This is a genomic window from Hydrogenovibrio sp. SC-1 (genome assembly GCF_002848135.1).
Classification (GTDB): Bacteria; Pseudomonadota; Gammaproteobacteria; order Thiomicrospirales; family Thiomicrospiraceae; genus Hydrogenovibrio.
This window is the reverse complement of the sequence record NZ_PKGB01000014.1, coordinates 1-57,551: the sequence shown is the minus strand read 5'-3', so window position 1 is coordinate 57,551 and position 57,551 is coordinate 1. Positions and strand designations below refer to the sequence as shown.

Annotated in this window: 59 protein-coding genes and 2 tRNA genes (1 of these 61 running past the window's edge); 25 read left to right on the top strand and 36 right to left on the bottom strand. The window is 39.9% G+C overall.

What is annotated here, in order from left to right:
- The 18 genes from secG to CYQ88_RS08450 form a co-directional block, all read left to right on the top strand.
- On the top strand, positions 1-316 hold the 3' portion of the coding sequence (gene secG, locus CYQ88_RS08535; RefSeq protein WP_101840936.1) for a preprotein translocase subunit SecG. The gene continues 5 nt to the left of window position 1, outside the view; the window shows 316 of its 321 coding nt (coding positions 6-321); its start codon lies off the left edge, out of view; its stop codon occupies positions 314-316.
- Between the two features lie 9 nt (positions 317-325).
- Positions 326-410, top strand: a tRNA-Leu gene (locus tag CYQ88_RS08530).
- Positions 411-486: 76 nt separating this feature from the next.
- Complete coding sequence (locus CYQ88_RS08525) at positions 487-843, top strand: NADH-quinone oxidoreductase subunit A (RefSeq protein ID WP_101840935.1); 357 nt, start codon at positions 487-489, stop codon at positions 841-843.
- Entirely contained in the window at positions 834-1,310 is a 477-nt protein-coding gene (locus CYQ88_RS08520; RefSeq protein ID WP_101840934.1) for an NADH-quinone oxidoreductase subunit B family protein, read from the top strand. Before CYQ88_RS08525 ends, CYQ88_RS08520 begins: the two co-directional genes overlap by 10 nt.
- 21 nt (positions 1,311-1,331) lie before the next feature.
- Positions 1,332-2,003 carry an NADH-quinone oxidoreductase subunit C gene (locus CYQ88_RS08515; RefSeq protein ID WP_101840933.1) on the top strand — a complete coding sequence of 224 codons (672 nt, stop codon included), beginning with the start codon at positions 1,332-1,334 and terminating at the stop codon, positions 2,001-2,003.
- A gap of 15 nt (positions 2,004-2,018) precedes the next feature.
- On the top strand, positions 2,019-3,272 hold the full coding sequence (locus tag CYQ88_RS08510; protein WP_101840932.1) for an NADH-quinone oxidoreductase subunit D: 1,254 nt from the start codon (positions 2,019-2,021) through the stop codon (positions 3,270-3,272).
- Positions 3,269-3,763, top strand: a complete 495-nt coding sequence (gene nuoE / locus CYQ88_RS08505) for an NADH-quinone oxidoreductase subunit NuoE (protein WP_101840931.1) — start codon at positions 3,269-3,271, stop codon at positions 3,761-3,763. The genes CYQ88_RS08510 and nuoE overlap by 4 nt, the downstream gene beginning before the upstream one ends.
- Positions 3,764-3,767: 4 nt before the next feature.
- On the top strand, positions 3,768-5,048 hold the full coding sequence (nuoF, locus tag CYQ88_RS08500) for an NADH-quinone oxidoreductase subunit NuoF (protein WP_101840930.1): 1,281 nt from the start codon (positions 3,768-3,770) through the stop codon (positions 5,046-5,048).
- Between the two features lie 54 nt (positions 5,049-5,102).
- Positions 5,103-7,208 (top strand): NADH-quinone oxidoreductase subunit NuoG, encoded by a 2,106-nt coding sequence (nuoG, locus tag CYQ88_RS08495; RefSeq protein ID WP_101840929.1) that lies wholly within the window; start codon positions 5,103-5,105, stop codon positions 7,206-7,208.
- A gap of 18 nt (positions 7,209-7,226) precedes the next feature.
- Positions 7,227-8,291 (top strand): NADH-quinone oxidoreductase subunit NuoH, encoded by a 1,065-nt coding sequence (gene nuoH / locus CYQ88_RS08490; protein WP_101840928.1) that lies wholly within the window; start codon positions 7,227-7,229, stop codon positions 8,289-8,291.
- A 10-nt stretch (positions 8,292-8,301) separates the two neighbouring features.
- A complete protein-coding gene (nuoI, locus tag CYQ88_RS08485) occupies positions 8,302-8,793 on the top strand; it encodes an NADH-quinone oxidoreductase subunit NuoI (protein ID WP_101840927.1) in 492 nt (163 codons plus the stop codon).
- Between the two features lie 29 nt (positions 8,794-8,822).
- Positions 8,823-9,458, top strand: a complete 636-nt coding sequence (locus CYQ88_RS08480; RefSeq protein ID WP_101840926.1) for an NADH-quinone oxidoreductase subunit J — start codon at positions 8,823-8,825, stop codon at positions 9,456-9,458.
- On the top strand, positions 9,458-9,763 hold the full coding sequence (gene nuoK, locus CYQ88_RS08475; protein ID WP_101840925.1) for an NADH-quinone oxidoreductase subunit NuoK: 306 nt from the start codon (positions 9,458-9,460) through the stop codon (positions 9,761-9,763). Before CYQ88_RS08480 ends, nuoK begins: the two co-directional genes overlap by 1 nt.
- A gap of 6 nt (positions 9,764-9,769) precedes the next feature.
- The gene (nuoL, locus tag CYQ88_RS08470) at positions 9,770-11,746 is read left to right on the top strand and encodes an NADH-quinone oxidoreductase subunit L (RefSeq protein ID WP_101840924.1); all 1,977 of its coding nucleotides are present in this window, start codon (positions 9,770-9,772) and stop codon (positions 11,744-11,746) included.
- Positions 11,747-11,779: 33 nt separating this feature from the next.
- Positions 11,780-13,294 (top strand): NADH-quinone oxidoreductase subunit M, encoded by a 1,515-nt coding sequence (locus CYQ88_RS08465; RefSeq protein ID WP_101840923.1) that lies wholly within the window; start codon positions 11,780-11,782, stop codon positions 13,292-13,294.
- A gap of 24 nt (positions 13,295-13,318) precedes the next feature.
- Entirely contained in the window at positions 13,319-14,758 is a 1,440-nt protein-coding gene (gene nuoN / locus CYQ88_RS08460) for an NADH-quinone oxidoreductase subunit NuoN (RefSeq protein ID WP_101840922.1), read from the top strand.
- A gap of 49 nt (positions 14,759-14,807) precedes the next feature.
- The gene (locus CYQ88_RS08455; RefSeq protein ID WP_101840921.1) at positions 14,808-15,134 is read left to right on the top strand and encodes a DUF2818 family protein; all 327 of its coding nucleotides are present in this window, start codon (positions 14,808-14,810) and stop codon (positions 15,132-15,134) included.
- An 80-nt stretch (positions 15,135-15,214) separates the two neighbouring features.
- Positions 15,215-15,291 (top strand) — tRNA-Met (locus CYQ88_RS08450).
- Positions 15,292-15,529: 238 nt separating this feature from the next.
- Here CYQ88_RS08450 and CYQ88_RS08445 read toward each other — a convergent pair.
- The 3 genes from CYQ88_RS08445 to CYQ88_RS08435 form a co-directional block, all read right to left on the bottom strand.
- Positions 15,530-16,495: a site-specific integrase gene (locus CYQ88_RS08445; RefSeq protein WP_101840920.1), complete on the bottom strand. Its 966-nt coding sequence runs from the start codon at positions 16,493-16,495 to the stop codon at positions 15,530-15,532.
- Between the two features lie 97 nt (positions 16,496-16,592).
- Entirely contained in the window at positions 16,593-18,593 is a 2,001-nt protein-coding gene (gene mobH, locus CYQ88_RS08440; protein ID WP_101840919.1) for a MobH family relaxase, read from the bottom strand.
- A gap of 12 nt (positions 18,594-18,605) precedes the next feature.
- The gene (locus CYQ88_RS08435) at positions 18,606-19,553 is read right to left on the bottom strand and encodes a hypothetical protein (RefSeq protein ID WP_101840918.1); all 948 of its coding nucleotides are present in this window, start codon (positions 19,551-19,553) and stop codon (positions 18,606-18,608) included.
- Between the two features lie 242 nt (positions 19,554-19,795).
- On the opposite strand from CYQ88_RS08435, the gene CYQ88_RS11520 reads away from it, so the two are divergent.
- Positions 19,796-19,951, top strand: a complete 156-nt coding sequence (locus CYQ88_RS11520) for a hypothetical protein (protein ID WP_158236034.1) — start codon at positions 19,796-19,798, stop codon at positions 19,949-19,951.
- A gap of 55 nt (positions 19,952-20,006) precedes the next feature.
- Here CYQ88_RS11520 and CYQ88_RS08430 read toward each other — a convergent pair whose 3' ends face one another.
- Positions 20,007-21,608: a bifunctional diguanylate cyclase/phosphodiesterase gene (locus CYQ88_RS08430; protein WP_199170178.1), complete on the bottom strand. Its 1,602-nt coding sequence runs from the start codon at positions 21,606-21,608 to the stop codon at positions 20,007-20,009.
- Positions 21,609-22,578: 970 nt separating this feature from the next.
- Here CYQ88_RS08430 and CYQ88_RS08425 point away from each other — a divergent pair.
- Positions 22,579-23,007: a hypothetical protein gene (locus CYQ88_RS08425; protein WP_101840916.1), complete on the top strand. Its 429-nt coding sequence runs from the start codon at positions 22,579-22,581 to the stop codon at positions 23,005-23,007.
- 96 nt (positions 23,008-23,103) lie between these two features.
- A complete protein-coding gene (locus CYQ88_RS08420; RefSeq protein WP_101840915.1) occupies positions 23,104-23,367 on the top strand; it encodes a hypothetical protein in 264 nt (87 codons plus the stop codon).
- On the opposite strand, the gene CYQ88_RS08415 is transcribed toward CYQ88_RS08420, so the two are convergent.
- Both CYQ88_RS08415 and CYQ88_RS08410 read right to left on the bottom strand, forming a co-directional pair.
- On the bottom strand, positions 23,350-23,628 hold the full coding sequence (locus CYQ88_RS08415; protein WP_101840914.1) for a hypothetical protein: 279 nt from the start codon (positions 23,626-23,628) through the stop codon (positions 23,350-23,352). The genes CYQ88_RS08420 and CYQ88_RS08415 overlap by 18 nt on opposite strands.
- Position 23,629: 1 nt before the next feature.
- Positions 23,630-24,202 (bottom strand): recombinase family protein, encoded by a 573-nt coding sequence (locus tag CYQ88_RS08410; RefSeq protein WP_101840913.1) that lies wholly within the window; start codon positions 24,200-24,202, stop codon positions 23,630-23,632.
- 583 nt (positions 24,203-24,785) lie between these two features.
- On the opposite strand from CYQ88_RS08410, the gene CYQ88_RS08400 reads away from it, so the two are divergent.
- Positions 24,786-25,841 carry a DUF3800 domain-containing protein gene (locus CYQ88_RS08400; protein WP_101840911.1) on the top strand — a complete coding sequence of 352 codons (1,056 nt, stop codon included), beginning with the start codon at positions 24,786-24,788 and terminating at the stop codon, positions 25,839-25,841.
- Positions 25,842-25,872: 31 nt separating this feature from the next.
- On the opposite strand, the gene CYQ88_RS08395 is transcribed toward CYQ88_RS08400, so the two are convergent.
- Positions 25,873-26,763, bottom strand: a complete 891-nt coding sequence (locus CYQ88_RS08395; protein WP_101840910.1) for a DNA adenine methylase — start codon at positions 26,761-26,763, stop codon at positions 25,873-25,875.
- Between the two features lie 41 nt (positions 26,764-26,804).
- Positions 26,805-28,172, bottom strand: coding sequence for a ParB N-terminal domain-containing protein (locus CYQ88_RS08390; RefSeq protein ID WP_101840909.1), 1,368 nt, complete (start codon positions 28,170-28,172; stop codon positions 26,805-26,807).
- Between the two features lie 437 nt (positions 28,173-28,609).
- Between CYQ88_RS08390 and CYQ88_RS08385 the strand changes: the two genes are divergently transcribed.
- A complete protein-coding gene (locus tag CYQ88_RS08385; RefSeq protein WP_101840908.1) occupies positions 28,610-28,867 on the top strand; it encodes a hypothetical protein in 258 nt (85 codons plus the stop codon).
- A 153-nt stretch (positions 28,868-29,020) separates the two neighbouring features.
- Positions 29,021-29,626: a hypothetical protein gene (locus CYQ88_RS08380; RefSeq protein ID WP_101840907.1), complete on the top strand. Its 606-nt coding sequence runs from the start codon at positions 29,021-29,023 to the stop codon at positions 29,624-29,626.
- 24 nt (positions 29,627-29,650) lie between these two features.
- Here CYQ88_RS08380 and CYQ88_RS08375 read toward each other — a convergent pair whose 3' ends face one another.
- The gene (locus tag CYQ88_RS08375) at positions 29,651-31,291 is read right to left on the bottom strand and encodes a conjugal transfer protein TraG N-terminal domain-containing protein (protein ID WP_101840906.1); all 1,641 of its coding nucleotides are present in this window, start codon (positions 31,289-31,291) and stop codon (positions 29,651-29,653) included.
- Positions 31,292-31,300: 9 nt separating this feature from the next.
- Positions 31,301-32,695, bottom strand: a complete 1,395-nt coding sequence (locus tag CYQ88_RS08370; RefSeq protein WP_101840905.1) for an integrating conjugative element protein — start codon at positions 32,693-32,695, stop codon at positions 31,301-31,303.
- Positions 32,696-32,950: 255 nt separating this feature from the next.
- Here CYQ88_RS08370 and CYQ88_RS08365 point away from each other — a divergent pair, with 255 nt between their 5' ends.
- On the top strand, positions 32,951-34,327 hold the full coding sequence (locus CYQ88_RS08365) for a HEPN domain-containing protein (RefSeq protein ID WP_101840904.1): 1,377 nt from the start codon (positions 32,951-32,953) through the stop codon (positions 34,325-34,327).
- A gap of 55 nt (positions 34,328-34,382) precedes the next feature.
- Here CYQ88_RS08365 and CYQ88_RS08360 read toward each other — a convergent pair whose 3' ends face one another.
- The 26 genes from CYQ88_RS08360 to CYQ88_RS11515 all read right to left on the bottom strand — a co-directional run.
- Positions 34,383-35,489 carry a TIGR03756 family integrating conjugative element protein gene (locus tag CYQ88_RS08360; protein ID WP_101840903.1) on the bottom strand — a complete coding sequence of 369 codons (1,107 nt, stop codon included), beginning with the start codon at positions 35,487-35,489 and terminating at the stop codon, positions 34,383-34,385.
- A 1-nt stretch (position 35,490) separates the two neighbouring features.
- Positions 35,491-35,904, bottom strand: a complete 414-nt coding sequence (locus CYQ88_RS08355) for a DUF1525 domain-containing protein (RefSeq protein WP_101840902.1) — start codon at positions 35,902-35,904, stop codon at positions 35,491-35,493.
- A 17-nt stretch (positions 35,905-35,921) separates the two neighbouring features.
- Positions 35,922-38,801: a conjugative transfer ATPase gene (locus CYQ88_RS08350; RefSeq protein WP_101840901.1), complete on the bottom strand. Its 2,880-nt coding sequence runs from the start codon at positions 38,799-38,801 to the stop codon at positions 35,922-35,924.
- A gap of 3 nt (positions 38,802-38,804) precedes the next feature.
- Positions 38,805-39,110, bottom strand: coding sequence for a TIGR03751 family conjugal transfer lipoprotein (locus CYQ88_RS08345; RefSeq protein WP_233188847.1), 306 nt, complete (start codon positions 39,108-39,110; stop codon positions 38,805-38,807).
- A 31-nt stretch (positions 39,111-39,141) separates the two neighbouring features.
- A complete protein-coding gene (locus CYQ88_RS08340) occupies positions 39,142-40,527 on the bottom strand; it encodes a TIGR03752 family integrating conjugative element protein (protein ID WP_101840899.1) in 1,386 nt (461 codons plus the stop codon).
- On the bottom strand, positions 40,524-41,351 hold the full coding sequence (locus CYQ88_RS08335; protein ID WP_101840898.1) for a TIGR03749 family integrating conjugative element protein: 828 nt from the start codon (positions 41,349-41,351) through the stop codon (positions 40,524-40,526). Before CYQ88_RS08335 ends, CYQ88_RS08340 begins: the two co-directional genes overlap by 4 nt.
- The gene (locus CYQ88_RS08330) at positions 41,348-42,034 is read right to left on the bottom strand and encodes a DUF2895 family protein (RefSeq protein ID WP_101840897.1); all 687 of its coding nucleotides are present in this window, start codon (positions 42,032-42,034) and stop codon (positions 41,348-41,350) included. Before CYQ88_RS08330 ends, CYQ88_RS08335 begins: the two co-directional genes overlap by 4 nt.
- Positions 42,027-42,395, bottom strand: a complete 369-nt coding sequence (locus CYQ88_RS08325) for a DUF3487 family protein (RefSeq protein WP_101840896.1) — start codon at positions 42,393-42,395, stop codon at positions 42,027-42,029. The genes CYQ88_RS08330 and CYQ88_RS08325 overlap by 8 nt, the downstream gene beginning before the upstream one ends.
- A gap of 6 nt (positions 42,396-42,401) precedes the next feature.
- Complete coding sequence (locus CYQ88_RS08320; protein WP_101840895.1) at positions 42,402-42,791, bottom strand: hypothetical protein; 390 nt, start codon at positions 42,789-42,791, stop codon at positions 42,402-42,404.
- A 15-nt stretch (positions 42,792-42,806) separates the two neighbouring features.
- Complete coding sequence (locus CYQ88_RS08315; protein ID WP_101840894.1) at positions 42,807-43,031, bottom strand: hypothetical protein; 225 nt, start codon at positions 43,029-43,031, stop codon at positions 42,807-42,809.
- Entirely contained in the window at positions 43,028-43,501 is a 474-nt protein-coding gene (locus CYQ88_RS08310) for an RAQPRD family integrative conjugative element protein (RefSeq protein ID WP_101840893.1), read from the bottom strand. The genes CYQ88_RS08315 and CYQ88_RS08310 overlap by 4 nt, the downstream gene beginning before the upstream one ends.
- A 90-nt stretch (positions 43,502-43,591) precedes the next feature.
- The gene (locus CYQ88_RS08305; protein ID WP_101840892.1) at positions 43,592-44,344 is read right to left on the bottom strand and encodes an EAL domain-containing protein; all 753 of its coding nucleotides are present in this window, start codon (positions 44,342-44,344) and stop codon (positions 43,592-43,594) included.
- Between the two features lie 8 nt (positions 44,345-44,352).
- The gene (locus tag CYQ88_RS08300) at positions 44,353-45,027 is read right to left on the bottom strand and encodes a DUF4400 domain-containing protein (protein ID WP_101840891.1); all 675 of its coding nucleotides are present in this window, start codon (positions 45,025-45,027) and stop codon (positions 44,353-44,355) included.
- Complete coding sequence (gene traD / locus CYQ88_RS08295) at positions 45,027-47,207, bottom strand: type IV conjugative transfer system coupling protein TraD (RefSeq protein ID WP_101840890.1); 2,181 nt, start codon at positions 47,205-47,207, stop codon at positions 45,027-45,029. The genes CYQ88_RS08300 and traD overlap by 1 nt, the downstream gene beginning before the upstream one ends.
- Positions 47,207-47,707 (bottom strand): PFL_4695 family integrating conjugative element protein, encoded by a 501-nt coding sequence (locus CYQ88_RS08290; RefSeq protein WP_101840889.1) that lies wholly within the window; start codon positions 47,705-47,707, stop codon positions 47,207-47,209. Before CYQ88_RS08290 ends, traD begins: the two co-directional genes overlap by 1 nt.
- Entirely contained in the window at positions 47,704-48,222 is a 519-nt protein-coding gene (locus CYQ88_RS08285; protein WP_158236033.1) for a transglycosylase SLT domain-containing protein, read from the bottom strand. The genes CYQ88_RS08290 and CYQ88_RS08285 overlap by 4 nt, the downstream gene beginning before the upstream one ends.
- Positions 48,206-48,961 (bottom strand): hypothetical protein, encoded by a 756-nt coding sequence (locus CYQ88_RS08280; RefSeq protein WP_101840887.1) that lies wholly within the window; start codon positions 48,959-48,961, stop codon positions 48,206-48,208. The genes CYQ88_RS08285 and CYQ88_RS08280 overlap by 17 nt, the downstream gene beginning before the upstream one ends.
- Positions 48,958-49,968: a hypothetical protein gene (locus tag CYQ88_RS08275; RefSeq protein ID WP_101840886.1), complete on the bottom strand. Its 1,011-nt coding sequence runs from the start codon at positions 49,966-49,968 to the stop codon at positions 48,958-48,960. Before CYQ88_RS08275 ends, CYQ88_RS08280 begins: the two co-directional genes overlap by 4 nt.
- 140 nt (positions 49,969-50,108) lie before the next feature.
- Positions 50,109-51,740 carry a shufflon system plasmid conjugative transfer pilus tip adhesin PilV gene (pilV, locus tag CYQ88_RS08270; protein WP_101840945.1) on the bottom strand — a complete coding sequence of 544 codons (1,632 nt, stop codon included), beginning with the start codon at positions 51,738-51,740 and terminating at the stop codon, positions 50,109-50,111.
- A 12-nt stretch (positions 51,741-51,752) separates the two neighbouring features.
- On the bottom strand, positions 51,753-52,196 hold the full coding sequence (gene pilM, locus CYQ88_RS08265) for a type IV pilus biogenesis protein PilM (protein ID WP_101840885.1): 444 nt from the start codon (positions 52,194-52,196) through the stop codon (positions 51,753-51,755).
- 2 nt (positions 52,197-52,198) lie between these two features.
- Positions 52,199-53,164: an ATPase, T2SS/T4P/T4SS family gene (locus CYQ88_RS08260; protein WP_101840884.1), complete on the bottom strand. Its 966-nt coding sequence runs from the start codon at positions 53,162-53,164 to the stop codon at positions 52,199-52,201.
- Between the two features lie 171 nt (positions 53,165-53,335).
- A complete protein-coding gene (locus CYQ88_RS08255; RefSeq protein ID WP_101840883.1) occupies positions 53,336-53,932 on the bottom strand; it encodes a hypothetical protein in 597 nt (198 codons plus the stop codon).
- A gap of 47 nt (positions 53,933-53,979) precedes the next feature.
- Positions 53,980-55,047 (bottom strand): type II secretion system F family protein, encoded by a 1,068-nt coding sequence (locus tag CYQ88_RS08250; RefSeq protein WP_158236032.1) that lies wholly within the window; start codon positions 55,045-55,047, stop codon positions 53,980-53,982.
- A 20-nt stretch (positions 55,048-55,067) separates the two neighbouring features.
- Positions 55,068-56,621 (bottom strand): GspE/PulE family protein, encoded by a 1,554-nt coding sequence (locus CYQ88_RS08245; protein WP_101840881.1) that lies wholly within the window; start codon positions 56,619-56,621, stop codon positions 55,068-55,070.
- A 12-nt stretch (positions 56,622-56,633) separates the two neighbouring features.
- Positions 56,634-57,233 carry a type IV pilus biogenesis protein PilP gene (gene pilP / locus CYQ88_RS08240; RefSeq protein ID WP_101840880.1) on the bottom strand — a complete coding sequence of 200 codons (600 nt, stop codon included), beginning with the start codon at positions 57,231-57,233 and terminating at the stop codon, positions 56,634-56,636.
- On the bottom strand, positions 57,220-57,551 hold a 332-nt coding region (locus CYQ88_RS11515; RefSeq protein ID WP_158236031.1), incomplete at its 5' end, for a hypothetical protein. The genes CYQ88_RS11515 and pilP, both read right to left, overlap by 14 nt.

Here is a 57,551-nt window from a genome sequence, read left to right as displayed (position 1 = left end):
TCAGATAATTTTGGCAATCCATTTGGTTATGGCCTTTATTTTGATTGTGTTGGTTTTGCTACAACAAGGAAAGGGTGCTGATGCAGGCGCCAACTTTGGTGGGGGTTCATCACAGTCTGTTTTTGGGAGTGGCGGATCAAATAACTTTTTGCTAAAAGTGACCGCGATTGTTGCTTTTGTGTTCTTTGTAACCAGCTTGTCCTTGGCTTATCTCGGAGCACAACAAGCAAAGGGATACCAAAGTGTCGTTGAAAAAGTGGCTCCCGAGAAAGTGGAAAAACCCTCCGATTCAAATGAACCTGTGGTTCCGAATTAATACATTATTGCCGATGTGGTGAAATTGGTAGACACGCTATCTTGAGGGGGTAGTGGCGAAAGCTGTGCCGGTTCGACTCCGGCCATCGGCACCAAATTTATATCAACCAGTTTGGTTGAGATTGTTAATACTGCAACGATAACTGCAGTGCTTTGAGAGGCTAGAGATTCATGCTAGAAAATTACTTACCGATATTGGTGTTTGTGGTGTTAGGCATACTTTTTGGCGTAGGGCCAATCCTTTTGGGCTATCTATTGGGGCCTGATCGGCCTGACACGGAGAAGAATTCACCTTACGAGTGTGGGTTTGAAGCCTTTGAAGATTCTAGAATGCGTTTTGACGTTCGTTTCTATTTAGTTGCCATTCTTTTTATTATTTTCGATCTAGAAATTGCATTTTTATTTCCTTGGGCAATTGCGTTAGAGCAAGTCGGCGGTTTTGGGATACTCGCAATGGGTGTCTTTCTAACGCTATTAGTTGTTGGGTTTATTTATGAATGGAAGAAAGGAGCGCTGGAATGGGAATAGAAGGCGTTTTAAAGGAAGGAGTTGTTACCACTTCTGCAGATAAGTTAATAAACTGGGCACGTACAGGTTCTCTTTGGCCGATGACTTTTGGTTTGGCTTGCTGTGCGGTTGAAATGATGCACGCCGGTGCAGCCCGATATGATTTAGACCGTTTTGGGATTATTTTTCGTCCAAGTCCAAGACAATCTGACGTGATGATCGTGGCTGGAACCTTAGTCAATAAGATGGCACCTGCGCTACGTAAAGTGTATGACCAGATGTCTGAGCCTAGATGGGTTATTTCGATGGGCTCTTGTGCGAATGGTGGTGGCTATTACCATTATTCCTATTCAGTTGTAAGAGGATGTGATCGGATTGTTCCTGTCGATATTTATGTTCCAGGTTGCCCCCCAACTGCCGAAGCCTTGTTGTATGGCATTATTCAATTACAAAATAAGATTAAGCGTACTAATACCATTGCACGATAGTGTGTTTACTGGATAAAAGATATGAATCAATCAATTATAGAGTTACAAGCTAGCGTAGAAAAATTTCTAGGCGATGCAGTGGTTGCATCGAAGCGTGCACTGGGTGAGCTGACTATTGAGTTAGCACCTGACCAGGCATTTGATGCATTTGAAAAGATTAAGAGCCAACTTGGTTTTGAACAGTTGATCGATGTTTGTGGGGTTGATTACCTGGCTTATGGCGATGTGACCTGGGAAACCAGGGCTGCTTCACGATCTGGATTCAGCCGTGGGGTGTTTGATTTTGACGCGGATGAAACCAGTTCAGATGAAGTGATGCCGCGTCGATTTGCCGTTGTTTACCACTTATTGTCTGTTCAGCATAATGTCAGACTTAGAGTAAAAGTCTTTCCAAGTGATGTGGAATTTCCAATTGTGCCATCGGTCGTTTCCATTTGGAGTTCAGCAAATTGGTTTGAAAGAGAAGCCTTCGATTTATTTGGTATTTTGTTTGAAGGGCATCCTGATTTACGCCGAATTCTAACGGATTATGGTTTTGTCGGTCACCCATTACGAAAAGACTTCCCTTTAATTGGTCATGTCGAAATGCGATATGATGCCGAAAAAGCCCGGGTTGTTTATGAGCCGGTTACGATTGAAAATCGTGTGAATGTGCCCCGAGTCATCCGGCATGATGCTGAGCCCAACGGATAAGTAGAGAGAATCATTATGTCAGAAATTCGCAACTATACCCTTAATTTTGGACCTCAGCATCCATCGGCGCATGGTGTACTTCGCCTTGTTCTTGAGCTGGATGGAGAAACGATTGTTCGTGCAGATCCTCATATCGGATTATTACATCGTGGAACTGAAAAGCTAGCTGAATATAAACCATACAACCAGTCCATTGGCTATATGGACCGATTAGATTATGTCTCAATGATGGCCAATGAGCATGCTTATGTTATGGCCATTGAAAAAATGTTAGGGGTAACGGTACCCGAGCGGGCTCAATATATTCGCGTCATGTTTGATGAGATTACACGCTTGCTAAATCACCTTATGTGGTTGGGTGCGCATGCTTTAGATATTGGCGCTATGACGGTCTTTCTTTATGCTTTTAGAGAGCGTGAAGATTTAATGGATTGCTATGAGGCGGTATCTGGAGCCAGGATGCATGCAGCTTATTACCGTCCTGGGGGTGTTTATCGTGATTTGCCTGATACTATGGCCAAGCATGAGGCTTCAAAATGGCATACGGGTAAAAAGTTAGACAAACTAAATGAAGATCGTGAAGGATCTTTGTTGGACTTTATCGAAGCGTTTACCAAGCGTTTCCCCGGCTATGTTGATGAGTATGAAACCTTATTAACCGATAATAGAATTTGGAAACAGAGAACGGTCGATATTGGCATAGTTTCTCCTGAGCGCGCATTACAACTCGGATTTACTGGACCGATGTTAAGAGGGTCTGGTGTTGAGTGGGATCTGCGTAAGAAACAGCCTTATGAAGTCTATGACCGTTTGGCATTTGATATTCCAGTCGGCACCGAAGGGGATACTTATAGTCGTTATCTTGTTCGTGTTGCTGAAATGCGAGAGTCGAACAAGATTATTCAACAGTGTGTGAGCTGGCTTAGAGAAAATCCAGGCCCTGTTATTGCAGATGATCATAAAGTGACACCACCATCCCGTGAAGATGCAAAATCCAATATGGAAGCTTTGATTCATCACTTTAAATTGTTTACCGAGGGTTACTCGGTTCCTGAAGGTGAATGTTACAGTGCTGTAGAGCATCCTAAGGGTGAGTTTGGTATCTATATGGTTTCTGATGGTGCGAATAAGCCTTATCGAATGAAGGTGAGGGCGCCTGGTTTTGCACATCTTGCAGGCTTAGATGAAATGACAAAGGGCCATATGATTGCCGATGTCGTATCAATTATTGGGACTCAGGATATCGTTTTTGGAGAAGTTGATAGATGAATTTAAAAACAGATTCAGTGATTACTGGAAGTGTAAAAGAACGCATTGACCGCTGGGTAGCACGTTATCCTGATGATCAAAAACAATCTGCTGTAATGGCTTCTTTAAGGATCGTCCAAGAAACACAGGGTGGACATCTCACACCGGATTTAATGGATCAGATTGCAGACTACTTAGAAATGCCACCTGCCGCAGTTTATGAAGTTGCCACTTTTTATAGTAACTATGAGCATCAGCCAGTTGGAAAACATAAAGTTTGTGTGTGCAACAGTATCTCTTGTATGTTAAGAGGCAGTGAAGAGATTATCGAACACTTAGAAAATAGATTTGATATCAAGCCAGGTGAAGTGTCTAAAGATGGCCGCTTTTCTATTAAGAAAGTTGAATGTTTGGGCGCATGTGGTGGGGCTCCAATGATGCAAGTTGGTAAGACCTATTATGAAAACTTAACCGAATCATCTGTGGATGAGATCTTAGACGGCTTGGAGTAGTGATATGGTGCATCAAAATGAAAATTGTTACCGTTTAAATCATTTAGACAAATCTTGGGACATTGATACCTATATTGCGAATGGTGGTTATGAAGTATGGAAGAAAGTCCTAGCAGGTGACTTAACCCCGCAAGAAATTATTGATGAGGTGAAAGTATCTAACATCCGTGGTCGAGGCGGTGCAGGATTCCCAACGGGTCTCAAATGGAGCTTTATGAATCGTAATGCCCCGGGAGACAAGTATATTGTTTGTAACTCGGATGAAGGTGAACCTGGAACCTTTAAGGATAGAGATATTCTTCGGTATAACCCCCATGCGTTAGTTGAAGGGATGATGATTGCGGGTTATGTGATTGGTGCATCATCTGGTTATAACTATATTCGTGGCGAGTTTTGGGAACCCTATCAGCGGTTTCATAATGCAATTCTTCAAGCGCGTGAAGCTGGATTACTTGGTAAAGACATTTTAGGGTCCGGGTATGATTTTGATTTAAACGCGCACTTAGGTGCCGGTGCCTATATCTGTGGTGAAGAAACCGCATTAATCGAATCCATTGAAGGTAAAAAAGGCCAGCCAAGATTCAAACCACCTTTCCCTGCTAGTTATGGGCTTTATGGTAAACCCACGACCATTAATAATACGGAGACATTGGCATCCATTCCAATGATTCTAGCTAAAGGTGGTGAATGGTTTAATGACCTTGGGGTTGCCAATGCTGGCGGAACTAAATGTTATTCCGTTTCAGGGCATGTCTTGAAGCCCGGTAACTTTGAAGTTCGTATGGGGACACCATTTAAGGACTTACTTGAGTTGGCAGGTGGTGTATGGAAAGGCCGCCAATTAAAAGCAGTGATTCCTGGCGGTGCATCCACAGCATTTTTACCGGCTGAAAAAGCCATGGAAATGAATATGGATTATGATTCTATCGCGAAAGCAGGTTCTTTCTTAGGAGCCGGCTCAATGATCGTGATGGATGATCATACAGATATCGTTAAAGTGGTCGAAAATTTAAGCCATTTTTATTGGGATGAATCTTGTGGCCAGTGTACACCTTGTCGTGAAGGAACGGGCTGGTTGTATCGGGTTGTAAAACGGATTCGTGCTGGTAAGGGTCGGCCTGAAGATATTGAAGCATTGAAAGATGTGTCTGGCAAAATTATGGGGCGCGTTATCTGTGGACTAGGGGATGCGGCGACCATTGCATTGACGAGTGCGATCGAGCACTATGAGCATGAGTTCCGCCACTACATCGATCATGGTTGTAGTATTTTCGATAGGCAATAAAGTTTTAATTTATTGCAATAAAACATACCCGAATAATAGTTTAGGTCAAAAATTATGGTAAAAATTGAAATTAATGATCAGGTGGTAGAAGCACGCGAAGGTGACATGTTAATTGATGTTGCCGATAACGCTCAGATTTCGATTCCCCGTTTTTGTTATCACAAAAAATTGTCAATCGCGGCGAGTTGTCGTATGTGCTTGGTCGAAGTAGAGGGTGCACCAAAAGCTTTACCCGCTTGTGCAACCCCAGTTACCGACGGGATGAAGGTGCATACCAAATCTAAAAAGGCTGTTGCTGCGCAAAAATCAGTGATGGAATTTTTGCTGATAAACCATCCTCTTGACTGCCCAATTTGTGACCAAGGGGGTGAATGCGAACTCCAAGATGTTGCTATGACTTATGGCGATGATGTTTCAAGGTATTCTGAAACAAAACGCGTTGTGGGTAATAAGAATCTGGGTTCTCTAATTCATACCGATATGACGCGTTGTATTCATTGTACGCGTTGCGTTCGTTTTGGTCAGGAAGTCGCTGGAATGATGGAGCTAGGGGCGACAGGACGAAGTGAATGGATGGAGATTGGGACTTACATTGAGAAGTCAGTTACTTCTGAGATGTCGGGTAATATGATTGATCTCTGTCCCGTTGGCGCTTTAACCTCTAAACCGTTTCGTTATTCTGCCCGCCCTTGGGAATTGACCGCACACAAATCCGTTTCACCACATGATAGTATTGGCTCTAACTTAACGTTACATGTTAAAAATAACCGCGTTAAACGTGTGGTCCCCGCCGAAAATGAAACGATTAATGAAGTTTGGATTTCAGATAGAGATCGTTATTCTTACGAATCCATTCATCATGAAGATCGTTTACACTTTCCGATGATTAAAAAGCATGGCCAATGGCAAACGGTGAGTTGGGAAGATGCATTAGCATTTGCAGCGGATAAGATTAGCCAGTATGCAAAAGCGGATTCAGAACATTTTGGCGTTTTTGCCTCACCTAATTCAACGTTAGAAGAATTGCATCTTTTACAGAAATTGGCTAGAGCAATCGGGGTTGAAAACATTGACCATCGCTTACGTCAGCAAGATTTCTCATTAGATGCAGCAGGTATTTTTTCACCCAAATTGAATCACAGTTTGCCAGAAGTTGAATCCTTATCTGAAGTTGTTTTGGTAGGGTCGTATTTAAGAAAAGAATTACCACTTCTAAACCATCGCCTTCGCAAAGCTCAGCTGAATGGCAATCATATTTCGGTGGTTAATCCGCAACAATTTGATTTCAATTACAACCTGTCACATCAACTAATTGATACCAATATGGTTCAGTCGTTGAAAGGGTTAGTGAAGGCCGCAGCTGATTTGGCCGGTAAAACTGACCAGGCCTGGTTAAAATCAGTTGAAGCAACGCCAGAACAGATTGCTCTTGCTAAGACTTTAATGGATGCTGAATCGGGTGCGATAATGTTAGGGCAAATTGCTCAAACGGATGCTCGCTATTCACAACTGATTATCTTATCTCAACAACTTGCCGACTTGACGAACTCGACGTTAAATGTATTGCCGCTTACGGCAAATGAAGTCGGTGCGCATATGACAAAATTTACCCCTAATAATGGAAAGCATGTTCAATCATTGCTTTCAGGGAAAACAAAAGCCTTTATTAATATGGGTATTGAGCCTGAAAAGGATTGTCTCGATGGAGACTTAGCTTTGAAGGCGATGCGTTCAGCGGAGTGCGTGATTAATTTAACGGCGTTTGATAGTGAGACTCAAAGAGAGTATGCCGATGTGTTGTTGCCGATCTCTACTTTTGCGGAAACAGCGGGTACATTCGTTAACGCCTGCGGTGTCAAGCAATCTTTTAAGATGGCAATAGAGCCTGCAGATGAAATTAAGCCTGCTTGGAAGGTCCTTCGAGTATTAGGCAATATGCTCGAGTTAGAAGGTTTTGACTATGTGCATAGTAATGAAGTATTTGCAGAGGTCAGTTCTGATTTGGTAGAAACAGTGGACTTCTCTGGGCTCAATGTTGATACAGAATCGTCTGATTCACTGCTTCCAGCACAATTCATTTCCATGTATCAAGTGGATGGGTTAGTAAGGCGGTCACCGTCCTTGCAAGCAACACCTGATGCAAATGTGAACGTTATTTAAGGTAGAGGATAATATAAGATGTTTGATGCGTTACAAACCTGGCTCTCTTCCTTTCTTTATGATTGGCTGGCCATTTTAATTACTTTATTAATTCAGGCGGTAGCCGTTATTTTGCCAGTGTTGCTGGCTGTTGCTTGGTTAACTTTTTTTGAACGTAAAGTAATTGGGTATATGCAAATCCGAATGGGACCTAACCGAGTTGGACCAAAAGGATGGCTACAACCTATTGCCGATGCTTTAAAATTAATGAATAAGGAAATTATTTTTCCATCTCAATCTAACCTTTATCTTTTTGTAATAGCCCCAGTTTTAGCCTTGGCACCAGCCATTGCTGGCTGGGCGGTGATTCCATTTGATGCTAATGGCGTAGTAGCCGCTGATATTAATGCGGGATTACTTTATGTGTTAGCGGTCTCTTCAGTGGTCGTTTACGGGGTTGTTATTTCCGGTTGGGCATCCAATTCTAAATATGCCTTCCTCGGTGCCATGCGTGCTTCTGCTCAGAAAATTTCTTATGAGATTGCTATGGGATTTGCGTTGGTAACGGTGTTGATGGTTGCCGGTAGCATGAATTTGACCGCCATTGTCGAAGGTCAACAGGGCGGGATTTTGCATTGGTATTGGATTCCATTACTGCCGATGTTCTTTGTGTATTTCTTATCCGGTGTTGCTGAAACCAACCGAGCGCCATTCGATGTCGCGGAAGGGGAATCCGAGATTGTTGCTGGCTTCCACGTTGAATATTCCGGTATGGCGTTTGCGATATTCTTCTTGGCTGAATACGCCATGATGATTTTAATCTCCTTTATGACAGCCATTATGTTTTTAGGGGGATGGTTATCGCCTTTTGAAGGGGTTCCTGTTTTGGGTGAGTTACTTGCTTGGGTTCCTGGATTTATCTGGTTATTTGCTAAAGTTGCACTTTTCCTCTTTATTTTCTTGTGGTTCCGTGCAACTTTTCCTCGGTACCGTTATGACCAAATCATGCGATTGGGTTGGAAGGTCTTTATCCCAGTAACAATCGTTTGGGTATTCGTGGTGGGTGCAATGGCCTACTACAGAGTTGGTCCTTGGTTCAATTAAGGGGTATGGAATGATTACATTTATTAGACATCAAGTAAAAACCTTTGGGCTTATTGAGTTATTTAAAGGACTTGCCGTAACGGGGAAATATTTCTTTAAGAAGAAGATTACAGTTCGCTATCCGGAAGAAAAAACGCCTTATTCCCCCCGTTTTAGAGGACATCATGCGTTGCGTCGTTATGAAAGTGGTGAAGAACGTTGCATCGCTTGTAAATTATGTGAAGCGGTTTGTCCTGCTAATGCGATTACCATTGAATCGGAAGAAAGAGCGGACGGTTCACGGAGAACCGTTCAATATGATATTGATATGTTTAAATGTATCTATTGCGGCTTTTGTGAGGAAGCCTGTCCCGTAGATGCGATTGTTGAAACTCGAGTATACGAGTATGAATTTCATGAGCGTGGCCCGAATATTGTCACTAAAGAAAGACTGTTGGCATTTGGTGATCAGCATGAAGCTCAAATTGCTGCTGACCGAGCAGCAGATGCAAAATATCGATAAAGCCTTAATCAATTAAAGAGACAGTGTAAATGACGTTTGAACAATTTATCTTTTATATACTCACGACCGTCGCCGCGTTATCTGGCTTGATGGTGATTAGTGTAAAGAACCCAGTTAAGGCTGCATTATGGTTGGTACTGACTTTTGTATCCACAGCTGGTGTATGGCTAATCGCCCAAGCTGAATTCTTAGGCCTTGTGCTGATCCTGGTCTATGTTGGTGCGGTGATGGTGTTATTCTTATTCGTGGTGATGATGCTGGATATCAATGTTGCTACGATTAAGGAAGGCTTTACTCGCTATTACCCGCTAGGGGCATTAACCGCATTGGCTATTTTTGCCTTGATTTATTTAGTGGTTGGGCCAAGCCGGTTTGGTTTAGAGCAAGTCAGTTCTCCAATGGTGGATGAAGATGTCAGTAATACACTTTCCATCGCCGTTCCTTTATATACAACCCACGTTTTTGCATTTATCTTAGCCGCAGTATTGCTATTGGTCGGGATTGTTGCTGCAATTACCTTGACATTGAGAAGACGTCCGCCGGAAACAGTTTTATATCAAAATATTGATAAGCAAGTTAAGGCTAAGTCAGCTGACTATTTCAGAATGGTCAAAATGGATGCTGTCAAAAAAGATGCCGATTTACCTGAGGAGGAGAAGGACTGATGATAGCTTTATCAGATTACTTAGTGTTTGGTGCCATTTTGTTTATGGTCAGTATGGCCGGTATATTTCTCAACCGAAAGAATGTTATTGTCTTATTAATGTCTATCGAATTGTTATTGTTGGCAGTCAATACGAACTTTATCGCTTTTTCTCATTACCTAAATGATGTAACGGGTCAAATATTTGTCTTCTTTATTTTGACAGTGGCTGCTGCTGAAGCGGCAATTGGACTTGCGATTATTGTATTGGTCTTCCGTAATCGTAAGAGTATTAACGTCGATGAATTAGGTTCGCTGAAAGGATAATAGACTATGATATTGAAATTTTTGTTAACGATTATCCTTTTGTCACCATTGTTTGGCGCAGTGGCCGCAGGTTTATTCGGGCGTCAAATTGGACGTAAGGGTGCGCACACCATCACCATTTTTGGGGTGGCTGTCTCTACCGTGTTGTCTGCTTATGTCTTTTGGATGTTTGTAGTGAATGGCCATTCAGAGTTTAATACCTCTCTTTATACTTGGTTAGTATCAGATGGAATGAAATTTGAGATTGGTTATATGATTGATAACCTATCGGCTACCATGATGTTGGTTGTTACTTTCGTTTCTTTAATGGTTCATGTCTATACCATTGGGTATATGGATCATGATGAAGACTATGATCATCACAATCCTTACTATCAACGATTCTTTAGTTATATTTCATTATTTACTTTCGCAATGTTGTCCTTGGTGATGGCTAATAACTTCTTACAGCTCTTCTTCGGTTGGGAAGCGGTTGGTTTAGTTTCATACTTGTTAATCGGTTTCTATATGAAGCGTGAATCGGCTATTCAAGCAAATTTAAAAGCTTTCTTAGTGAATCGTGTAGGGGATTTCGGTTTCTTGATCGGTATTGCAATTGTGGTGATGTATTTCAATACACTGGATTACCGTGAATTTTTTGCTGGATTAGAGGCGCATACAGAAACGACCATTAGCTTTTTCCCTGGTGTTGAATGGTCAGTGATTACGGCTATGTGTTTGTTCTTATTTGTGGGTGCGATGGGTAAGTCAGCACAAATGCCTTTACATGTTTGGCTTCCAGAGTCTATGGAAGGTCCAACACCCATTTCAGCATTAATCCATGCGGCAACCATGGTAACCGCAGGTATCTTTATGGTTGCGAGATTGTCTCCTGCATTTGAGTTATCTGAAGTTGCTTTAAGTGCGGTCATGATTATTGGTGCAACGACAGCCTTTATGATGGGGGCACTCGGGATTGTACAGAATGATATAAAACGTGTCGTTGCTTACTCAACCTTGTCACAACTTGGTTATATGGTTGCTGCTTTAGGGGCATCAGCTTATGCGGCAGGTATGTTCCATGTATTAACGCATGCATTCTTTAAGGCGTTATTATTCTTAGCGGCTGGTTCAGTTATTATTGCAATGCATCATATTCAGGATATTCGTCAGATGGGGGGCATGAAGAAACATATGCCTATTACCTATTGGACAATGTTAATTGGCTCTTTGTCTTTGATCGGCTTCCCTGGTTTCGCAGGCTTCTTTTCAAAGGATAGTATTTTAATGGCACTTGAAGCCTCTAATGCTTATGGTGCTGATTATGCCTATATTCTGCTAGTACTAGGGGTCTTTATTACAGCCTTCTATAGCTTCAGAATGTTCTTCTTGGTTTTCCATGGAGAAGAGTCTGAGTATGTGAAGTCACATACTATTTCAGAATCACCAAAGGTTGTGACGATTCCTTTGATCTTATTAGCCATCCCTGCGGTCATTATGGGAGCGCCGATGATAGCGTCAGTATGGTCAGGAGACTACTTTGGCACTGCAATCCAAGTCTTGCCAGAACATGATGTTTTAGGAGCACTTTATCATCACCATTACCACGGTATTGTGGATATGGTCATCCATTCATTAACGACGCTTCCTGTTATGTTAGCAACGGCTGGTGTTGTATTGGCTTGGTTCTTTTATCTGAAGCGGCCAGATATTCCAGCTCGTATTAAGAGTAGCTGCCCAAGAGGGTTTGCAATGCTTAATAATGCCTATGGTTTTGATCGCTTTAATGAAGTCGTTTTCCAAAATGGCGCACGGAAGCTGGGTGGATATTTCTGGCGATCTATTGACGTAAAAATCATTGATAAAGGGATTGTCACGAATAGTTTTGAATCAGTAATGAATATGGCATCAGCTTTAAGACTCAGTCAGACAGGCTTACTATATCATTATGCCTTTGTGATGATATTTGGTCTGCTAGCAATGCTTATTTGGGTGCTGTGGTAATGATAATAATAAATAGAGAAGGGAATTAATTTCATGGTGTTCGGTTTTCCTATTTTAAGTACCCTGGTTTGGTTACCAATCGTTGGTGGTGCATTAATTTTATTTTTGGGTCGAGATAGAGACAGTTTTGCAAAGTGGACAGCACTAGGAGTTTCAATACTCACTTTTCTAGCGTCACTGACTTTGTGGACTGCGTTTGACTCAAATACGTCTGCAATGCAATTTGTTGAAAAAACAGAATGGATTTCACAATTTAATATTTATTATTATTTGGGTGTTGATGGGCTATCAATGCCATTAATCCTATTAACAACCTTTACTCAAATTTTGGTGATTGCTTCGGCTTGGGAAGTGATTAAAGAGCGTGTTGAGCAGTACATGGGTGCCTTTATGATTATGCAAGGTCTCATGATTGGTGTTTTTGCAGCACTTGACTCTATCTTGTTTTACGTGTTCTGGGAAGCCCTATTGATTCCAATGTTTATCGTAATTGGTAAATGGGGTGGTCAAGATCGTGTTTATGCAACCTTGAAGTTCTTCTTGTATACCTTCTTTGGTTCAGTCTTTATGTTGGTTGCATTTATTTATATGTATTTCCAATCAGGCAGCTTTTCGATTTTGGATTTTCACGCGATGCCGATAGCGATGACTGCTCAAATCTTTATTTTCTTGGCGTTTTTAATTGCCTTTGCGGTTAAGGTTCCAATGTTCCCGGTACATACTTGGTTACCCGATGCACACGTTCAAGCTCCGACTGCGGGCTCGGTTGTGCTAGCGGCTATTATGTTGAAAATGGGGGGTTATGGGTTCGTTCGGTTTAGTTTACCCATTACGCCGGATGCCTCTATGACCTTAGATTGGTTAGTGATTGCCTTATCATTAATTGCAATTTTCTATATTGGTTTAGTTGCAATGGTGCAATCTGATATGAAAAAGTTGGTTGCCTATTCGTCAATTTCACATATGGGCTTTGTAACGATCGGGATGTTCTTGGTCTACGATATCATCCAAACCACAGGTTCCTCACAAGGAGCGATGATCGGTATGGAAGGGGCTATGATTCAAATGATTTCTCATGGCTTTATCTCAGGGGCCATGTTCTTGATGATCGGTGTCCTTTATGATCGAATGCATACTCGTGAAATTTCCGCCTATGGTGGGGTTGTCAACGTAATGCCTTGGTTCGGGTTCTTCGCGGTATTGTTCTCTATGTCTAATTCAGGGTTGCCTGGCACATCCGGTTTCGTAGGGGAGTTTATGGTTATCCTTGCAGCCTTTAAAGCGAACGTTTGGTATGGTTTAGTTGCGGCAACAACCTTGATTATTGGGGCTGCCTATACATTGTGGATGGTAAAACGTGTTTACTTCGGACCTGTTGCAAATGAACAGGTTGGAAAGTTGAAGGATTTAAGCAAACGCGAATTTGCCATTATGGCAACGCTGGCTTTTGCCGTCGTTCTGCTTGGGGTTTACCCTGCACCACTCATTGAAGTGATGCACTCATCGGTGGCCAATTTACTAGTCCAAGCGACCACTTCAAAATTATAAGAATCTAATAGGTGAGTTAATCGTATGAATTTTGTTATTCCCAGTTTTCTTCCTGCCATTCCTGAAATTGCGTTGTTAGCACTAACATCGCTCATTCTTGTGGCAGACACCATCTGGTCTAAACGTCATCAATTTGCGACCTATTATGCAACGCAATTTACCTTGTTCATTGTTGGGATGTTGTTGCTGTCTAGTTTTGCTACTGAACAGACACTAACCTTTAGTGGTAGTTTCGTTCGTGACCAGTTTGGTGATATTTTAAAACTTTTCATTATCTTGATCTCAATGGGGATTTTCATGTTCTCGCGTGAATACCTATTGCAGGCGAAGTTCTATCGTGGAGAATTTTTTACGCTTGGTTTGTTTGGCATCTTGGGGATGCTGGTGATGGTGTCCGCTTATAATTTCATTACGCTTTATTTAGGGCTTGAAATTATGTCTTTAGCCATTTATACCTTAGTTGCCATGAGAAAGTCTGACTCAAAAGCGTTGGAATCTTCTTTAAAATATTTTGTGCTAGGTGCCTTGGCAACAGGAATGCTACTTTACGGCTTCTCGATGATCTATGGTGCAACGGCTACCATACAGTTCGATGAAATGGCTAGAGTAATTGCCAGCGGTTCTGCGGATGATGTCGTACTCTCATTTGGTGTTGTGTTTGTTGTGATTGGTTTGGCATTCAAATTGGGTGCAGTTCCATTTCACATGTGGGTGCCTGATGTTTATGAAGGGGCGCCAACAGCAGTTACCTTGTATATGGGAACCGCTTCAAAAATTGCAGCCTTTGCCATCCTGTACAGAGTCTTAGTTGAGGCAATCCCGGATTTAGTTGCTGATTGGCAAGCATTGATCATTATTATCACCATTCTTTCTTTAATTGTTGGTGCGGTGGTTACCTTAGTGCAGGAAAACCTTAAGCGACTATTAGCTTATTCTGGGATTGGTCATATTGGCTTCTTGCTATTAGGTATCATTGCCGCGAATCCAGGTGGCTATTCTGCAGCAATGTTCTATGTCATTGTCTATTCGATTACGGCTTTAGCTGCATTTGGGATGATCGTCGCCTTGGCTCGAACCAATACAGAATTTGATTTAATTGCTGACTTTAAAGGGATGAATCAACGTAACCCTTGGTTAGCTTTAATGATGTTGTTTGTGATGTTCTCAATGGCTGGGATTCCACCGTTCATTGGCTTCTATGCCAAGATTCTAGTAATTGAAGAGGTCGTACAAGCAGGCTTTACTTGGTTAGCTATTCTGTCTGTTGTTACAGCGGTTATCAGTGCCTTCTACTACTTAAGAGTTGTTAAGGTAATGTATTTTGATGATCCAGATGATGCCACACCGATTGAACCAGTCAGCCGACAGTTAAAATGGGCTGTGAGCTTTGTATCAGCATTGTTATTAATCCTCGGCTTAATGCCTTCATCTCTTATTACGCTTTGCTATAACAGCTTAAGCTAACTTTATGAGCCACTTTCTAGTGGCTCTATCATTTTATCAAGGAGTTAAAATGACGCTAGATTTAGCAGTCTGGGTTTTACTTGTAACCGCAATCGTCTTAGCAAATATTCCCTGGATTTTTAGTAATCGTGTATTTGTGGTGATGACATTAGAAACCAAGTCTATTTGGATCAATATCGCAGAATGGTTGTTATACTTCATGCTCACCGGACTCTTCGCTTATCTATTAGAAAGTAAAGCGATGGGAGTTGTCCACGAGCAAGAGTGGGAGTTTTATGCGGTCACCTTCTTTATGTTTGCGATTTTTTCATTTCCAGGGTTTATTTATCGCTATAACCTAAAGAGTTTTTTAGATAGAGCAAGAAGACTAAATTAATAAAGATAGTCCTTGCAATTTCTGTGTGAGCCTCTATAATACGCACACATCGAAACACACTGTGTAACGATTTACATTGATGCGGGGTGGAGCAGCTTGGTAGCTCGTCGGGCTCATAACCCGAAGGTCGTTGGTTCAAATCCAGCCCCCGCTACCAAATTCTTATAGTTTTTTAAGTGTTGCATTTACTTAAAAAGCCATTAAAATAGAACTTAAATAACGGAGTTGCTTGTTCCAGAGCCGAAGAGCCTTACCGGGGCTTACTCCTACTCCAACCCGGGTTAGCTAATGTTGTCCGCCAAAGACTTTTATAGCTACTCGGGTTTTTCTTTTTTTGGGTATCGGAAATTTTTCACAAATTCCACTTCTTAAATACCCTTAACGCTAAATCTTAATTAAAACACTTTTAAATGTCTAGCATTAAGATCATAAGATTTACTAATGGTCTGTGATTCCGGCTGGTTATCAACATACCTATGCAGGTATCTATGATCAAAGTGTGCATAGCGTTTTACCATTTTAAAATCTGTCCAACCTCCTAATTCTTGAAGTATTTCCAATGGCGTACCTTTCTGTACATGCCAGGTTGCCCAGGTGTGCCTTAGATCATGCCAACGAAAGTTTTCAATTTTAGCCTTATCTAGGGCTCTTCTAAACGCTTTACCATTTGCTCTTCGTATAGGCCTCCCTTTGTATGTGAAAACCCGGTCTTTGTGCTGTCCCTTTGCTTGATATAGTATTTTTATTGCTTTATCAGATAGCGGGACGATATAAGGCTTTTCACCTTTCAAGATATCATGCTCCTGGATATAAATAATTCGTTGTGCTAGATCTACCTGGTCCCAGCGCAGCAGAGTTATATTGGACTCTCTAAGGCCTGTTTCAAGCGCAAATATAGTCATGGCCTTAAGGTGAGTTGGGAGTACTGCTAGGAGGCGGTGCATTTCATCTGTGGTAAGCCAGCGAATTCTAAGTCGTGGTTCCTTCAACATCTTGATATAAGGCGGGTCGCACTTAACTTCCCATTCTTTATGAGCCTTGTTTAGTACGGCTCTGATTTTTTGTAGCATTCTATTAACGGTCGTATTGCTCACACCTTCATCAAGCCTGGCTTCTATGATGTCGTTGATAACGTGCCGGTCTATTTCATCAAGTGATAGCTTTTCCAGATATTTATTGGAGAGTTTAAAGATACTTGCTTCATTGACAGCATCCTTGTTTTTACTTTCCTTAACAAATCTTTCGACTGCATCAACCCATTTCATTTTACGCTTACCATCTTTGTTAACAATTTTAATTAGTTGGCTTCGAACGACAGAATCAATGGGCAGGTTTTTCTTTTTATGATGTTTTAATGACATATCTCAAGTTCCTAAATTAAGTCTATTTGCCTATTTTCTGGAACCCGTAATTAGCATTATACTTGCCAAATTGATTTTATTGTATCCCTATATATACTTACGTAATTTGCTTCATCCACTCATTTCTGCTATTAATTACTAATCCCAATTTTTTGTCAGGGTTAGGGATTAGATACCCTTTAATTACTTTGGGCCTTGTTCTACCTGATTTTGATTCGATTTCATATTTGAAGATATTTTCACCTTTTTGTGTCTTTAGATTAATTTTCAGCTTCGAAACCTCACGTTGAGCTTTGTCCCAACTAATACCCGTTTCAGAATCGAACTGTCTAAAGATAGCCGGAGATGCAAGAAACAATCCCTCGCTAACCATGTGAACACGGTTTGAAGGCTGGTTAATTTCGATTGAACCGGACTTTATACCGTCCACTAGCCAATGGATAAATTTCGCACCGGCTGAATCTGGATTGTTGAAGTCGATAGGAACTTCCGATGTCTGGAATACTTTATCGTTATGTTGTTTAACAGCACCGCCAATGGCTCCTTTGGTTTTTTCCATGATTTCATCCATGATTTGATCACGATCAGATATTTGTTCTGGAAGTGGTGACACTTCATTTTTGGATTCAATTTGCGAGGGTTCAGGTGCGTCGTCAAAAATACCAAAATCATCTACAAATGCGTCGTCATCACCTTCAGATTGTAGATTGTCCGGAGACGCATTAATGGCTTCATCTAGTTCATTAAGCTCATCGATCGCTTCTAGGGTATTTGCTTCTTTTGATGTTGGCAATTTCTGTTCAGTCGGAAGTTTCTTTTCGGGTTCTGATGGTTCTGCTACTGGTTTCTTTATCGCTTCTGATTTTGAAGTAGGGTTGGTGTTAACGGCAGATTTTTTAGGGTTGCTTCTTTCCTCTGGCTGCTGCGCTCTTTGTGAATCATCGTTTTTTTCTTTTGTTTCACTTCCAGCTTCAACTACTCGAATACTTGAGTTTGGTTCTGGCCGGTTATCAATGCTTGGCCAAACTTTTGACAACTTCATCTTTAACATTGAAAAATCACTGTTCCAGTCATCAACAAAAACTTTCGCTTTCCAAATAGCCTTATCTGCGTTGGCTTCAATCACTTCAAACTGTTGCAATTCATCCATTAACCGGTCATTACGATCAGGAACGGATTGTCCATCTTGTCGCATTCTTTCTTTTACATCATCTAGTAATCTTTTCACCACGAAATAGGCAAAATCTCCGTCAATATAGCAAGCTGCCCCGCGTCGATTGACAGGAACTCGATCTTCAGCCACTAGCGTCTGAATGGTTCTTAATATGCGCTCTGATAGTGGGCGTTGAGCTTGTTTTGCAGTGACCTTAGAAATATCGCCACCTAGATTGCCAACTACTGATGCCTGGTCAGACTTTTGAATTAGATCAGATACAACACCGGCTTCAGCATGATCACCAATCATAAAATTGATCAAAGCATAGAATGCCTCATCATCCTTCATAATCCATTCGATAGCACTGGGCGCTACAAATTTAAATAGTACGAATGCCGGAAGTTTTTCATGAAACTTGTGCTTCCTTTTAGGATTAAATCTGATTTCATACCTTTCTGGAGGGGAGGACTTTGATAAAAGGTTCCATTTTTTACCTTTTGGATCTACCTGGTTAACATCAGATATAACCTTGCCTACATCGTGGAAGAGGGCGCATAAAAATACAACGTATGTCCATAGATCTTTTCTTTGCTCTACCTCTTCAGGTATAACACCTGGAGGCAATATTTGGCCACGACGCAACCGGAGTGCATTTAGAATAATTTCTATAGTGTGCTGAAGCATTCCGCCAGGTTGACTATGGTGGTGTGCTTCCGATGCTGGCAGAAGCTGAATGACTTCTGCATATTGTTGTATAGGAACCATGTATAGATGATCAAAGAATTTTCTTGAAAGCCCAGTTAATTCATAAATCTCGTTGAGCTCATCGTTATATGGCTCTAATAGGATGTCATAGGGCTGCCTACTAATTTGTTTTCCATTTCTCAATCTAGGTGTTTCGGCTTTATTTTTGGAAAATATTTTTTTGACCGCATTCAACATGAATCTTACCCTCTAAATAAAAAAGCCATCTACCCATTCTTTAACTTCAAACAAGTCAGGGGAGGATCTAATATCGTAGTAAGCGTGAACATTATCTAGCCGTTTTCTAAACTCGATAAAGCTCTCTCTTAGAGGGTTCCATCGTTCTTTTGTATCTCTTGAATAAATCCTGATTTCGAATAATCCTTTCTCAATCAAAATTTCAGCAATCTTAGAAGTCAGGCCAAAAGGTGATTTTGGTTCCGACAGCTCTAAGTCCAACGACTTAAAATCAGATGCGATCGGGAAATTATTTACTTCTATTAAGTCATCAACCTCTAGAAAATTCCGTTCAAGCATGGCCAGCAATATGTTCAATGCAGATTGATTTCTGTCTTGCTTTATACCAATGATTTCTTTTGGTTTACCGAAGGTTTCTGTGTTTCTATAGGTATCTTTCATAGAGTTCCAGTTTTCTTCAGATGCTGAGCAGATTCTGAAAAAATCTTCAGGGGATGAAGAAATTTTATAGCTTGGATTAATCTCTTCAAGTCTTTCAAACCCCAGATGAATGTCTCCTATTGTCAAACCCGATAGGTTTTCCCCAAAATCAATCTCTTCTTCAATTACAACTTTGAACCAGTCTGGGTTCCTAACGGTTTCAACCTTATCTTTATAGTTTTCTTGAATTTCATTCCAGCTGCTATCTGATGCAGTACAAATTTTTGAGAAGTCTTCCGGTAGGGGAGATATTCTTTTTCGAGGATCTATTGCCTCGATGCGAGATATCCCTAGATTGATTTCACCAATCGTGAGATCTGAAATACTTGCTTCAAACTCAGAAAAAGCATCTTCTATCGTTTTGAACCAATCGTAATATCGACTTGGCCCGAACTCATAGAGTTGATCCAGAGTTTTAATTACACGACGTACATTTAGTCTTTTTGGTTGCTTCAAATCTTTTGCGGTAGCTGATGACATTGTTGTTTCAGTCTCTTTATTTATTACTTGGTAGTATTGTTGCAGAAACGGGAATTGGAGGATGAAATTACAAATATCAAGGATGTGTATTTGTAATTCAGAATGGTATTTGTGATTCTATCAAGCCCGTTTCTATAAAACGGGCTAGGCTTGAAAATTACTTATCTGGCCTTATTTGTGTCTAGGGTTTTAGTGGCGATTGGGACGAGTATCAAAGAATTACAGAGCCCTAAGTGCGTATTATGGAGCAACCTAGTGTCACCCATGATGGTAGTAGAATGGCTGAAAACCAATCAGTGGTACTGGTTGCCGACAGTCGTAGTTTGGCCAACTTCGGTCATTTGTTCGAGTCCTGTTTGGCTTCCCGTTCCGGACAAATCCTGGCACCATTGGAATGAGGTTATCTATATCGGTTAATGAACGGCTGCTTTCGATCAGTAGCCATTCATAAAATCAATCGAATGGCCCTAATGACGCCTCAAACTGCTCAATCGGCACCGGCTTGCCAAACAGATATCCCTGGTAGTGGGTACACCCCTTGCTCAGGAGAAGTTGTTGTTGCTCTTCCGTCTCTACCCCTTCAGCAATGACGTCCAGTTCCAGGTTTTGTGCCATAGCAACGATGGTGCGAACAATGGCTTTATCGCTGCTGTCGGCGGCAAGGTCGCGCACGAACGACTGGTCTATCTTGAGCTGATCGAGCGGCAGCTTCTTGAGGTATTGCAGGGATGAATAGCCAGTGCCGAAGTCGTCCAACGAGAGCTGGATGCCGATACCTTTCAATGTGTTCATGGCTGTAATGGTGTCTTCGATGCTCTTTACCAGTATGCTTTCGGTCAACTCTAATTTGAGTCGCATCGGGTTGATGGCATGGCGCTGCACGGTGGATTGTACTTGAGCCATGAAATCAGCCTGGCGAAATTGTCTGGCACTGACGTTGACCGCCAGAACGAGGTCACAGGTGAGCGCATCTTGCTCCCATGCCTTGAGTTGGGCACAAGCCGTATCCAGCACCCATTGCCCGATGGGCACTATCAGTCCGGTGTCTTCCGCCAGCGGAATGAATTGGTCAGGTGGTAGCAGACCGTGTTCGGGATGTATCCAGCGGATCAATGCTTCTGCTCCCAATGGACGGTGCGAACTGTCCACCTGAATCTGGTAATACATATGAAATTGCCCCTTCTCAAGTGCTTTGTGTAATTCGCATACGAGGGATGTGCGGGCGTTAATGGCATCCTGCATTTTCGGATTAAAGAATCTCAGCGTGTTGCGACCTGCTTTCTTGGCCTGATACATGGCGATGTCGACTCGTTTCAGCAGCTCTGCCACAGTCGTGCCGTGATTGCTGAAAAGAACTACACCAATACTGGCGGTGCAGTGATATTCGTCCATGGCAAGCTGGTAAGGCTGGTTGAGCGTAGCGAGTATTTTTTCGCTGACGTCTTTCGCCTGTATTGCTGCGGTTTCAATGTGTTGCTTGCTCAGGCCTTCCAACATCACTACGAATTCGTCGTCGCCCAGACGAGCCACTGTATCGCTTTTGCGCACACAGGACTCCAGGCGTTGCGCGATCTGTTGTAGCAGCAAGTCACCGACGTCATGGCCGAGGGTGTCGTTGATGTCCTTGAAATTGTCCAGGTCAAGCAACAACAGCGCAACCTCCCGGCCGCTACGCGAGCTGGTAACGAATGCATGATCAAGCCGATCCATAAGAAGCCGCCGGTTGGGCAGGCCGGTGAGCTGATCAAAGAAAGCCAGATGCTCAATTTTACTATCGGCCTTGAGACTGCGCGATTTAGCGAGTTGCCGTTCAAGCTTGGCTTGCTGATTCAGCGGACGGAAAACCAGGAGATAAAGAGCGGGAGAAACAATCGCGGTGAGCGCGACGGGATCAAAAACATAAATGAACAGATTTTTCAGAAATGGATCTTTCAGGAGGGTGGTATTTATGTTTTCGAAAAGCACCATGATCAACAACTCGCCCACCAGCACGATCAAAGCCAACGCAATCGCCACTCGCGCGGGGGTATTTAGAACTATCGGAAGCTTTTTCATAATGTGCTCTCCCATTTCGGCCATTCAGCGACGGTGGAAAGTGCGTGTAAAAACGATGTGAGGAGAATTACCGCAAGTTGATCGCGCGGAGGGGGGTAATCTATCAGCATGATCTGGTCTCGCTCTGCTTTTCCTGTTCAAATACGGGGGCTATGAACCGCACTATTCATCCTTTATTCAGGTATTTATATGGGCAGCTGTCGGTCTTGAATGACCGTTCATGGCCGAACCTCATCAGTCACCGTATTGCAGCAGCCTGCCGGTTTCATTGCAATCTGCACCAACTTCCGTTCTGCCCAAACTAGACCCGCGCGAAACTTGCCCAATATCAGCTAGAATAGCTGATAAATCATTTTCTTAACCAGGTGCAAAGTAAATGATCGCGGATTGACGTAAAATCGGTTTTTTTATATAGACCGATCCGAGGGAAGTAAGAATTGGATGATGTTTCTTTTTTCATCGTTAAATAATACGCTAAATTCTTAAATAACAACTTGCATTAGGTTTTGCTTATGCGTACTGGGTTTAATGCTGACAAAGCTACCAAATGTAAGTAGGTAGAACAAGATATGGCTCGATACCTTTATTTTTATTAAACAACATAGACGAAAGTTAACTCTATTGATATTACTTGCTTTTATCTTGTAATTTTAAAAAGTCTCTCGTTAATACGATTGGAGCTGTAGGGCCGGTCGTCGCCCGTAGCCCTTATGCTGCCCCCCTGTTTTGGGGCAGGCCCTTACGGATAGGGCCTTTCCCCGTAAGGCCTCCCTTCCTTTAAAACCTTTCCCTTTGAACCATTCCTTATATTCCATTCCATTCCCTTGGTGGTCGCCCACGACCACCGGCCATTAAGCCCTTAGCCATTACAAATACTGGAGGTTGTTATTTGTAACTGGTACTCGACATTCTTGATTGTTATTTAATATTCCATGCAGTGTTACAAATTAGGTTTTTAAGGAGATATTGAATGATTAAAGTAATGAATATTTTTGATGCAAAAAACGATAAGTTCATTGATGTGTCGCATCGAGGTCATGATTTTGGAAGTTTCGTAATGTTAGCGGATAAAGTTTTAGAAGTTATCAATTCTGAGATAGAAATTGACTGTCGCAAAAAATGGGGTGTTTCTAGTTTCTTTACTGATCCATTTATACCAGTTCGATATGTTTTAGATGATGAGGTTGTCGCAAATCAGGCTGAGTGCCAGTTGGAAGTTTGCATCACTTCAAATCAAGGTGATGATGTTCTGGAGTTTAGATTCGATGTTGCTGCAAATAACCAGACGGATATCGATGAGGCTCGTGAATATGAGAAAGGCTTTTCATGGGCTTGCCAGGTGAATTTCTCAAAGACCGTTCATATTTCGGAAGGCAAAATTCCGAAATTTATTGCTTAACTTATCCACAGATTCTGTGGGTAACGTGGCCGATATTTTATGTTGGCCACAACAACAACTTGAAAATAACGAATGTTTTACAGGAGTGATTAAATTATGAGCAAACAACAAAAATCAAACAGTGTTATGACCATTGTTTTGGAATACCCATCGAACCAACCTAAAAAAACAAGTATTGGAGATATTGAGAAGCTTACGGGTGCAACATGGGTTGCCGGTTCAGCTTTTAATGCAGTTCATGCCTTAGAGATCGCCCAAGAAGCTCTTGAGCGATTAAGAGCGGTGGGTGCTGACAATGTGGCTACTGATGCACTTGATAAGATTGAGTCTATGGAAATGAGGCTAAGTGAAGGCAATTAACTGACTCAAAATATAAACAAACAGAGACAACAAAACGGGCTTTGTTAGAGCAATAAGCCCATTATCTAAAAGCGTCTGACCTTTACTCGAGCTAAACATGATTCCAGATGCGAACCCCATCATTACACCCATAATTACAACACCTTTATCCTTCATCGAAGGGATTCCTGTCGTCACCGCTACAACCGCAACGATAAGAAAAATATAGCCCCAAAACCGTAACTCATTTTTATCGCTTGGTGATTTGTTTTTATCTGTCACTTTACTTCTCCTTTTGTAGTTTTTCTAGGGCTCTAAATGCAGTTGATCTGGATACATGGTAATCATTGACAGCAATATCTTCAATCGTCCTGTTATTATCAGGGGAGTCTAAAATTGCTTTAAAAGACTTTGCTTGTGCCATAGTCAATTTGGGTTTACGACCACCTTTTCGACCACGAGCACGAGCGGCCTTAAGGCCAGCAGATGTTCTTTCACGTATGATATTGCGTTCAAATTCTGCCAAGGCACTGAAAATATGAAATATGAGTCTTCCGGAAGGGGTAGAGGTTTCGATATTATCCGTAATTGATACGAATTGAATACTGCGCTCATTCAGATCATTGACAATATTAATCAGATCCTTGATTGACCGGCTTAACCGGTCAAGCTTCCAAACAACCAAAGTATCACCGTCTCGAAGTGCTTTCAAAACATTCAATAATTCAGGGCGGTCATTTTTTGCACCAGAGCCAGTTTCTTCATAAATGGTTTGGCATCCATATTCTTTCAGAGCATCAAGCTGAAGAGACAGGTCTTGTTTATTAGTTGATACTCGGGCGTAACCGATTTTCATAATTAATCTTTATTCTTTAACTTAACTCTTTCCTGAAGTGTCTCCATATCTTTCTCCAAGTTTATTAATCTATTTTGGATCATTTCGAATTCCTGATTTATTGCAATCATTATGATGGTTCTTATCCACTTAAATATCAAACTGAGAAGTCCCGAGTACGCCAGAAAACAAATTATGAAAAATAAGGTAAACAGTCCCAAAAAATTTTCGAGCGGAAGGGAATCTTTTGTTGAAACCACTGTAATAATTAAGATAGTTGTAATAACAGAAAGGATTGCAGAAATAGTAAGTAGCAATTTATTATTCAAAATATGGATTCCTTCTAATGTTTTATAAAATAAAGTGTCACAAATCAAAAAAATATATTAATTTGACATTATGAATATGATAATGGCTTTTGACACTAAAGGAAACCGAATTTAGGTCACATCAATTTTTTATTTCGGAAGTCTCAAAATCATACGTTTTTGAGACTGTTTTAGGCAGGTGATTTACGCTTCCATAGACAACTATAGCCCTAAGGTATAATCTTCTCTTATTTAAATTAAATTTAAGGGGTGGTTCTGGGGCTATCAATATTTATATGGATGAGTCTGGTAACTCTGGAGCTCAACTACTCGATATAGATCAACCAGTTTTCTCGTTAGCGTCAAATTGCTTTGATGAGCACCAAACAACAGAACTGATAGATTTATTGAAATCCAGCCAAACAAATGGAGAAATCAAGTTTTCTTCATTAAAGAGTTCTAAAGCGGGTAAGCAACGCTTAATTGATTTTTTCTCATCAGGGTTGATTAATGAGAACTTTGTAAAAGTTTCAATATTTCATAAAGAGTATATGGTAGTGACTAAGGTTGTAGATATGCTAGTTGAGACCTGGGCTCATGAAAATGGTACTGATTTGTATCAAGACGGTGCCAATATCGCTTTGTCCAATATGCTTTTTTATTGTTTGCCTGTGTTTTGCTCTCAAGAATCCTTTAATCAATTTATTGCTAGTTTTATTAAAATGGTTCGAATGAGAGACGAACAAAGTATTAGTGAGTATTATTCTTCGGCAGAGAAATTATATGATGCTTGTTCAGATGAAGAGTTTAAGAAGTACTTAGCTCTATTTAAAAGTTATCCACGAAAACTATTAAATGTAGCGCTGAGTAGCGAGGGGAGTTTTTCACTTGACCCCGCAATTCCTGCATTATTTAATCATTGTTGTGCATGGGGAGAGGTTACTGACGATTTTTTAGTAATTCATGATGAATCAAAGCCAATACAAAGTAGTTTAGAAATATTTCATAGGTTGATGGACCAAGGGCAAATGTCTGTAGAAGTGGGCTATGATAGACGTAAGTTTTCTTTACCTCTTAAATCACGAGGAATAACGCTAGCTGATTCCAAAAGTACTTTCCAGGTTCAAGTTTCAGATGTAATCGCTGGTTCAGTTAATTATTGTGCAAAGTCTTTGTTAAATGGACAGGAAAATGATTTGACAGACATTATTCAAGAAACTTTATTTAAAGATGGATTAATGCTTTCACCAATATGGCCAACTCCACATGTAACACCACAAGAATTACAAACGATTGGTGGAGGTGGTTTTAATCCAGTTGATGCAATCACTACTTTGTTGCAAGAGGGCTAAAGAGAGTGGTTTTTTGAGTTCTTTGCAATAACTATGCTGGTTTAGCTTTAGTGCGAATCTGTTTGATTTGTTTGAATGACATCCCTGGCCTAAATGGAGATTGTTTTAGATGTGGCCCGTAAATAAGCACTTCTGATCCTTTGCATTTTTTTTGAGCTGAGTAGTTTAATTCAAAGGATTTAGGTTGGTAGTGTTGATATAGTGCATTTATTTCAGGGGTATTGTCATAAGTCACAATCCAGGGTTGAGAGATTGATTCGATACTATCAAGCAGTTTCACATGGTCATCATGCTCAAAGAAATTCTGATATAAACCTTTACCTTTCACATAATATGGCGGATCAATATTAACCAGGCTTTTTTCTGAAACGTTTGTAAGTTTATTCTTTATAAAGTCATTGGCATCAAGGTTTGATAACTGGATTTCGTCTTTGAATAAAGCGATATCTTGTATTTTTTTTATGATAGATTCTTTTGGGAATCGGCAGTCAAGTTTGTAATTTCCAGATTGCTCTTTTCCACCAATAACACCAGCTTTAATTATTCCAGAACGATTCGTCCTATTTAAGAAAAGGGTTGAAAAGGCAAGGTCAAGCTTGGATCGGTTTTTCATAGCTTGAATGTACTTCTGGTGATGCCACTCATCAATTGTTATCGGGGTTTTCTCAATCAATCCACATAAATCATCTGTCTTATGTAACACAGAATACCAAAACGCATATATTGAAGGATTTAGGTCATTGATAAATACCTCTTGCACGTACCCTTTTAGTAGAAGATGCCACGCGATTCCTGCCCCACCTGCAAAGGGTTCGATATAAACGCCGTCCAAGAGTTTATTTTCACGCAATAACTCTATCACGAAGGGGGTTAGTTGAGACTTTCCTCCAGGATAGCGTAATGGGGAGTAGGTTATCGGCATTAATGATCCTTATTCATTATTTCTGAGCATCTTAAACAATTTCAAGACTTTTGGCCACTATTCATTTTGTTGATTTCATCAAATAATATTCCTATAGAATCTTGTATAGGATCCCATGCAAGAATGAGGTCAGTCGGTGATGGTTCGACTGTTCCATGCACATAATTGTTCATGAGGTTTGCGCTTAAAGGAGATGAAGGGGTAGGTGTGTTTGCAGCTGCCTTTAAAGGGTTAAGTCGTTTCTCAGGGATTCCTTTCGATATTAAATTTTCAACAACTTTATTGATATGTTTATGGAGATCTCGTTGTTGTTGATGTTGTCCCATTACCTTTTCAAGGTAGTGATGGATGCTTAACTCAATAAACCCTCTAAATAGAAGTGCCGCAGCGTTTGGGTAAGTTTTTAAGTCTAACTTCTTTAATTCATCATAAATTCGTTTAATTTTAGGCTTATTAATTTGAAGCTTGAAGTCATTGGGTATGACACGATTTCTTTTATTAGGGCTATTATTGTCTCTTTTGCTTTTTGGTTTTATTTTTTCATTCGAATCTGGTTCAGATTCATTATTTGTTGACTTTGGTAGATCTCCATAATGCTTTTGCCTGTGCTCATGGAGATTAAAATCTGATAAAAGCTTGTGTCCATAGTTTTCTCTTCCTGTGGCATCGATTCTAGATGATAGGCCGCCATTCTTAGAATCTATTAGGCCGTCTAATAAAAATCGCTGAACAACTTCATTAAATATATCCCTGGGAAGGTTTGACTGAATCCAGTTTTTTCTAAAATCGACTCCAATACTTTTGCGAAAAGATGGGTTGCTAATATATCTAGTGATAGTCGTTATTTTTATGTTGTCATGATTTTCTTTTGAAATAAGCTCATTATCTAGTGCGTATTTTAGTAGTTTGTATGCTCGATCATTAGGGCTTTTGGTATTTGTGTTCTCTGCGTATCGTGCATTTTGCGTGGGATCCCAGCGCTTGGTTGTCGCACCGCCTTGATTATTCCCATGTTTTATTAATATCCAGTGGTGGGCTTCCTCTCTTGAATTAAAGAGTGTGCAGGTTATGTTGTAGTCACCTTTATATTTTTTTGAAAGCTTAGAAAAGTAAGTTTCGTCAGATTTTATTGCACAAAGGGTGGGCTTCTGTAATGCCTTTAATGCTGCAAGGCGTCGATTCCCTTCAAGCACAATATATTTTTTATCGTCATTAGGAGAAGGCATGATTATTAATGATTCGGTAGGGTTGATTCCATGATTGACAATATCTGCTGCAAGTTGACGAATATCTTCATCTTTTATCAGTTTTTGAAGAGCTTCTTTCTGTCCTTCAGATGGGTCGTGTCTAGGGTTAATATCATCAAATAAAATGTGCTTTACGGAAATAGTTTTTCTGTCATTTGCCATTTTTCCTTCCTAAGTAACGATCAAGGGCTCAAAACGTTAAATAATTTAACGTCTGGTCAGCGTTAAGAGCCGTAGGCTGACTTTTGAAAATGTTTTTTTTCAAATTTTTATTAGATGCTTTCTAATAAGAAAAGATATTATATTAATTCGTATAAATCTGCAAAATAAACGATGATTTAAAATCAGGTGAGAGTAGGTATTCACCTTCGGTTCATTTATGCGCTGATAAACTCAGCGCCGAGACCATATAAACCCTGTCCCAAATCAATCATATAGTGATTTTGCCTCATATTAGAAAGCCCAGTTGAAACAGCTCTATAGTATTGAAGCAATATAAGTCTTTGTTTTTAAAAGAAAAAACATAAAAATAATTCTTGACACTTGTTGTTAAACCCGTAAAATAGGGGCTAAGACAGAACGGAATTGAGGACACAGATATGAAAACTGAAATGAAAAATCCTTGGAACAGCGTAGCAGATGAAAACGCCTCTAAACCTCAGTGGATGAATCATCCAGTCGTTCGTATACTCTCTAAAGTGTTTATGCTTGCAGTGTTTGGTATCTTTATTTTAATGTGGCAAGTTCTTGAAAATGTGTTTAAAAGTGAAGAAGAACCGATTGAGGAAAAGCCGCTTTATAATGAAGGGGCTTATCTTGATCCCGATTATGATGATGACGGTGTGAAAAGATGGTAATCCTTACTAGGAATTAAATAAATCACTTGGGGCTTTAAGCCCTTTTTTACATTTTAAGACCTGCTGCTTATCACCAATTACTCCCCTTGGTTTACTTGTCATTATCCGTTTACTACTTTATGCTTGCTCTTAAAAAAGCATGAGGAATAAAATGTGGATTTTTCAAATATTGTGAAAGGTCAGGTTGCACAGTCGTTGGTTAAAACTATTTTTGAAACTGGTGGATACCGAGTTTCACGGCTTGGGGTTGAAGAAGTTTTTAAAGAAGTAACTCATCTTGAATATAGACAATACCAAGCACTCAAGCTTCCTCTTGCGCTAAGAACGTTGCCAGATTTTTTAGTTGCGACACCTGATATTGATAAAGCGTGGTTACTCGAAGTTAAGTTTCGAAGTAATTTCGATAACGATACAATAACTGAGCTGCATGAAACGTTATCGAAACAATTCAACTACTGGGATGATGCGGTGGCGGTTATTTTAATTGGTACTCACCCATGCGAAGAAAAATCAGGTAAGTTCATACAAGACTATATGCGTGTTATAACAAAGGATAGCCTTAATGAACTTATAAAGCCCAGAGACATTCATCGAGCCCCTAGCTATCTTCTATCAAAAGGGTATATTCTTTATGAAAATTACTGGGTTTGGGATAGTTTAAAACAACCTCATCACTTTTTTTCTGGACTTCACGCAGAAAAAGTTTTAAAAAAAGCAGACACAATGATTAAGACATTAAAATCTCTTGTAAATAATTAAACATTGATACGATGGTGCCATCTATCATCTACCTAATGATTTTTTAGCTGCTCCTGCCCCTTTATCTCCTGTCGATCTAAGCCCTTTAAATTCATCACCTACCATTTCAAATGCTTCATGACCAGCCAAAGCCATCATTTTTCCAAAATACATTGGTATTCCAAGATAAAAGAAAAACGTGGCTATAAGATATAAAAAGGTATTCATCGACACATCCATATCTTCAGTACCGCCTAAATCAGGGTACATGATGCCAATCAAACCTTCGTTTATCCAGTCAGCAATATGCCACCATAATGACAGCAATAAAGCGCCTATCAAATAAAACATAAGTTTTACAACAGTTTCGACCTTGAATCCACCGATGGGCAATATGATTGCAATCATCATGACTATGGTAAAAATAATACCTGCCTGAACCATCAATAATCCTGGCTTTAATAGCTCTAAAACGATGCCTAGTGAAAAGCTTGCAACACCTGCACCAATACTTGCAAAAACTCCCTGAACCCAATCCCAAATGCCTTGCATGAGGCTTCCATCATTTGCATATTTTCGGTCTTTTTGGCCGAGCATATCTGGTGGGTCAGTTTTTAACAACCTCTTAATCAGAACATCTCTTGCATCTTCTGATCCAAATGTTAGTTGAGCCCAATCCCATAAATTTGATACTGATGATGTAAGCCCTGAGTTTCCAGTTACTAGACTATGCCCATCACTGCCAAATATTTCTTGAACTGCTAATTGAGACGCTGCATGGTCTGACAACCTCACCCTTAATCCTTCTCTTTCATATCCAGAATAAGAAGTATCATCATTGCCTGTCCACCATGTATAGCAAGAAGGAGACTTTGCATACTGGACAATATCACCGTTTGCATTTGGGGTGTCTAGTAAATAAAGGGTTTGAACGCCATATCGATCTGCCGTGGCATAGGGCATGATCTCGTGTTCCCCATAGCATGTATTGTTATTGTAATCTGACCTTCCGCATGATATGTAATAGCCTGGAGTTAGTTGAAACAAATTGTTACCGATGTAATTTATATCATCATTTTCTGAAGGGACTGGAACAGGTTGTTTTTTTTCATTTTGATAGCGGCCAAGGGAGGGCAAGTAACAAGATGAAAAAAATGAATTCGTTTCATTTCGAAGTTCTTCATCTTTGATCTTCATGGAGTTAAATGTTCGAAGTAAATTCGTTAATGTAGGAGAGTATTGGGAGTCAACCCAAATAGTAATTTGATTTATGGCCGCCTTTGTTCCATACATCAAAATCCACCATCCAGGGGGAATTGGGATTTCACCATACCCTTCAACGCCTTGAGAGCTTCCAAGCTGGTAAGCAATGCTATTATCATTACTTATTTCACTTTGGATTTGCTGGATATGCTCAGATGCCTTGAATGTAGTGTTGTTATTAGGTATCCAGAATAGAATCACGACAATCATCATTGGATAGATATCGGTATAATTTCTTCGCCATTCAACGATTGATGCTATTCCCTCATTTTGACTGCGCCGGGTATCCCACCAATTTTTAACCATTACAGCAATGAAAGGGACGTAGTGTAGGTTCAAAGTGTAAATGAACATTGCAAACTTTGAATATAAATCCCAGCCTGATGCCGTCAAGACAATTTCTAAGTAGCTATCAGAGTACATAAATTAACCTTAATTAAACTTAGGTAATGCGCTGGCTTTTTTTCTAACTGGTACTGGAGAGTCTGTTTGGCCAGAATCCAATTCATACACCGTATTTGCCAAGTTTGTGACGAGTTTCTTTCTGATGTCATACTCAAAGACTGCTTGATTAAGTTCACTTTCAAGAAGTTTAATCTTTTCCTGTATTGCTACTTTAGCCACCTGTGAAGCAGAAATATTTTTCTCAGATAGACTTGTGATTAAGACTCTTCTTAATAGCAGTCCTTTATCAATTGTTAGTCCTAATGAAAGCTCATCTGCCAACGCATCGATCATGTTTATATTCATGCCTGAAGCTCTGATTTTCTGGATCAGGTCTGACGTAACAATAGAGTTACCGGGGATTTCAGATAATAGAGTAATACGTTCTTCATCTTCTTTAGCGTTATAGGCCTCTGTGAGCTTAGTTTTAACTATTGGTAGAATTTGAATGGCCATGCCAGATAAGCCTATGCCTGATTTGGACTCTGGTTCTTTTGATGGGGTTTTAGTGGTGTAAATTTCTTGTTCACCAAGAAACTCAACAGCCCATTTTCTTAGCTCTTCCGGATTCTTGAAGTTTGATACGAGTTTAGTTCTTCTTTCGTGATCTTTTGTTGGTTCATTCAGAATGGTAGTATCTCTTTTTAGAATTACATTATATCCAGAGACAGTCGCAGTACTGACTATTCTGATTGGATCCTGATTTTTCCCCCCAGCTTTTATGACACCTTTTCCAGGGACTGGCATATATACACCATTATCTCCGCCTTCTTCTTTAACTTCCTGCATTGCCGTATTCACATCAGGATTGGATTCGGATTTCTCATTTAGTGCGGTACCCTGTGCCAGCTCTGTCCATTGTTTATAAGGGTTTTCCCCCGCAGCTAACTGGCGCTCAATTGCCTGGCAACTCATAGCATTAAATTTGAGTTTTTCTTCAGCTCTAAAAACATTTGTCTGAAGCAATTCATAAAGGTCTGGAGAGTTACGCGAGAGTATTAGGGCTGGTAGTCCTGCAATAGCCGAACTACCAGCCTGGCTTACCGTGTTCATCGCATCATCGACCCCATTCTTGAGGTTGTTCATGAAATTCTGCAACCCAGAGGAAGGATCAAATTTTCCACACGAGTAACCGGCACCGAATTTTAATTTACCACCAACTTTTAAATCTGCATTATGAGAAGGTGGCGGAGATAAGGGTCTTGAACCTCCTAATTTGTAATAAAGCTTGGAATTTCTATCAATTCTTCCCAGGTCTGTTGACACGATTTTGTCGTTAGCGACTTTGGTTAGTTCGGTGTCGATATCAATGGCAATAGCATTGCTGCTAAATGCTAAGAATAAAGCAATCATTAAACTGGATTTATGGAAAGGTGTATTCATGAACGTAACCTCTATCTATTTAAAAGTAGTGATTACGAATCATGCCAAAGAATAGAGGAGGGAGAGGCGATTACAAATATCAAGTTTTGGTATTTGTAAATATTATTTCCGTTTAGATTCGTCTGAAATATGAATATTCTCAAATTATTAGGGTTACTGAAACTATTTTCTAGTTATCAGATATTTCTTTTAGTTTTTGGTCTTGAAATAGTTTATGTTGGTGAATGCTGAGATAAAACCTAATTTGGAGTCAAAATGAAACAATCCGAGATTTTAAGTGAATTAATTGAAGAAATTATACTTACCCATTCTAAAGATTATGATTGGAGTAAGGATCATGGTATACCAGGTTTTTGCGCGATTACTGGCAAGGATGGTGCTGGTTATTCATTTTCTAGTAATGCCTCTAAATTACTCGCTCAGTTAGCTCAGCGTTTTTTTGAAAACCGAAAGAATACCTGTGTAAAACTTGAACTTCATGCATATTCAAAGCTATTACGTCAATCATTTGTTGATGTATTAAGCAATGTTCAAGATGATGAGTCAATCAAAGACATAACAGATATCATACCAATGTTAAAAAGCAATATTGAAACCAGGGTTAAAAATACCGCCGTCAAATTTACTCACCTTACCCCGACAAAACTTAGTTTTCCTGAAGGGTATAATAAATTAGATTTTGGCTCCGTGGTTATTTATCAGTTTAGCGATTGGGTAACAAATACTAATTTAAAAATGGGTGGGAGTTCTGATTGGAAGAACATTATTTTTAAAGGTAGTCATGTTGAACCTGACATCGAACAAATTCATGCTGACCTGACATCAAACCACCAAGATATTGACGAAACTCCATATAACATATCAACATTATTACAGGATTTTCAGAAACCATACGACAAAGTAATTGAATTAGAAATTGAAGGTTATGAGATCGAGCTTTCACGTAAACTTGGTAGATTGGTTTCAAAAACTGCTGTTGACTCTATAAATCTAGCATTTGCATCTGATGAAAATGTTTTTAACAGAAATATGATTCGTTATGAAAGACAACCTGTAATTTTTGAAAGCACTATATCGATACACAAAGATCGCTTACATAACTCTATAAAAAACCACTACCGAGAAGATCCCCTAGAACCAGGGATCGATTTTACAAAATATTGCGATTCTATTGGACAAATCGTTTCATCGTTAGTTAAAGGTGGTGATGATTCAAAGCTGTCCCAAAGGTGGGCTACATCATTAGACTGGTTTGCAGAAGGTTGTCGAGAAAGAGATGATGCTTTAGCAATAACCAAGATGGCCACGGCTTTAGACATTCTAGCACATGCAAGTAAATATCAACCTATAGTTGATATGCTTTCAAACTTACTAAACATACAGAAAAACACACTTGTATTTACAAACAATTCAAAAGAACAAGAACTTGATTTATCTAAAGCCGTTAAAAAAATTTATAACGATTCAAGGTCAAAGTTTGTTCACGGAAGTCTAGTTGACAGGCTTGAATCGTATAATAATGAACGAATAATAGCCTTCTCATTAGCTAGACGAGCACTAATAGAAGCTGCGATTAGGTTGAAAACCTATTCTGGTTCACCAGATGACAGTAAAGCTTTTCGGACAATGTAAAAAGCACTAGAGATTGATTGTTCTGACTCACCCAAAACTACCTTTTGTAACTTTTTTAATTGAGACAAACCGGCTCCGTCTTAACAGTTTCAATGTAAAAACCAACACCAGGTACACAGCATTCATATTGTCGCCAATAGTTCCAAGCATACTGGTGAGAACCATCTATTCGACCTTTGCTCCAGCCAATTTTACTAGACCCAAATGGCTTACATTTTTTATCATTTTTGGGGGAAAACATCTGCCACTTATCCTTTTTTTCGTTACTGCCGGCACCAATTTTTTCTTCAGCTTCGGAATCATTTCCTTGTTTTGAAAATAAAGGGCCTTTGTTTTCTTCATTCCCATGTGAAATCTTTTCAAGCCCTGTCTTTTCCTTTAAGCTAAATGAGTCTTCTAAAGATCCTTTAATAGGGTTGTAGATATGCGCTTGCCCATCTCTAGTGACAATATCAACAGCTCTTTGGGCGACGACGGCAGCAGCTTTAGCGTCATCTTTTTGCATTAAAAACCCCTGACGTGGATAAATCGAACCCCAGGTACCACCAAGGGGATCCGTTAGCGATCTGGACCCAACTTCTCTTTGGCCTGGCGTAATGGATGCTAACGTGAATCGATCTGGAATACCCCAGCGCCACCCAATATAATCAAAGGTGCTGGAATAGTAGGGCATGAATGGCTTTATATCTGACTCACAAACAAATCCAGAAATGCTTTGCTGTGTTGCTAAAGATAGTGGATGGCCAACAATGCTGACATCTTTATATTTGATAGATGAATTAGCTCGTAATTGAGGCGGAGTGAAGTCACCGCCCGATAGTTGCTCCCCGGCTATTTCGCTAATTAAGCCTTTTTTAACAGCCTCTTCAGCATTACCCATCACACTTCGATAGTCTACCCAAGGATTTTCCATTGGTTCGTCCATGACCGTTACAAAAAGATCGGGTAAGTAGTGTTTTATTCTAGGGGTCGTATTGATGTGGCAACCGCCAAAGAGGCTGCAAGATAGGTAAAAACATACGCCAACAATGCAATAATCGACGCATTCTGTATTCAGTGTTTGTGTGGTAATTTCAGCGGTTGTAAACTCTTTTGCTTTGACGGACTGAGCAAGAAGAAAAGTACCAAGAAGAATGCTTGCAACACTTTTTTGATACTTCATCTTAGTTACCTATATGCTCTTGTGCAGCAGTTAGTATTTCGGCGATATCGGTGGATCCATAAAAGATACCTTGCCTATCATTAATGACCGCAGCGGGGATCCTTTGAAGCCCTAACTTAGCGGCTTTAAGTGCGGGTAAATAGGCTTTTGCAACTTTTTGGCCAATATCGGTTTCAGCAATCCTTCTTTTTAAGATAGCAGCAGCTTTATCTCGATCTGAAGGAAGGTCTGAACTGATTTCTTTCTCCACTCGATCGACAGAATCGACATAATGAATCTTTAAACTGATATCACGGCCATAGCCTTGATTTTTAACAATCATGCCATGTTCAATAAATAGATCGATGCTTTTTACGTCCACAGCATTTGCCGCTGAACTCAAAAGCATAGTGATGGTTAAAGCCCAGGTTCTCATAAAAAATCCTTTAAAAATTATGCAACGTTTTTTGGTTTCTTACGACGTTCACGCATTTGGTCTGCGATCATATATGCCGCATCGAGCTCAGAAATTCCATGTTTATCCATCAATTTTTTACGAGCCAATTTCTCATGGCCTTCAGTTTGTGCTAATGCCATTGCAATTGAAGGCGGTACATTCCTAAAGAGTGATAAGAGGTCATCTGACATAACGACGCCTTCCGTGTATTTACCCGGTTCTTTACGGGCAGCGAGTAGTAGTAACTCTTGATCTTTAGTTAAGGCTTTAAAGCGAGAGATTTGCTCAACTTCATCTTGTGTGGTTGACATCGTTATCCACCACTCCATATTCGAGAGCATTTTGCTTGCAGAATCTTTAAAGTCAGAGAGGTTTTGTGTGGCCAACCAAAACCATAAGTTCAGTTTTCTGGACATCTTTGTCATATTCGTAACAATGGGTGCAATTAAAGGGTTTGTGGTGGTAATGTGACCTTCATCGGCAAGGGTTATAATAGGGCGGCCAGTGTATTGATTTGCTTCCGCAATACTGATAACTTTATTAAGCATGGAAATCATGCTGACCCCCAGCATATCCGCATATTCATCACTGACCATCATGCCGATATCAAAAATAGTGACATCAGCATCCGGCCAGGTCTCTCCTGGACGATTAAAAAACTTACCTCGAACACCGGAACAAAACATTTTCATATTGTCGGAAAATTCAACAAGCCTTTCACAGCGTTTATCGCTTAATTCTGGATCTTTAGACATTTCAAAAAGGGCTTTAGAAATATCCTCAGGGAGGGTATAGCCTTTATCAATCGTGTTTTTCCCAGCCAAAACGATTGCCTGCATGATATCAAATCGCTCATGCCTTCGAATTAGATCAAGCTCCTTCTCCTCACCACCGGTAATCATAGTGATGGCCGCAATAATCATTTCTCCGAGCTCATCCCTTTGGTCATCTTCGGTGCTGTCTTCTAAGTCAATATCTTCTTTCATCGAACCAATTAAATCATGTTTGGTTTCAAAGCCTGATTCATCAATATTTTCCTCTTCAGTTATTTCTTTTAACTTGCAAGCATCATTAAAAGGATTCAGTGAGATGGGCTTGTCGGGTGTGACTGTGACCTGGTGAACTACTACACCAAATTTCTGCAAAAATTTACCTAGAAGATAAAAGGATTTCCCTTTTTCGATAATAAAAAACCGAGCTTTATAAAAAGCGACATACTGAGCAATAATAAAGTTAAGTAAAGCTGATTTCCCTGAACCAGTTGGCCCTAAAATTAGTGCAAAAGCATTTTTAGCTCGATCTTTTAATGGATCAAAGCTAAATGGTTCTCCACCTCGATTAAAAAACAAAAAACCAGGGTTGCCGGTTCCTCGCGAGCGGCCATAAAACGGAATGATTTTAGCTAGGTGTTTTACAAAGTATTTTCGAGCTCTTCTCAAGGTCGGGTGACGATCATAATCACGATCAAAATTAAAAGGGATTCCTCGTAAAAAGCAATCTTGCGAGACAAGATCCAGCTTTGGATCAATGGTTTTTAAGCCTGAGGCATCTAACCAAGTTGTAACTTGGCGTAGTTTACGATTGAGATCATCTGAATCATCCCCTTGAACATACACTCCAACAAAAGATTTTAAAGCAACATTTCCATTTGCTATTTCTTGTCTTGCCGTTGTAACCTGAGCTTTAAGCATTTTTGACTTTTCATCGGAACCAATTAAATTGGCTTCCATCTTCGCCAACTCTTCTTCAATGACATCCTCAGCTTCAAAAATAATGGTCTGAGAATAGATTGCGCCGGTTGGCATTTTGTCCCATAAAGCATACCGTTGATCGCCATTCTTGAGCTCGGCAGATATCGCCCCAATTTGGGGTTCTGTGGTTGGTTTTTCAACTGTAACGAAGCGGATGGGCTTTTCATTAAACCACCAATTCCCTTTCTCATCAGAGTATGGGTATTGGCCATGTAACGCATCTTTAACAAGATCACCCGTTGCACCATCTTCAAACAGACCTAAGCAGTTGAAATGTTCGTTGTCATGGTATGGGTGCCTTTCTAAGTACTTATCGATGTCAAACCCAATATAATCTTTATTTGCCGGAACAAAAAAGCGACTTAACCAGTAATAGAGTTCAGAAGGGGGCTTTTGTTCAACTTTGATATTAGCAGCTTGAAATCGACTTTTTAGCTGATCAATTACATCCCCCAGTTCCGGTGCATGATCTTTTTTAGTATTTGGATCTTTTCTCCAAAGATACAATCGCACTTTGCGATATCGGGCATACCAAATGCCTCCGGATACCATTCGATCTTCAAATAATCCGTTTGGATCTGATACGTCATCTAAATGTTCTCTTAAAATCCGAGTCCATTCTTGTGTAAACTCAGAATTATGAATTTTTTCTGATTGCGGGTAGTTTGAAACGGTATTTTTAAACCCCTCCATCGACCCTTCATCTTGAAGCGTAACATTCATCATCCAGGGAGAAACAGCATCTCTAGGTATCGAATCCTTTAAGATACCAATAATCTTATCTAAGATATCGTTCATATACTCTTCGGATCGAGCATCAGCAACAATTGGTGTGATTTCAAAGACCGCCCCTATAGTTTTTAGATCATCCATAAGGACATACTTTCCACCCAAATCCATCCTAGCGTTAATTAAGTCGCTGAATGAGGACATATTATTGAGTTCTTCAGCTTGCTCTTTAGTTGTTGTGATTGGTGACATCCATTCTTTCACTGTCAAAGGAAGCTGGCCGATACCTGACCATCTAGCAAGTTTTGTGTCTTCAGGAACTTTAGGTACTTTTTGAGGGTCAGAAAAATCCATCCCTTTTTCATGCATTCCCATCAATCTATCAATCCATTTCATAAGCTATCTCACGTTATATGGAGTTTCGCCGGGCAGGGCATACTCAATTGCTTTTTCATACATTGAAAAGGCGGTAGAGTAGCCGGGAACGGGTACACCTGAAGAAGAAATATGTGGGTAGATAAACATGACTAAAGTTGGGTTTGGAAGACGAGGGAAGAGGTGATTTAGTTCATTGTTAGCATTCCGTGTGTAATCACTATAGTTAGTTTCATATACAGGTCTTAAATACTTATTTGATGAACTGGTGTTCGACTGCATAGTTGGCTGTCGCATTAACTCGGCAGTAGAGGGGCCGTTCTTGCTCATTTCTTTCAGGGGTGCATTAGTGGAGCATCCACTAATCCATATAGCCATGAGTAGCGTCAGAATGCGTGTCATATTTAACCTTCCTTCCCATTGGATCGTAATCAATTTTAATTTCTTCAGAAATATGAATGTCGACGTGTTGGCCACCAGGCACATAGATCACATCAAAGTACTGGCCAATTCGGTCAGAAAACCATTTTTTCACTTCAGAAAAACCACTTGATATGCCATTAAAACCGGCATTAGCGAAGTGATCTCCTATGACGACTTGATTTGTTGTGCCATCTAAATTATTTCGAGTTTGAGTTTCTGCATCAGCATAGGATTTGCTAAAGCCTTCTCCAATGCCTAGCAAACTCATTTGGGAAATGATTTGAGGGGCATTAGTGATTAGCTCACCTGGTATGCAAGGGTTAGCATGCGAATCTGAAATGTAGCCCATTCCATCTTTTGGTTTGGTGGCTTTATGAGTCATAATTTGACCATCGGTAAAGATGAAAGTCATCGTTTCAATCCGACCTGTGACACATCTTAAATTCAAGTCTCCGATGGCTGTTCCTTCAATAATTGTTTTTTCCAATCCCTGTAACTCATGATCATTAGGCATAATGATATTTTGGCCAGTGCTGAGTTTAAATTTCCAAGGATCCTGAAGTTGACCTTTCACTGGGATTTTGCCAATAAAAGCGGTTACTGCCATTGAATCCGCGATGATTGAACCATGAGGAATCGTAAACCTTGGATCCTTGCCAGACTCTAAACCAAGAGTGTTCTTAGCTTTTGAACCAACCTCATCGAGTAGGCCAGGTTGATCTTGATTTACTTCACCGGGAGAGTAATTCGATGTTAAACGACTATTGTTTTTTTTCTTAGAATAGCCGCTATCAAGCGGTTTAATCCAAACAACCTGATCAGGTTCGGAAAAGTCTTGCTCTTGTGTCTTTTTTTTCCCTGTCGGAATAATGGGCGGTACAAGACTATCAAGAATGGCTTGTGTTGAATTATTTGAGCTGTCCGTCGAAGGCGGACTGATTATTTCATTGGGCAGGGTTGTGACTGAGGGCTCTTTTTCTGCGGGTGTTAATAAAGACTCCATCCCGTTTTTAAGTGCTAGACTGGATCCATCCTTGATCTTATTATTAGAGTTTAAAACTCCAACACTGTCCTTTACGGATTCCAATGATTCAACCCTATTTTTTAAATACTGAATGTCACCAATGAGTTTTTTAAATTCGGTTGGCAGGGTATCTGCATCTGGTGAGCTGCTATTAGAATTTTTGACATCGTTTTTAGCATTCTGTTCGCCTCTACCGGTAACTGTGATTTCATCATTTCCACCAGAAAAAAAGATGATACCGGCCACAAATGCAAGGGCAACCAAAAAGAAAATAATGACTAATGGGTTTCTGCCTTTCATTGATTTAACCCCAAAAACATAGCTAATAACGGTCTTTTGTGAATGATGATGATCACAGTTTCTGATTTGTCGCCATACCTTGAAGGAAGCAACCGACCATGCATAGATGTTGCTGCTAACAGTGCGCCGGGGCTCATATCTGATTTAACCAGTCTTGGATCAATATCGATAGCATAATCCGATACATTTTTGATCCTTAAAGCACTGGCGTATAGTAGGCCCGTTTTATAAGAGATGAGGGGAGTCGCAACGATCGAAGTACAGCTTAAGGAGCCGCTTGTACATCTGAATAACGAAGTAAAGCTTTTGTTTAGTACCGAGATTCGTTGGATCGCAGGATTATTTCTAACTAATCTTTTGGGGGCATATAGCTGTTGAGCAACATAACGAGTCAAATAAGGATACGAGTTTAATAATTTATCAGCAGACCTATTCTTACTAGCTGAGTCAGCTTGACTAGGAATAGGCTTGACCTTGTTCTCTTTGTGAATTATTGCTACTGGATCTAACTGAGAAGTATCTGTCTTTACGGATAAATAAATAACATAGTTAATACCCGTTTTTGATTCCCTAACTAGAATGCGTTGTCGTTCAAACTGAACACTAGGTTCAATAAACATTCTATTGTCAACACTGGTAATGGTTTTGAATCGATTTATGGCTGAATTCGATATCCCAATTTCAATATCGTCAGGGAAAACAACCTGCCTTTCATTTCCTAGTGATAAATGTAATTCGATTGGTGTTTTGTCCCACACGATATGCTCATCTGATAGTGCAACCTGGCTGACTAACGTTATAACTAGAAAAAATAGAATTCTCACTTCTGACTTCCTTCAAGTGAAATTTTTTGAATTTCATTTGTAAACTCATAGTCGATCTTTAACCCCCAGGGGTTATATTCAGTATTAGTGTCATCGTAAATAACTAGAAATGGCACTCTCAATTTCAAGTTTTTCAATTCATAAGGCAGGGTGTCCTTAGATGCTTGTTGCCACTCTCTAAGGTTAATGTCCAGCCATACTTTCCAGCGGCCAGCGCCTAAGTTTTTAACGCACGTATCATGATAATTGCCACAGTGATCGGTTTCTGAGTAGTCTCCTAACGGGGAGAGGGATCTTTGACGATCTTTGAGTTCTAGGCGGTTTTTTTTCTTGGTGAATTCTTTATGTTTTTGAGCGATAAATCGATGGGTGAACAATGCGCTGTACTTTTTGATATTATCAATATAGTCAGTCTCGCCATTTGTTAGCCAAGTGTTTAATTGCTGATAGATCGCTCCAGTAAAGTTATAAATCTCCCATGAATTAATTTTCCCTGTACTTAATGAAGCTCCGTATTTCAATTCAGGCGGCAATGAAAGTCTTTGAGCTTCTGGTTCTTGAGCTTGAATAAAATTAATCCCGAGTGAAATAATCAGCGTAAGAATCAATGATCCGATAACAAACCTCAACGTATTTATATGGGAAATGTCATTTGCTCTTTTATCTTTGTACGGATCAGACATTTTGATTTATTCCTCTATTTCCAAACCAACGTGACTTTTTAAGTAAGAAGTAGGTTTTTTTCTGAAAATGCTTAAACATGAAAATATCAATGAGTTGCATAAAGTAGCCAGGTGGCTTGCCTCTTTTGACTGATTTCAAACTTGCCGAAGAGATCCATATCAGAGCGATGGTTCCAAAAATTGAAAAGAAAAGCACAATGATCAGCATCCAACTAATCAAAATAAATCCGATTAAAAGGCCAACAAGAAAGCTGATATAAAATGAATATTTTGCAATCACAAGAACCTCGGGAAGCGTCGCACCTTTAAATACGGGCAGTTCTTCATCAAGGTTCGCAATAATGAGATTATGCTTCTCCATCTCTGTTTAACCATTTGCCATGTTCGTTCCATACGAAAACAGCATGTAACCAATTGGAATTGAGATCATCATGGCCACAACACCCAAAATAATATTTCGAATAAAGTCCGTCATGGTGAAGTTCTTATATTCTTTATCGTCACGTACTTTATTCAGGTCGCCAATCGCAGTTTGAGCGACTACCACTAAAATACCGATAATGACAAAGGCACCAATGACAGTGATGACCCATCCAAAAATCTTCATGATCTTTTGGTCTAGTGGGGCATCGTTTTGTAAGATGTCACCCAACTGAACATCGGGCTGCTGGGGAACAACAGCAAATGCATCAGGTGAATAACTAAGCACCCATGACCCAATAACAACAGCTAACGCAAAAAAAGAGAATGATTTCATTTATAAACTCCTAGCTTAAATGGATTGCGTAAAAGCAACCGCAATGATTAAAAAAATAAATAGAAAAATTGTGTAAGTAGTGAATTCTTCTAATTTGATTTTTTCACTTTGAATTAACTTAAAGTGACTGATCACAGTCAATCCAACTCTTGCAAACACAAGCATAATGAACAGTCCTAAAAATAAGGCCGAAAAGACTGAAACATCTCCAGCAATACTTTCAAAGACATCAAAGTTCATCGCCGGTATTCACCCATAACAGGTTCAAAAGAGCGAGGCTGAGATTCTGGACTGCTTAAGTGGTCTGATATACCGCGATTGATCTTATAAAGGTCTTTTCTGAGCCAGTCATATCGGAATTTAATTCTCTGATCTGGGTTTTGTTGAGTCTCAGCAGTGCGGATCAAGATATTGATTTCTTGCAGGTGTGACACAATGTTCAGTAATGCCTTTCTTTCTGAAGAGGACATATCTGAAGCTTCATAGCTGCTATAAAAAGAAGGTTTAATCGAAACCGGGCGTAACTGAGTTGTAGAGTCGAGTGGCAGTACCTCAACTTTGTTTGCTTGATACTGCGGTTTGTTAACCGGTGGCTGAATGGGAGTCTTAGAGACTTCCTGGTTTTTATGCTTCACATCACCACTGGTTGAACAACCAGCCAATAGTGAAGTCCCAAAAAAAATTAAAGAAATTAAACGTAATTTGTTCATGACTATCCCTCTCAAAACGACAGGGCAATCATGCCAAAAAGTGAAGGGAAGGGTGGCGATTACAAATATCAAGTTTCGGTATTTGTAATTTTAAACAACCTTCTCCCAAAAGAAAGGCGCTGAATAACAAGGTTTATTTAGGTCTTCAAGCTTCATCGGACGACCAAAAAAGAATCCTTGAAAAAAATCACAATCAATGGCCAGTAGCTCATGATACTGTTCGGTACACTCAATTTTTTCTGCGGTAACGGTTTTGCCCAGTGTGTGTGCCAACTCAATAACGGTGGACACAACATGTTTTGTTCTGCTGCACAAATGTATTTTGGAAACTAATTCACCATCGATTTTAATATTTGTATAGCCATGAATTAACTTTCTTACACAAGCGTGGCCATTCCCAAAGTCATCAAGCGATATCCCTATGCCTTTTTGGCAAATCAACCTAAGTGCGGTTTGTACTGAAAACTCAAGTTCAGGCTTGACCTTACTTTCCAAAACTTCGACCTCAACGCGCTTGGCGGTTGTCGATTTTATAACGCTCTCAATATTTAAAATGAAGTTTGGATCCATACCAAGCGTTATTGGGCTGACATTCAAACAGAATTTAACGTTATTTTTCAATTTCAGCTCGTTGAAATCTTTTGTAAATCGCTTAAAAACCATCGCGTCTAATAAAATGATTCCTCCAATATCGTCTTCAGCCCAATCAATAAGTTCTTGTGGCGTTATCTTGATTTGCTCAAAATCCCATCGAGATAAAACTTCATATTTGACAATTTTCTTATTTCGATCGACGATTGGTTGATAGGCTAGGTAGAAGCTTTTTTCAATTTTAGAAATCATTTCGAGCCTCACATATATTTTTTAAAGTACATTGTGGCAAGCCAAATCGCATAAGAAAAAGGTAAAGCGAAAGCTAGCATGAATAACGATGGGTGAATGCTCCAGGGCGAAGATAAATAAACGATTATCGGAAGGTAAATAAAGGTTGTAATCCAACGTTTTGTATGATGATATACGAATGAACTTTCTCGGCCACCTGACCAAGTTCTAACGTCTCTTTCATTCAAGCCGTCTACAATGGCATAGATTCCAAATAGAATGAAGGCTGGGAGAGACATTACGATCACTGCTAATCGCACAGCATTGAGTTCGATGGTATATGCTATGGCAATAAAATATTGCTCTAAGACAGTTCCTTGCAGCTTTTCAATTAACCAAGTTAAATGGCTTGCCTCAATTACATATTCGTACATTAATTTTAAGGCGAAAAGCGCGATTTCAACTGGGGCAATCATTATTTCTTTAAAATCAGAATTTAACCATTCCAGCTCTTTTTTAAGAGATGCCTTTGCGTGTAACGCACCTGGTAGATCCCACCAATTAAAAAAGATTCCCAGAAGTTCAATAATGACGGATAGAAAAAGAGATCCGAGGTAAGTCATTATCAAAGCGACAACTATATCCAAAAGGGTTAGGAATAGTCCCTTCTTTGTATTCTCAGCTTGAGATGCAGAGTCAGACATTATGCAGCCACCTTATCTATGTCATCCATTAGATCAAGCCAATGGTTATCTTTAGACAAAAGACCTTCGCCTGTTTTGTATTTAGCCTTCATTTGTTCATAGGCTTTTTTGAAGTCTGTCGTGATATTTTTATCATCTTCCTTTTCCGGCAAAGGCATTCTGATCTTGTATAAGTTACCGCCCTCGATCAATGCGAATGCCTGACCTTTCGGCAATGAAATAATGTCGTAATTAGTCAGCATTTCAACTTCTCGTGTACTAAGTCGATCCTCATTCTTTGAGGTGAAGTCCACACCACTTCCTGGGTTAGATGAGTCATTTGCACCAGAAACCTGCATCAACTCATTAACACGAACTTTAGGAAGCTGCTTAGTCAAAACTTCAGCTGTTTCGGGTTCCTTAACTCGTAACAATATTAAATTGTTGAAGTTACCTTGAATCTGACCGGATTTGGATTTTGAGCCGATTCTAGCCTCAATATCTGAAATTGTCTGGGTATAGGCCGTAATTTGGAAGCCGCTACCGCCAGCCTTATTGACCATTGGTATAAACTGATCTCCAACAAGCTCATTGAATTCGTCTGCATGAATGGAAATCTTTAACTTACCGGATTTAATCTTTTCTATGAGTCCAGAAGGTAATCCAAAGTCAATTCCGTGTTTATATATAAACCCAGAGACGGAAGTTAAATCAGCAAACATCGAAGCGCCGACTGCACTTGCAATGGTTGAGTCAGATAAAGCATCAAGACCAACATAAACCACAGCTTCTTGTCGAATGGCCGACATCCAATCAAAGATTGGTCGCTTATCTGTTAAATCATCATAATTCGGAGCAATTAAATCAGCGATTCTGCCGGTCGTTAGTTTCTCCAGAAGCGGGCCAAGAGAGGAGACGATCTTATCGAAATAAGAACGATCATATTTGAATGCAGATAACAGGCCGTCGAGCACCGGTTCATAAAAATCCAACTTCTCAACGGTTTTTAATAATGCGATCGCTTCGGGGTTGCGATCCTTCAAGGCGAACGGAAGCGTTTGGGGATTTAGGTTATTGAGAATCTGGTTATAGGTTTGTTGCCAGCCTTCAGGCCCCAGTTTATTAAGGGTTGTACGACCATAATCCATTAATAAAGGCTCGACGTTATTAATGTATCGTCTGATGCGTTGATAATGCGGCTTGTTGCCAAGCGCGACATCTGCTTGAATAACAATGTTGGCAAACCGCCATCCAAATTCCTTAAACGCTGCACTGTTACCTTCAGAGGGTAAGGCATCTGTTAAACGTCCAGCCGGTTCGGTAATTTTTGAGAAATTACCGATACCGTTATACCTAGCAGATATTTCAGGAAAGCCAAGATTGAAATTGTAGAAAGGGCGACCAGACCTTTCCGCTTCCATCTTGCAGCGCATCATCAGATCCGCATCACCCTTAGGATCAAACACAAATGTCACATCTCCACGACGGATATCTTGAGTAATCAGGATCTCGGCAAGCCTAGTTTTTCCGACACGAGTTGTACCTAGCACGAGTGTATGGCCAACACGCTCACCCAATGGCAATACTATGGCTTTTTCACCTTCTAACATACCAACAGCATGAATCGCTGGTTTACCGCCCACTGGTGGAAGCGGAGCCAATATGCTTCGAAACCAAAATGCTAACCACACATTTTTTGATTTTTTAGAAGCGGCCTTAAACCAGGAACTATGTTTTTCTAAAAAACTAAAAGGAAATAATGCCTTTTGGACTGGCCAACTAAAATAAATGCTTTCTAAGTTACGTCCCAATTGATAGCCAAATCCAGGTTCCAAATAACCCTCGTTAACTGGATCTAAAGCATCCTGAAGCCGCTGCGTATGTCGTTGAGTCCATTTAAATCCCATACCTAAAAATAAATGGCGATTACTAACTGGAATTTGGCGTGGCTTAAGACCGTAATACGGAAGGCGAACTAGATTCTTATGATACTTCCAGATTGCGTAACCCTGAAAGAATCGGTTTAGACCAACGAAAAAAAGTGCTGCACAAGCGACATAAGCAACACCTTGAGTCATCATAATCAATGAAGGCATATAAATAGCAACTACAGCCAATAACCATGCCGTCCAAGCAGAGTACAGCTCAACCGGTGGCCTTAATAAAGATTCAATGGGATACTTTGGTCGGCCAAAAAACATTACTGGATCACCCATCCATCATAAATTAATGCTGGGTAAGCTGGAACTTTAAAGTCTAAAGCTATCTGTTCACCAGATACCGGTTGAAATAATATCTTCCCAGCAATACGTTTGATACGTTTCATTTGAGCTAAATTTTGAACTTGCATCACAAAGCAAACGGCATTGTATCGAGACAATGCATCTCGATTATTTTCCAGCCATGACAAAGACAAATCATCGTAACCAACTAGGCAAATAGGCCGTGTCACTCGAACGGCTGGTTCTGAGCGAAATCTTTCAAACTTACCTGGCGAAAGGCGTGACTTTATGGGCAAGTTGTTACCTACCATTTGAGCATAAGACATCGGATTAATCTGAGGTTTTACAGGCCTGTTGATATTTTGGCCAATAGGAGATTGAAAAGGCTTTGTTGGCCCAAGAACACCCCAAGTCGGCGGGGTAGCAAATGCCACATTGAATATCCCAATCGAGAGAAAAACGAAAACTAATTTTTTCATAATAATGACTTAATCCTGTTCACTACTTTAACGGCATATTCTTGAGCAGCTCTTTCACACCAAGGAACCTTAGAAGGGCAGTGGTACTTACCAATAGCCACAAAAATCGGGTAGTTTTTAAACGTCTTTAAAATGCTTGCAGCAGTTTCTAAATTTCTTTTTGGATCCAGTGCCTCACTATATGATTTAAAGTGGTGGCCATGCCATTTCCAATTGATCTGCATCATTCCAATGTCAATGTTTTGAATACCCAACCGAGTCGCAATCTTTATAGCTTCAACTGCCTCAGACTTCGTGTTAAACCAATAGCCTTTTCCTGCAACATTGATAGTCCACGGCCAAGGCCTATGTTGGTCAGGTGGGGATGATTCCTGAACAGCAAGGCCATATAGAATAATGGGGTCGATCCCAAGGTTACGACCGACTTCATCAAATATCGATTCATACTTAGAGGCCGCAGAACAACTCCACGTAAATAGTAGAACTGATAACAAAAAACTATAAGTTCGGGTCATGGTTCTCAAGAGGCCCACCGTCATGAGAAATAAAGGACACGGGAATTAGTAGGTCATGTTTTTTTGCAAAGCCGGGGTCAACATTTAGAGTAAGCTTATTTTTTAGAACTAATTCCTTTGGAATATTGGTTTCAGCGTACTGTTTGATCTGATCTTCAGATACGTTTTTACCAACAAAAAAGATATCCATCTTCATTCCATAGAGCCGCACTTGACGTATTAACTTTCGAAGAGCAATATCGCAATCATCGCAATTTAATTCAGTGAAGTACTGAATCGTATCAGTGGTTCTAAAAGACGAACCTCGAAGAGCATTCATTTTATTAGGGTTTAGTACTGGTTTATGAGCATACATTTCGTCTTGAATACTTGATATAGCAGCATTCACGGCTAATAAGTTTCCGACGTATAAATCGTATTTTTCGGCAAACAATTTAGCGAACCGGCGGCGTTCTGAATTATTTTCAGCAAAGATAGCTAAAATCTCTGGAGGTGTACTACTGACTGACGTTTTCCCTAGTTTTTGGGCAATCGGCTTGATCTTTAAATAGCGCTGCCATTCTTGATCAGACAACCCCCAAAAGTTCTTTTCAAACTTTGAGACTTCAACTTTTGATATTTCAAGATTAGAACTATCACTACGTTCTTTTTGAACGCTTACCTGCTCATTAGGCGTTTTGTCCAAGGCCCATGAAGGACAAGAGAGTATCAACATAATAATTGCAATTACTGGTTTCATTTCTTACCTCCAATGGAAAGTACTTCTGTTTTATTCCCGCGTTTGAATACGGCCTCTTTTTTAACTGAGTTGATGGATTGAACTAACCAGGAATTAACAATATCTCCCTCATACAGCATCGTTAACTTGCCTTTTGGATACTCTACATAAACAGCGTTTTTACCATTCCAAATAGCAAAGGAAGAAAGTACAGGTGGGGATGCCTGTTTAACCTTTTTTGAGAGTATTTTTTTCTCTTGTTTTTTTACCAGGTACGAGACCTTTTTAACTTTAGAATTAACGTCGCTAACAAACTTTTTGATACTTGCAAGCTCTCGGTCATTATCTGAGGTTCTCTTAGAGTTGCGTGATAGCTTCTGGTTTAATCCCTCTATTGATCTTTCAATACTTTTAATGGCATTTTCAAGGGCATTAATTTGGAAGAGAATTTCTTTATCTTTTAAATCAATTTCAGCGATTAGGTCATCATGAAATTTAGCAAGATTTACAGGCGTAATACTGGGGTCGTGAGAAGGTTCTACCTCTTGGGTAGCAATAATGCTTTCAGATTGAGTGCTTGTGAGTTTGGTATCTGATACCGGTTCAAGCCCGTTCAATAAATTTGGGGTTTCACCTATATCATTCTTGATATGAGTATCATTTCTGATACGCATCGTTTGGATCGGCTGTTCTGGCTCAAATAGTGCAAGACGTTGAACCTCCACTGGTGATATACCATCAGGTTTTGAAGCTTCAGGTTCATCCAGTTTTGAGGTTTTGGATTCAAAAGATATTTGGTTGAAAACACTATTAAATGGATTTTGGCCAGACTGAAAAATATACAATCCGGCTAAAACAACTGCGGCCAGTAGTAGCAAACTCAGTATCAAAAAGAATAGCTTTAATAGTGATCTTTTTGGCCGGGAAGCTTTTTTTTGTTTATCATTTTTGACGATTTCAGAAATTTCTGGATTTTCTGAATCTCCGTTTAAAGGGTATTCAACTTCATTTAAAAGGTTTTCGCTCATACATCACCTGACCTGAATTGGTTTGATTTTCATTCAAGTAAATAATGCAATAAAACGAATATTTTTTTATCAATTACAAATATCAAGTTCCAGTATTTGTAATTTTTAGAAATTTCTTACTCAAAGCCCAGGGGAAATACTTAGAAGCATACAGCACTACAAGCAGTTGCTAGTCCATCAGATCCGGGGGCTTTAGTCGCTGCTAGAGTCCATGTTGTCGGGGTGTAGGAAAAGGGAGACATCGCTGGAGTTACGCTACAGGAACCACTAAATCGGGAATCTTTAAATACATAATTGAGAGCACAGAACTTTTTTACACCCATATTCAAAGTTGTTGTTTGCCCTGCATTAGCATATATAACAGAGGATTTCATAACCATTTCTGCACCAACCAACTGATATGTACCATCTTGACAATTAAGTATCCGACCAATTGAGTTTTTAGCCATACGACCAGGCGTTGAACAGGCATCACCTGCGGTAACAACCCCTTGAATATCAATCCAATTGGGAACGTTTATATTGGTTCTTGACACGCCATTTGGGTCTATATAATAATTATTGTCATCCCTGTCATGCATGGCAGGGGCCTGTATACTCGCACCAGTAAAAAGTAAATTTGTATGAAGAGAGTTGGTGTGTGAGGTAGCACCTGGATCTACATAAAAATTTGCATCATCTCGATCATAGATAATTGATGGTCTAACATCATTCATTACCGACATACCATTCGGGTCTAAATAAAAATTATTGTCATCACGATCATGCATCGCCGGGGCTTGTATACTTGCGCCAGTAAAAAGTTGATTCGTGTGAAGTACATTAGTGTGAGAAGTTCCGTTTGGATCTACATAGTAGCTGATGGAATCTCGATCATAGATAATTGATGGCCTTACATCATTCAGGATTGAAATACCATTAGGATCAACATAGAAAGCTCCATCATTTAAATCATAAAAAGCATTAGCCTGAACTTGGTTCATAATGGAACCCCCGCTAGGGTCAACATAGAAAAAATTATTATCAGCATCCACAAAAACCGGCCCTTTGACCTCTGTTGTGGCATTTACTGAAGTTGCATTGTTAACATTATTGGATCCCATATCGATATCTGTATTCATTCGGTTAAGTTCCGGATGACTAGCGATTTGATCACGATATAAAAAACCTGATGTTGATTGATTGCTGTCATACCACAACGCAATCACAGCATGTCCCTGACCAATGGTATAGGAGTTACCTAAATCAGTCGCATTCTGAAATGCACCAGGCGACATTTCCCACAAACCTCTGGCACCAGTTATGACCGTTGGCGTTTCACTATAAACACCACCTCCAGAAGCACCAATTTGGGTAACGTACTGAGACAAAGAAACATCATCTAATTGTTCTCCACCAGTGGAAATGACCAAGCCATTTAGCTTATTCACTTGAGGTTCAAGAACAAGAACCTTAATCTGCTGGCCAAATGGATTTGTTGCGCTATATCCTGTGGGCAAATAATTCGAAGCAACTAACGTATTTACATCTAATTCGAATGGAGTTGTAGCAGTTGCTATACCGACTATCGTATGATAGTTATCATCAATATAGGCTTTAGCCGCTTTCCCTATGCTGGCCATATAGTCGCCGCTAACTTGGGTTTTCATCTCTTCAACGTTTTTTTGAGAATAATCAGCAATAGCAAGAAACCCCACAGAAGCGACAAAAATGGCCAAAGTCATTTCAATTAATGTGAAGCCGCGTTGAGTTTTTTTAATAGTTGAATCCATATAAATCCTTCCTTAACTCCCCACTATGACAATAGAGCCATTTGGTATGATAGGTGGTAGTGCAATATTGGTTTGTGACCCCGATAATGTAATTAAACCCCCTGCATCATTGTGACCAACAAGCATTGAATTCATTAACCGGTTTCTTAAGATATCAATATTCATAGTTTCCTGAGTGTAGACAAAAATGTTATTGGTATTAATTACATTATTCCAGCCTGGAGTTTCTTGATATCCCAAAGGGAAATAGGGCGCTAAATCGACTAATGACAGCTGACCTGTAAATGCTGGATTACTACTCCGATAGTCAATCACAGCTTTTCGATATGCTAGAAAACTAACAACTTTGACATCACTTGTGACAGCCTGGATTCGATCTTTCTTAACCTCTGCCAATTCAAGAGAATTTGATAAAAGGATTGAAGACACCATCAAGAAGAAGACCAATACGTACATTGTTAATCAACCCTTTTTTTCTGCCGATCTTTAATCATTATTTGGTTAAGTTGTTCTTGAATTTCAGATCCCAAATTTTTAAAGCTTCTAGCTTTGATTAGCTGTTTAACTCGTGTTGAAGCTTCTCCACGAGCCCATAGAAATTTTATACTTGGATAAACTTCCTGGCCTCGCTGCTTCAGCTCTTGGTGAATTACACAACTTAAACCGCTTGCAAGGAGTCCACTAATATCATCAGGCAGGCCTTGAGAGCTTGCTAAAGCATAAATTCTCTCAAGGGCCGTCTCAATGCCATCCGAGTGAGTTGTACAGATCACCAATCGCATAATGGATGCTTTCAAGGCTTCAATTGCTGTTTCAGCATCCCTCACTTCACCAAGATAAATAATATCCGGTGCCCATCGGGCGGCTTTACGTGTAGCATTTGCGAAACCATCTTGTTCTGCCCATGTTTGATAACAGATTCCATCGCCATGCTTTCCCTCAAGCGGCATTTCTGGAGGGTCTTCAATCGATATTCCGACACCACCAAATAGCCTTAATCTTTTCTCTAAAATAGCAGACGCAGTCGTTGTTTTACCGCTTCCAAAAGGCCCAGAAACAATAACCAAGCCTGTTAGATCTTTATGAGAAAGCATATTGATATATGAAGATGGGAATTTTAATTCTTCAAGGCTCAAAACATTTTTTGGCATACGCCTTAAAACATAAATTGTTTCGCTTAAAGACTCCATTAAAGAGACTCTAAATATCGTCTCCTTATGGTTTAAAGTGAGCTCATCTTTTTTCTGATCAAAAGCAGAACTCTTACATAAAGAAAATAGCTCTTTGGCCTCTTCTTTGAGATGCTCTGGCACAAGTGTCGGGTTTGGATCCATTTTTGCACCAGTCATATAAGTCTTATCTTTACTTAGATACAGATCACTAAAAGGGTAGTCCAAAATACTATTTGTCGTTTGTTTCATCATATAACTCTATGTTCTATTTTATAAATACATAGTTTATGCAACATACAAGGCGTCGCTATTGAAAAAGCATTTTCAACACTTCCTCAATAGCAAACGTAACCAATAACCCAAAAATAAAAAGAACAGACTCTTCCTTGGCTTCTTGATTTTCCATGCCCGTTAACCCTATATTTATTTGATAAAGTAAATATCGTTAAGGCTATCTTCCAGACCACAGGCCGCAGCTGCCTTTGCTTGTGTGTAGGGTGCGTTATCACCTATGGTTGTCACATTCGCAGCAGTAGGGGCTGTTCCTACTGAAATTCGATTCCAGCTCACAGCACTTTGAAATAAAGCCATACAAGCATTCCCTGGTATACCAGCTGCCAAGACATAATAGTGGTTAGTGAGTCCCATCGTTTGAATTGTGCTGTCAAATTTATGATTCAAAACACGATTAGGGGCTGTACCAGTTATTGTGATGGTTTTAGGAACCTTTCCAGCACGAACTAAATACTCATCTAAAGAGGCTGTCCCATAAGTCCCTGTTGCAGCTCCCGAGGCTTCAATACCAGAACCAATTGCATCAATATCTTTTGTTAATTGATCGGTTTGCTGACTAAGCTGAATGCTTTCATACATAGCCATACCGCCAAGATATGCCAAGGTTCCCAACGCTAATGCAAGACCAAGCTCAGCCAGGGTAAACCCCTTTTGTTTGTGTGAAAATTTTTGAGAACAAATTTGGTTTGTTTCAAACGTTGCCCTTTTATTGTTTTGGTTTTTCATAATAAATATCCATCCATTAATTAAATTTGAATTAAGTAACTCGTGACTCACTGTAAAGCATCTTGTAGTTGTTCTTGCAGACTAAAAACACCTCCTATTAAGATTGAAATGACAATTCCAGAAAAGACCAACCCAATAACAAAAATCACTTTCATATTGGATTGAACTTGTTCAATTGCTGTATCAAGCCAGGTTTCCCCAATTTTTCGTAATGCATCTTCAAAACCAGACAGATTAGAGTAAATTCCTAAGTCATCAATGACCTCCCGATCAGGGAAGTCATGACCTGCATCGAGTAAGGCATCGCCAACGGATTTACCAGAATTGATGCCAATTAAAGTTGCCTGAATTCGCTCTTTTAACCAAGGGTTTGCACTTTCCTTTAATTTATGTAAAGCATCTTTTACTTTGACGCCAGACTGAACGAAGGCTGAAAACGCAATCAAAAAGCTAGCTCCTTGTGTCGTTCTATAAATTGAGAAAGGAGGATATTTGTCCAAGTAAACTCTTAATTCAGAGTTCCACTTAGGCAAGGAAATAAAGAAAACAATGATCAATAGGGCGAACCCCATTAGAATAGAATTCAAGTACTGTTGTGCAAAATGAGATAAATCAACCGATACTGCTGCCAACCCAGACCAGTGAGCGTCTGGGGCAATTTCCATAAATGCTGGGATGACTTCGTTTCCAAATAGGTTAAGTGCTCCAACCAAAGCCAAAATCAGAAAGGCAGGGTAGCTCAACCCCGAGACAATGGCTTTTTTGATTTTAGCTTTACCATCCATGATAGTCGTGATTGACTCAAGCGCATTTTCAAGCTTTCCTGACTCATACCCAGATACCAAAAGCATTGCCTCATCATCATTAATCCAAGGCTTAACAGCATTTACAAATCGGCCTTCGTTTACGCCTCGAATCCAAGATTCAAGCGCAATGACAACATAATGATTTTTTCCTTTCATTCTTTTTGTACGATCACGAAGAGCCTCTAATGCTTGGAGGATTTGCACTTCATTCTGAATGAGTACAATCAATTTTTCCCAGATACGCTTTCGCGTCTTGGCATCTCGTTTAAACTGAAATTTTGCAAAGAGAAGAGAAAAATCTTCTTGCATTAGCCCCCTAAAATAACTGGTCATAATTTGCCACCGTCAGTGTCAAACCCAACATCATTATGAATTTCAGTTGATGTGATTTTGTGGTCTGCCTCAACCCATTTCATAGAGAGAGGGCCAACTTGTTCCTCTGCACTGAAAGGATCGACAATGCCTTCCTCAATTTTTTTCATAGCAGCTTCAATTAAGCTGGTTGCATCTTTTTCATTACGCAGATAGGTCAAGGCACCTTTAATGTCATTTGTACGAACTAGATCCATCAGGTGTTGATCTGTGACAATTACCTCAACTACTGCAACACGACCTTTGGTGCCGGTGTGATTACAATGTTCACACCCTTTACCAGTGAGGTATACAGACTGCAAATCAAGTTCTCTAGAAATGCGCTTACTCTGAGATTGGGATAATGTATCCATCACATCAACCACCGGAACCTTGCACTTTGGACATAGTTTTTTGATTAATCGCTGATTAATTAATCCCTTAACAATGGTGGGATCAGTCACTAGCTCTTTTTGAACCTTCAAATCTATTAGACGAGGCAAAATTCCTAATGCAGTATTAACATGAATCGTTGACCAAACTTGATGACCGGTCATAGCTGCTTCAATTGCTAGTTGAGCACTCGCAGCGTCTCTTATTTCACCAATCATCATTGTGTCGGGATCTAGGCGTAAAGTTGCGGCTATAGCCTTTTGAAACTTTTCAGATCTTTCTTCTTGGGTATCCGCATTCTCAACAGGTGTTTGAACAGCACCCAGGATCGGATACTCTGGCGGATCTTCAACCGTCATCAAATTTTTAGTGCCTTTGGTGTCTTTGTATCGTTTTTCTAGAATAGATGTTAGAAGTGTTGTTTTACCTGAACCGGTAGGCCCTGAAACAAGCGTAATACCCGTGGGCGAATGCAATAATAGCTCTAAGGCTTCAATCTCATTAGGCAATAATCCCATATCCAAGAATGACTGGTTGCTAGTTGTTTTATAAAGGAGCCTAAGCACCATAACAAAACCACCTGTTTGAGCACTTGTTCCGATTCGAATACCATGCAATTGATTAGGAAGCTGACTATTTTCATTAGAGATGCGAGCATCTTGTGCTCTTTTAGGCTCAAAAGTTGAATCTGAAACATCGGTTAAAGCCTGATAGATTGTTGATGCCAAAGAGTAACCATACTCATAGTCCTTATCGTTATCCATCTGAATGCTAAGATCACCATCAATTCGGAATAAAATAGTTGTTCCTTTGTTCTCAGTGCATCTGATATGGATATCTGATGCACCTTTTTTAACTGCATCTTCAACTAGCAATGTGAACTGATTTTGTGTGGAAGTCTTTGTCTTGTCATTTTCATAGGCGGTGTATTTTGACTTTACAACCTCTGGTGTAGTCTCAATGACGTTAGGGGCAATGCCATTACGTTTGATTCGACTAATGAATGACAATACAAATGGACTACCAACTGCACCCTTAACGACAAACAGTTTGTTATCGATAAGGCAAATAATTTTCTGCTTATCGTTATCTATCTCAAATTGTTCACCAATCATTGTTAGAGGTTTCTGATCACTCATTACGACTACCACCTATTGTTCTGAGTTTGATGAAAATTGATAACTTGCATTACCAAATGAAAAGAAGACGGTTTCTTTATCTTTAATGGTTTCGGACTCGACCCCATTGCTTGTAATATTCTTAATTTTCCATTTCCCGACGATATCTCCTACACGAACAATTTTTGTAACGCCTGAAGCAACTAAAAGGGTGGCCGTCAATTTATCCTCCGCACCTTCAATCAAAATAACCACGGGTTCAGGGTTTTGACCGTAAGTGGGTGAATCACCTCTGAAGTTGTTTTTATTAGGGGCATTAAGACCGTAATGAGATCCCGTAGATGGGTTTACACCAAAAGGAACAGTGTAAGGAACGCCCACAGCACCCATTGTTGGAGGCTTTTTGCTTTGTGTGGCAAGATTTGATGACGAGTTTTTTTTCGAATCCTCTAAATCATTTAGAGCCTTGCGTGTTTTTTGCAACTCCAGCTTGGCTTTCAATAAAGCCGTGTCGGCCTTAATAGCAGAGATTTCTTTAGAGAGTTCTATTCCTGATTTTTCAGCAAAAACAGAAGGGCTTACGACACAAACTAATAAAAGCCAAAGACCTTTTTTAAAATTATCTTTTAACATACTGGAGTCCTTTTATTTGCCATGATCCAGGATCATTGATACTAACTTCATTGATATAAAGTCCTTCTATATCAATTAATTTAAGAATTTGTTCCGGCGTTAGAGTTTCACTCAAAATACCAAACTTGAGCTCATCGAAGACCTTGCTATCGTTCTTGTTCGTTCTGCCAGCAATGCCAGGCAACTTTTCCCCAACGCTTAACTCCAATTTGAATAAATAAGCTTGTGCTAATTGATTTAGCCTTACATAGGCCTCTTGCAAACCTAAGAGATTTTCAATTTCAATCTTATTAGACGGTTGTGGCTTTAAAGTTAGGT

Excerpts from the sequence above, each read along its gene's own strand:
- CYQ88_RS08525 (WP_101840935.1), top strand. The coding sequence starts at position 487 with ATGCTAGAAAATTACTTACCGATATTGGTGTTTGTGGTGTTAGGCATA.
- CYQ88_RS08520 (WP_101840934.1), top strand. The coding sequence starts at position 834 with ATGGGAATAGAAGGCGTTTTAAAGGAAGGAGTTGTTACCACTTCTGCA.
- CYQ88_RS08515 (WP_101840933.1), top strand. The coding sequence starts at position 1,332 with ATGAATCAATCAATTATAGAGTTACAAGCTAGCGTAGAAAAATTTCTA.
- CYQ88_RS08510 (WP_101840932.1), top strand. The coding sequence starts at position 2,019 with ATGTCAGAAATTCGCAACTATACCCTTAATTTTGGACCTCAGCATCCA.
- nuoE (WP_101840931.1), top strand. The coding sequence starts at position 3,269 with ATGAATTTAAAAACAGATTCAGTGATTACTGGAAGTGTAAAAGAACGC.
- nuoF (WP_101840930.1), top strand. The coding sequence starts at position 3,768 with ATGGTGCATCAAAATGAAAATTGTTACCGTTTAAATCATTTAGACAAA.
- nuoG (WP_101840929.1), top strand. The coding sequence starts at position 5,103 with ATGGTAAAAATTGAAATTAATGATCAGGTGGTAGAAGCACGCGAAGGT.
- nuoH (WP_101840928.1), top strand. The coding sequence starts at position 7,227 with ATGTTTGATGCGTTACAAACCTGGCTCTCTTCCTTTCTTTATGATTGG.
- nuoI (WP_101840927.1), top strand. The coding sequence starts at position 8,302 with ATGATTACATTTATTAGACATCAAGTAAAAACCTTTGGGCTTATTGAG.
- CYQ88_RS08480 (WP_101840926.1), top strand. The coding sequence starts at position 8,823 with ATGACGTTTGAACAATTTATCTTTTATATACTCACGACCGTCGCCGCG.
- nuoK (WP_101840925.1), top strand. The coding sequence starts at position 9,458 with ATGATAGCTTTATCAGATTACTTAGTGTTTGGTGCCATTTTGTTTATG.
- nuoL (WP_101840924.1), top strand. The coding sequence starts at position 9,770 with ATGATATTGAAATTTTTGTTAACGATTATCCTTTTGTCACCATTGTTT.
- CYQ88_RS08465 (WP_101840923.1), top strand. The coding sequence starts at position 11,780 with ATGGTGTTCGGTTTTCCTATTTTAAGTACCCTGGTTTGGTTACCAATC.
- nuoN (WP_101840922.1), top strand. The coding sequence starts at position 13,319 with ATGAATTTTGTTATTCCCAGTTTTCTTCCTGCCATTCCTGAAATTGCG.
- CYQ88_RS08455 (WP_101840921.1), top strand. The coding sequence starts at position 14,808 with ATGACGCTAGATTTAGCAGTCTGGGTTTTACTTGTAACCGCAATCGTC.
- CYQ88_RS08445 (WP_101840920.1), bottom strand. The coding sequence starts at position 16,495 with ATGTCATTAAAACATCATAAAAAGAAAAACCTGCCCATTGATTCTGTC.
- mobH (WP_101840919.1), bottom strand. The coding sequence starts at position 18,593 with ATGTTGAATGCGGTCAAAAAAATATTTTCCAAAAATAAAGCCGAAACA.
- CYQ88_RS08435 (WP_101840918.1), bottom strand. The coding sequence starts at position 19,553 with ATGTCATCAGCTACCGCAAAAGATTTGAAGCAACCAAAAAGACTAAAT.
- CYQ88_RS11520 (WP_158236034.1), top strand. The coding sequence starts at position 19,796 with ATGGAGCAACCTAGTGTCACCCATGATGGTAGTAGAATGGCTGAAAAC.
- CYQ88_RS08430 (WP_199170178.1), bottom strand. The coding sequence starts at position 21,608 with ATGAAAAAGCTTCCGATAGTTCTAAATACCCCCGCGCGAGTGGCGATT.
- CYQ88_RS08425 (WP_101840916.1), top strand. The coding sequence starts at position 22,579 with ATGATTAAAGTAATGAATATTTTTGATGCAAAAAACGATAAGTTCATT.
- CYQ88_RS08420 (WP_101840915.1), top strand. The coding sequence starts at position 23,104 with ATGAGCAAACAACAAAAATCAAACAGTGTTATGACCATTGTTTTGGAA.
- CYQ88_RS08410 (WP_101840913.1), bottom strand. The coding sequence starts at position 24,202 with ATGAAAATCGGTTACGCCCGAGTATCAACTAATAAACAAGACCTGTCT.
- CYQ88_RS08400 (WP_101840911.1), top strand. The coding sequence starts at position 24,786 with ATGGATGAGTCTGGTAACTCTGGAGCTCAACTACTCGATATAGATCAA.
- CYQ88_RS08395 (WP_101840910.1), bottom strand. The coding sequence starts at position 26,763 with ATGCCGATAACCTACTCCCCATTACGCTATCCTGGAGGAAAGTCTCAA.
- CYQ88_RS08390 (WP_101840909.1), bottom strand. The coding sequence starts at position 28,172 with ATGGCAAATGACAGAAAAACTATTTCCGTAAAGCACATTTTATTTGAT.
- CYQ88_RS08385 (WP_101840908.1), top strand. The coding sequence starts at position 28,610 with ATGAAAACTGAAATGAAAAATCCTTGGAACAGCGTAGCAGATGAAAAC.
- CYQ88_RS08375 (WP_101840906.1), bottom strand. The coding sequence starts at position 31,291 with ATGTACTCTGATAGCTACTTAGAAATTGTCTTGACGGCATCAGGCTGG.
- CYQ88_RS08370 (WP_101840905.1), bottom strand. The coding sequence starts at position 32,695 with ATGAATACACCTTTCCATAAATCCAGTTTAATGATTGCTTTATTCTTA.
- CYQ88_RS08365 (WP_101840904.1), top strand. The coding sequence starts at position 32,951 with ATGAAACAATCCGAGATTTTAAGTGAATTAATTGAAGAAATTATACTT.
- CYQ88_RS08360 (WP_101840903.1), bottom strand. The coding sequence starts at position 35,489 with ATGAAGTATCAAAAAAGTGTTGCAAGCATTCTTCTTGGTACTTTTCTT.
- CYQ88_RS08355 (WP_101840902.1), bottom strand. The coding sequence starts at position 35,904 with ATGAGAACCTGGGCTTTAACCATCACTATGCTTTTGAGTTCAGCGGCA.
- CYQ88_RS08350 (WP_101840901.1), bottom strand. The coding sequence starts at position 38,801 with ATGAAATGGATTGATAGATTGATGGGAATGCATGAAAAAGGGATGGAT.
- CYQ88_RS08345 (WP_233188847.1), bottom strand. The coding sequence starts at position 39,110 with ATGAGCAAGAACGGCCCCTCTACTGCCGAGTTAATGCGACAGCCAACT.
- CYQ88_RS08340 (WP_101840899.1), bottom strand. The coding sequence starts at position 40,527 with ATGAAAGGCAGAAACCCATTAGTCATTATTTTCTTTTTGGTTGCCCTT.
- CYQ88_RS08330 (WP_101840897.1), bottom strand. The coding sequence starts at position 42,034 with ATGTCTGATCCGTACAAAGATAAAAGAGCAAATGACATTTCCCATATA.
- CYQ88_RS08325 (WP_101840896.1), bottom strand. The coding sequence starts at position 42,395 with ATGGAGAAGCATAATCTCATTATTGCGAACCTTGATGAAGAACTGCCC.
- CYQ88_RS08320 (WP_101840895.1), bottom strand. The coding sequence starts at position 42,791 with ATGAAATCATTCTCTTTTTTTGCGTTAGCTGTTGTTATTGGGTCATGG.
- CYQ88_RS08315 (WP_101840894.1), bottom strand. The coding sequence starts at position 43,031 with ATGAACTTTGATGTCTTTGAAAGTATTGCTGGAGATGTTTCAGTCTTT.
- CYQ88_RS08310 (WP_101840893.1), bottom strand. The coding sequence starts at position 43,501 with ATGAACAAATTACGTTTAATTTCTTTAATTTTTTTTGGGACTTCACTA.
- CYQ88_RS08305 (WP_101840892.1), bottom strand. The coding sequence starts at position 44,344 with ATGATTTCTAAAATTGAAAAAAGCTTCTACCTAGCCTATCAACCAATC.
- CYQ88_RS08300 (WP_101840891.1), bottom strand. The coding sequence starts at position 45,027 with ATGTCTGACTCTGCATCTCAAGCTGAGAATACAAAGAAGGGACTATTC.
- traD (WP_101840890.1), bottom strand. The coding sequence starts at position 47,207 with ATGTTTTTTGGCCGACCAAAGTATCCCATTGAATCTTTATTAAGGCCA.
- CYQ88_RS08290 (WP_101840889.1), bottom strand. The coding sequence starts at position 47,707 with ATGAAAAAATTAGTTTTCGTTTTTCTCTCGATTGGGATATTCAATGTG.
- CYQ88_RS08285 (WP_158236033.1), bottom strand. The coding sequence starts at position 48,222 with ATGACCCGAACTTATAGTTTTTTGTTATCAGTTCTACTATTTACGTGG.
- CYQ88_RS08280 (WP_101840887.1), bottom strand. The coding sequence starts at position 48,961 with ATGAAACCAGTAATTGCAATTATTATGTTGATACTCTCTTGTCCTTCA.
- CYQ88_RS08275 (WP_101840886.1), bottom strand. The coding sequence starts at position 49,968 with ATGAGCGAAAACCTTTTAAATGAAGTTGAATACCCTTTAAACGGAGAT.
- pilV (WP_101840945.1), bottom strand. The coding sequence starts at position 51,740 with ATGGATTCAACTATTAAAAAAACTCAACGCGGCTTCACATTAATTGAA.
- pilM (WP_101840885.1), bottom strand. The coding sequence starts at position 52,196 with ATGTACGTATTGGTCTTCTTCTTGATGGTGTCTTCAATCCTTTTATCA.
- CYQ88_RS08260 (WP_101840884.1), bottom strand. The coding sequence starts at position 53,164 with ATGATGAAACAAACGACAAATAGTATTTTGGACTACCCTTTTAGTGAT.
- CYQ88_RS08255 (WP_101840883.1), bottom strand. The coding sequence starts at position 53,932 with ATGAAAAACCAAAACAATAAAAGGGCAACGTTTGAAACAAACCAAATT.
- CYQ88_RS08250 (WP_158236032.1), bottom strand. The coding sequence starts at position 55,047 with ATGCAAGAAGATTTTTCTCTTCTCTTTGCAAAATTTCAGTTTAAACGA.
- CYQ88_RS08245 (WP_101840881.1), bottom strand. The coding sequence starts at position 56,621 with ATGAGTGATCAGAAACCTCTAACAATGATTGGTGAACAATTTGAGATA.
- pilP (WP_101840880.1), bottom strand. The coding sequence starts at position 57,233 with ATGTTAAAAGATAATTTTAAAAAAGGTCTTTGGCTTTTATTAGTTTGT.